Here is a 57671-nt window from a genome sequence, read left to right as displayed (position 1 = left end):
ACCCCCAACTCAAGGCACCCCCGGGCGTCGGGGACAATGACCATGAGCGTTCTCCGCGCCCGCGGGCGCGCCACAGCAACGAGGAGTCATAGTCATGGCGGGTAGCAGCCACGGACACACCCCGGCCGCCTGGACCGGTGTCATCATTTCCTTCATCGGCTTCTGCGTCGGCGGTGCGTTCATGGTGATCGCCAACCCGGTCGGGTTCTGGGCCGGCATCGGCATCATCCTGCTCGGCGGCGTCGTCGGCGGCATCATGCGCCTGATGGGCTACGGCGCGGAGCCCAAGGGACGCGCGAAGGTCCAGCCCCAGACCCAGGGCTGATCCACCCCGCTCGCCCGCCAAGGCGCGGCCCGGGCCCGTACGGACGAACGTACGCGGGCCCCGTGCTGCGCCTTCGTGCTGTCCGGCGCAGACTGCGACGTGTGACGGACCGCGCCGACGGCCTGCCGGATGGCCGTACGACGGGCCGCGTGGACGACCACGCGCCCGCACCTCCCCGCACCGCCGCGCCCGCCCCGGGCCCGGTGCGCCGCCTCACCGCCCCCGCCTGCGTCGCCGCCGGGCTCGCCGCCGCCGTCACCTGGATCGGCGCCGTCGACCCCAACCGGCCCGGCCACTACCCCGCCTGCCCACTGCTGCGCTGGACCGGCCTGTACTGCCCCGGCTGCGGCGGGCTGCGCGGAGTCCACGCCCTCGCCCACGGCGACCTCGGGACGGCACTGCACGCGAACGCGCTCGCCGTCGCCGGGTACGCGGGCTTCCTCGCGCTGTGGATCGCGTGGGTGGCCGCCGCGCTGCGCGGGAAGGACGGCCTGCGACTGCCGCTGCGCGCGCCCCACTGGTGGGCGGTCGGGGCGGCGGTGCTGGCGTTCACGGTCCTGCGGAACCTGCCGTGCTGCCCCTGGCTGACGCCGCAGCCGTAGCGCGGGAGAAACCCGCGAAACCCGGGAATGACGCCATGTGACAGGACCGGCGTCAACCGGATGCGAATCCTTCGGTCTGTGGCAAGTACCATCACAATGCCTGGTGAGGAGATTCCGCCGCACCAGCCCAGACCATCCGAGTCCGGAAGGGGGCCGCTCGCGTGAGTGTGCTCGACGAGATCATCGACGGAGTCCGTGCCGACCTCGCGGAGCGGCAGGCGCGCGTCACCCTCGACGAGCTCAAGCAGCGGGCCGCCAAGGCTCCGCAGGCCAAGGACGGCGTCGCCGCCCTGCGCGGCGAGAACGTCAGCGTGATCTGCGAGGTCAAGCGCTCCAGCCCCTCCAAGGGCGCCCTCGCCGCGATCGCCGACCCCGCGGGGCTCGCCGCGGACTACGAGGCGGGCGGCGCGGCCGTCATCAGCGTGCTCACCGAGCAGCGCCGCTTCGGCGGTTCGCTCGCCGACCTGGAGGCCGTCCGGGCCAAGGTCGACATCCCGGTGCTGCGCAAGGACTTCATCGTCACCGCCTACCAGCTGTGGGAGGCCCGCGCCTACGGCGCCGACCTGGTCCTGCTGATCGTCGCGGCCCTGGAGCAGGAGGCCCTGGTCTCCCTCATCGAGCGCGCCGAGTCCATCGGCCTCACCCCGATCGTGGAGGTCCACGACGAGGAGGAGGTCCAGCGCGCCGTCGACGCGGGCGCCCGGATCATCGGCGTCAACGCCCGCAACCTCAAGACCCTCGAGGTGGACCGCGGCAACTTCGCCCGCGTCGCGCCCGAGATCCCGGACCACATCATCAAGATCGCCGAGTCCGGCGTCCGCGGCCCGCACGACCTCATCGCCTACGCCAACGACGGCGCCGACGCGGTGCTCGTGGGGGAGTCCCTGGTGACGGGCCGCGACCCCAAGGGCGCGGTGGCCGACCTGGTCGCCGCGGGCGCGCACCCCGCGCTGCGGCACGGGCGGGGCTGACGCCCCGGATGACCACCCGCCGCAGCCGCCGCACGGGGCCGGGCCGCCGCCCGGCCGTCGTCGGCGTGCCCGCGGCCGGGTCGTCCGCCCAGGACGCTTACGCGCGCCTGGCCCGGGGCTGCCGTCCCCGCGGCTGCCGCGCGCCGGCCCGCCGCGTCCGGGGCCGCAGAGTGAGGTACCACATCGGCTGCGAGCCGGGTCAGGTCAACGGGCGCCGATGGCGTGGCTGAGCGTCAGCTCAGCGATCACGTCAACTCACTCATCTCCTGAGGAGACCGGCATGCCCAGCGAATTCTTCATCCCGGACCCGGAGGGTCAGATTCCGAGCGCCGAAGGCTACTTCGGCGCGTTCGGCGGCAAGTTCATCCCCGAGGCCCTCGTGGCCGCCGTGGACGAGGTCGCCGCCGAATACGAGAAGGCCAAGGCCGACCCCGCCTTCGCGGCCGAGCTCAACGACCTGATGGTCAACTACACCGGGCGCCCCAGCGCCCTCACCGAGGTGCCGCGCTTCGCCGAACACGCGGGCGGCGCCCGGGTGTTCCTCAAGCGCGAGGACCTCAACCACACCGGCTCGCACAAGATCAACAACGTGCTGGGCCAGGCGCTGCTCACCAAGCGCATGGGCAAGACCCGCGTCATCGCCGAGACCGGCGCCGGCCAGCACGGCGTCGCCACCGCCACCGCCTGCGCGCTCTTCGGCCTGGAGTGCACCATCTACATGGGCGAGGTCGACACCGAGCGCCAGGCGCTCAACGTCGCCCGGATGCGGATGCTCGGCGCCGAGGTCATCGCCGTGAAGTCCGGCAGCCGCACCCTCAAGGACGCCATCAACGAGGCGTTCCGCGACTGGGTCGCCAACGTCGACCGCACCCACTACCTCTTCGGCACGGTCGCCGGGCCGCACCCCTTCCCCGCGCTGGTCCGCGACTTCCACCGGGTGATCGGCGTCGAGGCCCGCCGGCAGATCCTGGAGCGGGCCGGCCGGCTGCCGGACGCCGCCGTGGCCTGCGTCGGCGGCGGCTCCAACGCCATCGGCCTCTTCCACGCCTTCCTGCCCGACACCGGCGTCCGCCTGATCGGCTGCGAGCCCGGCGGCCACGGCCTCGCCAGCGGCGAGCACGCGGCCACCCTCACCGCGGGCACCCCCGGCATCCTGCACGGCTCGCGCAGCTACGTCCTCCAGGACGAGGACGGCCAGATCACCGAGCCGTACTCCATCTCCGCCGGACTCGACTACCCCGGCATCGGCCCGGAGCACTCCTATCTGAAGGACACCGGCCGCGCCGAGTACCGCGCCGTCACCGACGACGAGGCCATGCAGGCGCTGCGGCTGCTCTCACGCACCGAGGGCATCATCCCGGCCATCGAGAGCGCGCACGCGCTCGCGGGCGCGCTGGAGGTCGGCAAGGAGCTGGGCCCCGACGGCCTGCTCCTGGTCAACCTCTCCGGGCGCGGCGACAAGGACATGGACACGGCGGCCCGCTACTTCGGGCTGTACGACGGCGAGCAGGGCGAGGGGGCCAACTGATGGCGGGCAACATCGAATTGCTGGGCTCCGTGCTGGCGACGGCCGAGGCGGAGAACCGCGCGGCCCTCGTCGGCTATCTCCCGGCCGGCTTCCCGACCGTCGACGACGGCGTACGGGCGATCACCGCGATGCTCGAGGGCGGCTGCGACATCGTCGAGGTCGGGCTGCCGCACAGCGACCCGGTCCTGGACGGCCCGGTCATCCAGACCGCCGACGACATCGCCCTGCGCGGCGGCATCAGGATCGTCGACGTGATCCGTACGGTCCGCGAGGCGCACGCCGCGACGGGCGCGCCGGTGCTGTGCATGACCTACTGGAACCCGGTCGACGCCTACGGGGTCGAGCGGTTCGCCGCCGACCTCGCCGCCGCCGGGGGAGCGGGCTGCATCCTGCCCGACCTCCCGGTCGAGGAGTCCGAGGTCTGGCGGAAGGCCGCCGAGCAGCACGGCCTGGCCACGGTCTTCGTGGTCGCGCCGAGCAGCCGGGACGAGCGGCTCGCCAAGATCACGGCGGCGGGCAGCGGCTTCGTCTACGCGGCGTCCCTGATGGGCGTCACCGGCACCCGCGAATCCGTCGGGCAGGAGGCACAGGAGCTGGTGCGCCGCACCCGCGCGGTGACCGAACTGCCCGTCTGCGTCGGGCTCGGCGTCTCCGACGCCCGGCAGGCACAGGAGGTCGCGCAGTTCGCCGACGGCGTCATCGTCGGCTCGGCCTTCGTCAAGCGCCTGCTGGACGCCCCCGACCTGGAGTCCGGCCTCGCCGCCGTCCGCACCCTCGCGGGTGAACTGGCCGCGGGCGTACGCAAGCGCGGCTAACTCTTTTGGTGGAACCGGCGACCGGGGGCGCGCAAGCCGCGCCCCCGGTTCGTTTACGGGGACGTGAGCCAGAAGAACTCTGATGGGAAGCGCAGCGCCCGCGAGCGACTGCAGGAACAGCGCCAGCAGGAGGAGTCCCGCGCCAAACGCAAGCGGACCCTCATCGCGGGCGTGATCGTGGTGGCCGTCCTCGGCGCCGGGGCCGGCATCGGGGCACTGGTGGCCCACTCCGGCAAGGGCAAGAAGCAGGAGAAGGCCGGCCCGCTGGTCGCCCCCCAGGGCGCCACCGGCAAGGACACCGTGATGATCCCGGTCGGCAAGTCCACGGCGAAGGCCACCCTGACCGTCTACGAGGACTTCCGCTGCCCCGGCTGCGGCCAGTTCGAGAACGCCTTCCGCGACACGGTCCACGACCTGGAGGGCAAGGGCGAGCTCAAGGCCGAGTACCACCTGGTCACCCTGATCGACAACAACCTCGGCGGCAAGGGCTCCCTCAACGCGGCCAACGCGGCGGCCTGCGCCCAGGACGCCGGGAAGTTCGCCGCGTACCACGACGTGCTCTACAAGAACCAGCCGGAGGAGACCGACGACCAGTACGGCAAGAAGCCGCGCCTGCTCGAGCTGGCCGGGCAGGTCCAGGGGCTGGACACCCCCGACTTCCGCAAGTGCGTCGACGACGGCACCCACGACAGCTGGGTCAAGAAGTCCCAGGAGACCTTCAGCAAGTCCGCCTACCACGCGACGCCGACGATCCTCCTCGACGGCAAGAGCATCTACGGGGACCAGGCCAATCCGCTCACCCCCGACAAGCTGCGGCAGCTGGTCGCGGCCGCGCAGGGCTAGGGGCGTTACGCAGCTGTTGTGCCGGGTGGGTTGCCGTCCGCGTGGCCCGGCAGGGTAGCGTCAGTGCTGCCATGGACATCGCTTACATTCCCAGCCCGTCGACCGGAGTGATCCATCTCGGACCAATCCCGTTGCGCGGCTATGCCTTCTGCATCATCATCGGCGTCTTCGTCGCCGTCTGGCTCGGCAACCGGCGCTGGATCGCACGGGGCGGACGGGCCGGGACGGTCGCCGACATCGCCGTGTGGGCGGTGCCGTTCGGGCTTGTCGGCGGCCGGCTCTACCACGTCATCACCGACTACGAGCTGTATTTCGGTGCCGGGCGCGACTGGGTCAACGCCTTCAAGATCTGGGAGGGCGGGCTCGGCATCTGGGGCGCGGTCGCGCTCGGCGCGGTCGGCGCCTGGATCGGCTGCCGGCGCCGTGGCATCCCCCTGCCGGCCTGGGCGGACGCGCTGGCGCCCGGCCTCGCCGTGGCCCAGGCGATCGGGCGCTGGGGCAACTGGTTCAACCAGGAGCTCTACGGCAAGCCGACGGACCTCCCCTGGGCCCTGAAGATCGACGCGGACCCCGCGATCGGGCGGCTCGCCGGTACGTACCACCCGACGTTCCTCTACGAGTCCCTCTGGTGCCTGCTCATCGCGGGCCTGGTGATCTGGGCCGACCGCCGCTTCACGCTGGGACACGGGCGGGCGTTCGCGCTCTATGTCGCGGCCTACACGGTGGGGCGCTTCTGGTTCGAGTACCTCCGTGTCGACGACGCGCACCACATCCTCGGCCTGCGGCTCAACGACTGGACGTCGATCGTGGTCTTCCTCGGCGCGGTCGCCTACATGGTCATCTCCGCGAAGCGGTGCCCTGGTCGGGAGCAGGTCGTGGAGCCGGCGGCGGTCGAAGAGGCGGCTTCCTCGGAGGAACCGGCGAAGAAGGCCTGACGCCTGCGGCGGGCTTTGTTCCCCAGCCCCGCCCCTTCCCGAAACCGGGGAGACCCCGGACCCCCTGAAGCGGCTGCGCCGCTTGTCCTCAAACGCCGGACGGGCTGGAAAATCCAGCCCGTCCGGCGATTGAGGACCGGGGTCTGGGGCGGAGCCCCAGTTCGGGAAGGGGCGGGGCTGGGGAACAAAACCCGTGAGGCAGGGCTCAGTCGGGCATCCGGCAGCCCCGGCTCCCCACCCAATTTCTCGGCCCGCACCACAAAGCCGCAGGTCACAGAGGTAAGTTCGGCCTTCCTTGCTAGCGCGGGCCATGCGTTCGTGCGTACCTTCGACGCAGGGGGCGAGCGAACGGTGCCCGCCCCGAGGGGAAGGGAGCACCCGGAGCAATGTCTGTCCTCGATGCGGTTGAGGCACCCCACGTGGCCCATCGCGACAATCACACGCACCGCGATGTGAACGGCGGTTGGCTGCGCCCCGCGGTCTTCGGTGCCATGGACGGACTCGTCTCCAACGTCGCCCTGATGACGGGCGTCGCGGGCGGCTCCGCCTCCTCGCAGACCGTCGTCATCACCGGCCTGGCCGGGCTCGCGGCGGGCGCGTTCTCGATGGCCGCCGGTGAGTACACCTCGGTCGCCTCGCAGCGTGAACTCGTGCTCGCCGAGCTGGACATCGAGCGCCGCGAGCTGCGCAAGCACCCCGCCGACGAGCAGGAGGAGCTCGCCGCGCTGTACGTCTCGCGCGGCGTCGAGCCGGAGCTGGCGCGCGAGGTCGCCCGGCAGCTGTCGAGCGACCCCGAGCAGGCGCTGGAGATCCACGCGCGCGAGGAGCTCGGCATCGACCCGTCGGACCTGCCGTCGCCCATGGTCGCCGCGGTCTCCTCCTTCGGCTCCTTCGCCCTGGGCGCGCTGCTGCCCGTCCTGCCGTATCTCCTCGGCGCCACCGAGCTGTGGCCCGCCGTGCTGCTGGCCCTGGCCGGCCTCTTCGCCTGCGGCGCCGTCGTGGCCCGGGTGACGGCGCGCAGCTGGTGGTACAGCGGACTGCGCCAGCTGCTGCTCGGCGGTGCCGCGGCGGGTGTGACTTACCTCCTCGGTATTGCTTTCGGCACCGCGTTGGGGTGATGCTTATGCGGGCTGCCGCATAACGTGCGCGTTACCTCGCGGTTTCAAGCCCTTGACGATCGGGCACAATCCGGAAGCGCAGCGGGCAACGCCGCCCTCGCCGCGCTGTGTCCGGCGCTGCCGGGCCGGGTGATCCCACGGCTTCCGGGGCTCGCCACCTCGTCAGCAGAGTCCACATGCTGGACCCGAGCATCCGCTTTCCGAGAAGCGGGCCATCATGTAACCTGCACCAAATTTCTTTCGCAGAGGGCCAACGTCGTCCCTCGGCACATGCACATGCCATGACTGCCATGACGACGACGGGAGAGCCGATGCGCCCCATGTTTGCCGCATCCCACCCCGCCCAGCAGGGGATGTACGACCCGCGCAATGAGCACGACGCCTGTGGCGTGGGCTTTGTCGCGACCCTGACCGGCGAGGCGAGCCATGCGCTCGTGCAGCAGGCGCTCACCGTCCTGCGGAACCTCGAGCACCGGGGCGCCACCGGCTCCGAGCCCGACTCGGGCGACGGAGCCGGCATCCTGCTCCAGATCCCCGACGCCTTCCTCCGCGAGAACGTCGCCTTCGGCCTCCCCGAGGCCGGTGCCTACGCCGTCGGCATCGCCTTCCTCCCCGCCGAGACGCCCGCCGCGGACGCGGCCGTCTCGCAGGTCGAGACGATCGCCGCCGAGGAGGGCCTGACCGTCCTCGGCTGGCGCGAGGTCCCCGTCACCCCCGACCTGCTCGGCAACGGCGCCCGCGCCACGATGCCGGCCTTCCGCCAGCTGTTCGTCACGGACGGCGCCAACGCCGGCCTCGCCCTGGACCGCAAGGCATTCGTCCTGCGCAAGCGCGCCGAGCGCGAGGCCGGCGTCTACTTCCCCTCGCTGTCCGCGCGGACCATCGTCTACAAGGGCATGCTCACCACCGGCCAGCTGGAGCCGTTCTTCCCCGACCTCTCCGACCGGCGCTTCGCCACCGCCATCGCCCTGGTCCACTCCCGCTTCTCCACCAACACCTTCCCCAGCTGGCCGCTCGCCCACCCGTACCGCTTCGTCGCCCACAACGGTGAGATCAACACCGTCCAGGGCAACCGCAATTGGATGCGCGCCCGCGAATCCCAGCTGGCCGGCGACCTGTTCGGCACGGGCGGCCCGGAGCGGACCTTCCCCGTCTGCACGCCCGACGCCTCCGACTCCGCCTCCTTCGACGAGGTCCTGGAGCTGCTCCACCTCGGCGGGCGGTCACTGCCGCACAGCGTGCTGATGATGATCCCCGAGGCCTGGGAGAACCACGCCTCCATGGACCCCGCCCGGCGCGCCTTCTACCAGTACCACTCCACCCTGATGGAGCCCTGGGACGGCCCCGCCTGCGTCACCTTCACCGACGGCACCCTCGTCGGCGCCGTCCTCGACCGCAACGGCCTGCGCCCCGGCCGCTACTGGGTCACCGACGACGGCCTCGTCGTCCTCTCCTCCGAGGTCGGCGTCCTCGACATCGAGCCCGCCAAGGTCGTCCGCAAGGGCCGCCTCCAGCCCGGCCGGATGTTCCTCGTCGACACCGCCGAGCACCGCATCATCGAGGACGACGAGATCAAGGCGCGGCTCGCCGCCGAACAGCCCTACACCGACTGGCTGGAAGCCGGCCTGATCGACCTGGCCGACCTCCCCGAGCGCGAGCACATCGTGCACACCCACGCCTCGGTCACCCGCCGCCAGCAGACCTTCGGCTACACCGAGGAAGAGCTGCGCGTCATCCTCGCCCCCATGGCGGGGTCCGGCGCGGAGCCCCTCGGCTCGATGGGCACCGACTCACCGATCGCGGCCCTCTCGGAGCGCCCCCGGCTGCTCTTCGACTACTTCACCCAGCTCTTCGCACAGGTCACCAACCCCCCGCTGGACGCCATCCGCGAGGAGCTCGTCACCTCGCTGATCTCCTCCCTCGGCCCGCAGGGCAACCTCCTGGAGCCGACCGCGGCCTCCTGTCGCAGCGTCACCCTGCCGTTCCCCGTCATCGACAACGACGAGCTCGCCAAGCTCATACACATCAACGCCGACGGCGACCTGCCCGGTCTGAAGGCCGCCACGCTCTCCGGCCTCTACCGCGTCGGCGGCGGGGGCGAGGCGCTCGCCGCCCGGCTCGCGGAGATCCGCGCCGAGGCCGACGCCGCCATCGCGGGCGGCGCCCGCCTCATCGTCCTCTCCGACCGCCACTCGGACGCCGAGCACGCCCCGATCCCCTCCCTGCTGCTCACCTCCGCCGTCCACCACCACCTCATCCGCACCAAGCAGCGCACCCAGGTCGGACTGATCGTCGAGGCAGGCGACGTCCGCGAGGTCCACCACGTCGCCCTGCTCATCGGCTACGGCGCCGCGGCCGTCAACCCGTACCTGGCCATGGAGTCCGTCGAGGACCTCGTCCGCGCGGGCACCTTCCTGCCCGGCCTGGAGGCCCAGGACGCCATCCGCAACCTCATCAAGGCCCTCGGCAAGGGCGTGCTGAAGGTGATGTCCAAGATGGGCATCTCCACCGTCGCCTCCTACCGCGGCGCCCAGGTCTTCGAAGCCGTCGGCCTGGACGAGGAGTTCGTCGACACCTACTTCCAGGGCACCGCCACCAAGATCGGCGGCGCCGGCCTGGACGTCGTCGCCCGCGAGGTCGCCGCCAGGCACGCCAAGGCCTACCCCGCCACCGGCATCGCCGCCACCCACCGCCGCCTGGACATCGGCGGCGAGTACCAGTGGCGCCGCGAGGGCGAGCCCCACCTCTTCGACCCCGACACCGTCTTCCGGCTCCAGCACTCCACCCGCGCCCGCCGCTACGACATCTTCAAGCAGTACACCCAGCGGGTGAACGACCAGGCGGAGCGGCTGATGACGCTGCGCGGACTGTTCTCCCTCAAGAACGGCCGCACCCCCGTGCCGCTCGACGAGGTCGAGCCCGTCAGCGAGATCGTCAAGCGCTTCTCCACCGGCGCCATGTCCTACGGCTCCATCTCGCGCGAGGCCCACGAGACCCTCGCCATCGCCATGAACCAGCTCGGCGCCAAGTCCAACACCGGTGAGGGCGGCGAGGACCCCGAGCGGCTCCACGACCCGGCCCGCCGCTCCAGCATCAAGCAGGTCGCCTCCGGCCGCTTCGGCGTGACCAGCGAATACCTGGTCAACTCCGACGACATCCAGATCAAGATGGCGCAGGGCGCCAAGCCCGGCGAGGGCGGCCAGCTGCCCGGCCACAAGGTCTACCCCTGGGTCGCCAAGACCCGGCACTCCACCCCCGGCGTCGGCCTGATCTCCCCGCCCCCGCACCACGACATCTACTCCATCGAGGACCTCGCCCAGCTCATCCACGACCTGAAGAACGCCAACCCCGCGGCCCGCATCCACGTGAAGCTGGTCTCCGAGGTCGGCGTGGGCACGGTCGCGGCGGGCGTCTCCAAGGCCCACGCCGACGTCGTCCTGATCTCCGGCCACGACGGCGGCACCGGCGCCTCCCCGCTGACCAGCCTCAAGCACGCGGGCGGCCCCTGGGAGCTCGGCCTCGCCGAGACCCAGCAGACCCTGCTGCTCAACGGCCTGCGCGACCGCATCGTCGTGCAGACCGACGGCCAGCTCAAGACCGGCCGCGACGTGATCATCGCCGCGCTGCTCGGCGCCGAGGAGTTCGGCTTCGCCACCGCGCCCCTGGTCGTCTCCGGCTGCGTCATGATGCGCGTCTGCCACCTCGACACCTGCCCCGTCGGCATCGCCACCCAGAACCCGGTGCTGCGCGAGAGGTTCTCCGGCAAGGCCGAATTCGTCGTCAACTTCTTCGAGTTCATCGCCGAGGAGGTCCGCGAGCTCCTCGCCGAACTGGGCTTCCGCACCCTGGAGGAGGCCGTCGGCCGCGCCGAGCTCCTCGACACCGCCCAGGCCGTCGACCACTGGAAGGCCCAGGGCCTCGACCTGGCCCCCCTCCTGCACGTCCCCGAACTGCCCTCCGGCGCCGTCCGGCACCGCGTCACCGAGCAGGACCACGGCCTGGCCAAGGCCCTCGACAACGAACTCATCGAGCTCGCCGCCGACGCCCTCGCCGCCGACAGCGCCGAGGACGCCCGGCCCGTACGCGCCCAGGTCCCCATCCGCAACATCAACCGCACCGTCGGCACCATGCTCGGCCACCGCGTCACCAGGAAGTTCGGCGGCGCCGGGCTGCCCGACGACACCGTCGACATCACCTTCACCGGCTCCGCGGGCCAGTCCTTCGGCGCGTTCCTGCCGCGCGGCATCACCCTGCGCCTGGAGGGCGACGCCAACGACTACGTCGGCAAGGGCCTCTCCGGCGGCCGGATCGTCGTCCGCCCCGACCGCGGCGCCGACCACCTCGCCGAATACTCCGTCATCGCGGGCAACACCCTCGCCTACGGCGCGACCGGCGGCGAGATGTTCCTGCGCGGACGCGTCGGCGAACGGTTCTGCGTCCGCAACTCCGGCGCCACCGTCGTCTCCGAGGGCGTCGGCGACCACGGCTGCGAATACATGACCGGCGGCCGAGCCGTCGTCCTCGGCGAGACCGGGCGCAACTTCGCGGCCGGCATGTCAGGCGGCGTCGCCTACGTCATCGACCTGGCCCCCGACAACGTCAACAAGGAGCTGGTCACCGCCGTCGACACCCTCGACGCGGACGACCGGCGGTGGCTGCACGACGTGGTGCGCCGCCACCACGAGGAGACCGCCTCCACCGTCGCGGCCACCCTCCTCGCCGACTGGGACACGGCCGTGACCCGCTTCGGCAAGGTCGTCCCGGCCACCTACAAGGCAGTGCTCGCCGCCAAGGACGCCGCCGAGCGAGCGGGTCTCTCCGAGACCGAGACCCACGAGAAGATGATGGAGGCGGCGACTCATGGCTGACCCCAAGGGCTTCCTGACCACCGGCCGCGAGGTCGCGCGGACCCGTCCCGTCGGCGAACGCGTCAAGGACTGGAACGAGGTCTACGTCCCCGGCTCCCTGCTCCCGGTCATCAGCAAGCAGGCCGGCCGCTGCATGGACTGCGGCATCCCCTTCTGCCACAACGGCTGTCCGCTCGGCAACCTCATCCCCGAGTGGAACGACTACGCCTACCGCGAGGACTGGCGGGCGGCCAGCGAACGACTGCACGCGACCAACAACTTCCCGGAGTTCACCGGGCGGCTGTGCCCCGCACCCTGCGAATCCGCGTGCGTCCTCGGCATCAACCAGCCCGCCGTCACCATCAAGAACGTCGAAGTCACCATCATCGACAAGGCCTGGGACCACGGCGACGTCACCCCCCAGCCCCCGGAGCGGCTCTCCGGCAAGACCGTCGCCGTCATCGGCTCCGGCCCCGCCGGCCTGGCCGCCGCCCAGCAGCTGACCCGGGCCGGCCACACCGTCGCCGTCTACGAACGCGCCGACCGCATCGGCGGCCTGCTGCGCTACGGCATCCCCGAGTTCAAGATGGAGAAGCGGCACATCAACCGCCGCATCGAGCAGATGCGCGCCGAGGGCACCAAGTTCCGCACCGAGGTGGAGATCGGCCGCGACATCGACGCCGCCAAGCTCCGCAAGCGCTACGACGCCGTCGTCGTCGCCGCGGGCGCCACCACCTCCCGCGACCTGCCCGTCCCCGGCCGCGACCTCAAGGGCGTCCACTTCGCGATGGAGTACCTGCCCGTCGCCAACAAGGTGCAGGAGGGCGACCTCACGGTCTCCCCGATCTCGGCCGAGGGCAAGCACGTCGTCGTCATCGGCGGCGGCGACACCGGGGCCGACTGCGTCGGCACCGCCCACCGGCAGGGCGCCGCCTCCGTCACCCAGCTGGAGATCATGCCCAGGCCGGGCGAGGACCGCGCACCGCACCAGCCCTGGCCGACCTTCCCCATGCTCTACAAGGTCACCTCGGCCCACGAGGAGGGCGGCGAGCGGGTCTACTCCGTCTCCACCACCCACTTCGAGGGCGACGAGGACGGCAACGTCCAGTGGCTGCACCTGACCGAGGTCGAGTTCACCGGCGGCAGGCTCACCCCCAAGCCCGGCACCGAGCAGCGGATCCCAGCCCAACTGGTCACCCTCGCCATGGGATTCACCGGCACCGACGTCGACAACGGCCTCGTCGAGCAGTTCGGCCTCGGCCTCGACGAGCGCGGCAACATCGCCCGCGACGCCGACTACGCCACCAACGTCCCCGGCGTCTTCGTCGCCGGCGACGCGGGGCGGGGACAGTCCCTCATCGTCTGGGCCATCGCCGAAGGACGCTCCGCGGCCCGCGGCGTCGACCGCTACCTCACCGGCGCCAGCACACTGCCGGCCCCGGTGCGCCCCACGGACCGGGCACTGACGGTCTGACCGGCCCCCACAAGCCCGCGGCACCCGCCTCCACCCCGACCGGGAGCGGGTGCCGCGTCGTCTCCCGGACTCAGCCGGCCGGCGATTCCCCCGCCTGCACCGACAGGCCGCCGAACTCCACCCGCGCGTCCTCGGTGTACACCCCGACGCTGCCCTTCAAATACGGGTGCTCCCGGTCCTCGTACGCCACCAGGCCCCGGCCGTCCACGCTCACTTCCATCCGCGCGCCCTGCTGCGCGATCCGGACGTCCGACCACTTGCCGATCGGGAACTCCCCGTCCCCCGTCGCCAGGAAGCGCTGGCCGCCCGCGTACGCCGGATCCCGCTTGCCCAGCTCCCAGCCGTTCGGCTTGAGGGTGATGTAGTAGAAGTGCTCGGGGTCGGTGTACGCCCAGACCAGCCACGGCACCTCCCACGGATTCGGCTTGGGGGTGCGCAGCTGGGCCACCGTCCGCATCCGGGCCCGGAAGTCCACCGATCCGTACACCTCGGTGGAGACGATCAGACCCGCGTGCGTCTCTCCCGGCGTCCGCGCCGCCTCGGGGGAGAGCTCCAGGCCGTCGTGGCGGCCGATGTTCTCCCCGTGGCCGTCGAACACCGAACGCCACGGGCCGTGGACCGAACCCTCGGCCCACGGCCGTTCGGGCTTGCCGTCACCGGCCCCCCAGATGCCGCTCACCGCGAGGGCGACGCCCGCCACCACGGCGGCGGCGAGCAGAGCGAGGCCGAGCAGCCGGTGAACTCTCGTCATGCCGTCGAGTATGACCCCGGACCCTCGGGACGGGAGGCGACCAGTGGGACGACGCCCCGATCGGGTCCGGCGTCCGCGCCGAAGTCCTCCGCGAGCTGCGCGACGATGCGGTCGGTGGCGTGCCCGTCACCGAAGGGGTTCCCGGCCGTCGCCATCCCCTCGTACGCGGCCGGGTCGTCCAGCAGCCGCATCGCCGCGTCCAGGATGGCCTCGGGCTCGGTGCCCACCAGCCGCGCCGCGCCCGCCTCCACCGCCTCGGGCCGCTCGGTGGTCGTCCGCAGCACCAGCGCGGGCTTGCCGAGGGTGGGCGCCTCCTCCTGGATGCCGCCGGAGTCGGTCAGCACCAGGTCGCAGGCGGCCAGGGTCGCGGAGAAGTCCACGTAGCCGAGCGGCTCGACGACCCGGATGGCGGGGTGGCCGGACAGCTCGGGGAGCAGTGCCTCCCGCACGGCGGGGCTCTTGTGCAGCGGCACCACCATCTCCACGTCGCCGCGGTCGGCCAGCCTGCACATGGCCCGGCCCATCGCCCGCATGGTGGCGCCCTGGTTCTCCCGGCGGTGCAGGGTCAGCAGGACGCGCCGCCGGTCGCTCTCGAAGAGGTTGCGCCCCGTGCCCTGCGCCAGGACCCACAGGAGGTTGTCGATGACGGTGTTGCCGGTGGTGAACACCTCGGCCTCCGGCACGCCTTCGGCCGTCAGATGGGCTGCGGCGCGCGGGGTGGGGGCGAAGTGCCAGCGCGCCATGCGGCCTATGAGGCGTCGGTTGAGTTCCTCGGGGAAGGGGTTGTCGAGGACGCCGGTGCGCAGGCCCGCCTCGACGTGGGCGATGGGGAGGTGTTCGTAGAACGCGGCCAGCGCGCCGGTCAGCGCGGTGGTGGTGTCGCCCTGGACGACGACGAGGTCGGGGCGTTCCGTGCGGACCACCTCGCCAAGACCGTCCACCAGCCGTGCGGTGAGGGTGGACAGCTGCTGCCGCTCGCGCATCACGTCGAGCTCGGTGTGCACGGGCACCTGGAGGAGGTCCAGCATCTGGTGGAGCATCTCGCGGTGCTGGCCGGTGGTGACGACGACCGGGTCGAAGAGCGGGGAGCCGGCCATGGCGCGGGCCACGGGCGCCAGTTTGATGGCTTCCGGCCGGGTGCCGAGGACGAGCATGGCGCGGACGGGGGCGGTGATGATGTCCGGGGACATGGTTCTCCCTAGGAAGGGTGTGCCGATGGGCGGAGAGGGGCGCCGCGTTCAGGTGCGCGCGGTCTTCAGCCAGGTCTGTTTGCCGGTGAGCATCCGCCACAGGCCCCACCATCCGGCGGCGAACCAGATGTAGCCGTAGAGGATGAAGACGTGGGAGAGCAGGACCGCGCGCAGCAGCCCGAGTCCTTTCTCGCGCCGGGAGTAGACGAAGGCGTAGATGTACGCCGCGGTGAAGGACAGGACGTAGGGGCCGAGCACCCACCACGGGGAGATCAGCGCGTGTCCGGCCTCGACGGAGCCGACGACCGTGCCCCCGAGGGCGACGAGGAAGGACAGCGGGAGCAGCGAGGTGAGCAGGATCAGCACCGGGCTGGAGAGGTGGTAGAGCAGGTCGAGGGCGGCGCGGGTGGGGACCTCGCGCAGGATCAGCGGCACCAGGCCCGCCGACTGGAGGTGGCCCTGGAACCAGCGCGAGCGCTGGCGCACCAGGCGCCGCACGTCGAGCACGGCCTGCTGGGAGACCGCGGCGTGGGTGCAGTGCTGGTTGACCCAGCCGCGGGCGATCAGCCGGACGCCCAGGTCGAGGTCCTCGGTGAGCGAGTCGCTCCAGGGGCCGCCGCCGTCGTCTCCGATGAGCGAGTCCAGGGCGGCGAGCCGCATGAACTGCCCGTTGCCGCCCATGCCGACGCTGCCGATGTAGCGCCGGGCACTCTGGAAGATGTCGCCGTAGATGACGAATTCCATGTCCTGGAGCCGGGCCAGCAGACCCTTGTCGCGGTTGTACATCCGCACACCGATCTGGGTGCCGCCGGTGCGCGGGTCGTCGAAATAGGGGTCGACGGCCTGGACCACGTGCTGGTCGAGGCGGCCGTCGGCGTCCACGACACAGACGATCACCTCGCTCGGGTCGTAGCCGTCGAGCAGGCCGGAGACGCGCAGGTGGCGGATCCCGGCGTTGAGGGCGGCGCCCTTGCCCTTGCGGGCGTTCGGCAGCTGCCGCTGGAGGAGCTGGACCTTGCCCGGCGCGGCGCGTTCGGCGGCGGCGCGGGCGATGGCCGCGGTGCCGTCGTCGGACGCGTCGTCGATGACCAGGGCCATGAAGTTGCCCGCGGGCAGGGCGGTGATCCTGGCGAGGCTCTCACCGAGGACCCGCTCCTCGTTGAGGCAGGCGAGCAGGAAGACGTAGAGGCGCGGCCGGCGCGGGCCGCGGCCGCGGCGCATCCGTCGCCTGGACAGGACGAACAGGGTGGTGTTGTAGCAGCCGGCCATCACGATGATGGCGATGGCGGCCCAGAGCAGAACTTGGCCGATCAAGGCCGGTCACCGGCGTTCCGCAGCTGGAACCAGAGCTTGATCGACAGCATGGCTATCGCGGTCGCGCAGTAGAGCAGGAATCCCGCCCCCGCGGCCTCCTGCAATCCCTGGGCGAAAGGCAGGCCCGGGAGCACTTTCGGTGCCGCCGTCAGCCCGGCCATGGGCAGGACTGTGCCCAGAACAGGTTTCCCGTACATGAGTTCCCCCCGAATTCGCCTCGTCATGAGGCGTGCGGACGGAAGGTATCAGAGTTGACGGGTACGGCTGTCCGACTTGGTGGGAGTTGTTTGATCGGAATCCCAAATTCGATGGAACGACTGTTTGTTAGGGCTGGTCAGCGCGGTGTGTGACGGGTGTGATCAATAGTCCGAACCAATTCCTGTGAAAGGAATTGCCTGCCGGGGATCGAGTTTGTCTATTGACAGCAGTTGTTATAGGCCAGAAGGATTGGCCAACTGTCGGGCCTTGATCTGCATGGGGTGACGACAAAGAAAGCATCACCCAGGGGGAAACACAATGCAAAAAAGGAGAAGGAGGTCCAGGATTTCCCGGACCTCCTCCGTCATCATGGTCGTCGCCGCCCTTCTGGGCGGCCTGGGAATCGCCGGAATCGCCGCCACCGCCGAGGCCGCGAAGACCCCGATACCCAAGCCGACCGGCAAAGAAGGCATCCACGCGATCTCGCTCTCCCCGCGGAGCGCGAAGGATCTGACCGCCTGGACGAAGTCCCGGCTGGCGCTGGAGAAGCAGCGGAAGGCCCACACCCTCGTCATCCGCCCGGCGGTCGCGGCGGATGCCACGAAGGCCGCCCCCTCGGGGGCCACCGCCCCGCTGTCCGCCCCGGCGAAGACCGCTTCCACGCGGCCCGCAGTCGCACGGACCACCAGAACCGCGCAGGCGCGGCCCGCCGCACTGAAGCAGGCCGCCGCGTCCGCGGGCGCCTCCGCGCTCGTCCTCTACGACACCACCGGCCCCTACGGGCAGCTGGGCGAGCTCTACGCCATGGCCGTCTCCAACCTCGCCGGCCACTTCGGCACCGTCACCGCCAAGCCCGTCTCCTCCTACACCGCGGGCATGACCGAGCAGTACACCGCCACGTTCTACATCGGCTCGACGTACTACGGGGGTTCCGTCCCCGACGCCGTGCCCGCCGCCTTCTACCGGGACGCGCTGGCCACCGGCCACCCCGTCACCTGGATCGGCGACAACATCTGGAACATGGCCAACTCGGTCGGCATCACCCAGTTCGAGCAGCACTACGGCTGGGACCCGACCAACTCCTACTTCGCGCCCAACGGCACCGTCGGGAACATCAACCAGGTCGCCTACAAGGGACAGACGCTGACCCGCTCCATCCCGGCCGGACAGGACGGCGGCGTCCTGCACCCCGCCCTCCTCACCGGCCCCGGCTATCCGCAGGTCAACCAGCTGGCCCAGGCCACGGACGCCAACTCCGGCACCACCAGCCCCTGGGCGATCCGCTCGGGCAACCTCACCTACGTCGGTGAGATCCCCTTCACCTATGTCTCCGAGAGCGACCGCGTCGTCGCCTTCGAGGACCTGCTCTTCGACTCGCTCGCCCCGGCGACCGCCGAACGGCACCGGGCGTTCGTGCGCCTGGAGGACATCAGCGCCAAGTCGGACCCCGCACAGCTGCGGGCCATGGCCGACTACCTGTCCTCGCAGAACATCCCGTACGGGATCAACGTCATCCCCATCTACACCGACCCCAAGGGCGTCTACAACAACGGGACCCCCGAGACCGTCACCCTGGCCCAGGCCCCTCAGGTCGTCGCCGCGCTCCAGTACATGCTCGCGCACGGCGCCGTCCTGATGAACCACGGCGACACCCACCAGTACAGCAACGTCAACAACCCCTACACCGGCGTCACCGGCGACGACTTCGAGTTCTTCAAGGCGCACGTCGACACGTCCAACAACGTCGTCTACGACGGGCCGCCACCCGAGGACTCCACCGCCTGGGCGCAGATCCGCATCACGCAGGCCCTCGCCGCCTTCACCGCCGCCGGGCTGCCCAGGCCGACGCTGTGGACCACCCCGCACTACGCCGCCTCCGCCGCGGACTACCGGGTCTTCGGGCAGAACTACTCGGCCCGGCTTGAGCGTTCGCTGTACTTCGCGGGAACGCTGAACGGCGGGACGGTGGATTCCAGCCGCTATATCGGGCAGTTCTTCCCGTACGCGGTGAAGGACGTCTACGGTACGACCGTGCTGCCAGAGAACCTCGGCAACTACGAGCCCCTGCCGTACAACAACCACCCGGCCAGGCTCCCCGCCGACCTCATCGCCTCCGCCAAGGCCAACCTGGCCGTGCGCGACGGCGTGGCGAGCTTCTTCTACCACCCCTATTACGCGGTGGATCCGCTGAAGCAGACGATCGACGGCATCCGCGCCCTCGGCTACACCTTCGTCGGCCCCACGGACCTCGGCCGGTGAACGCGATGAGGAGGGCGGCCGCCGCTCTGGCGGTCACGGCCGCCCTCTTCCTCGCGGGCTGCTCCTCCACCAGCGGCTCCCCGGACGGCTCCGCGACCGGCGGCCCGACCGGCACCCGGCCCGACGACAGGAAGGTGAGCGGATTGCGCGGCATCACGCTTCCCTCGTGGAACACCGACGACTACGACCGGCCCGAAGCGGGGCAGTTCCTCCGGCAGATCGCCGACACCGGGGCCCGCTGGGTGACCTTCACCCCCACCTGGTACCAGGACGGCCTCACCGACTCCGGCATGCACACCACCGAGGAGACCGCCGGGGACGACAGCCTCCGCCACATCATCGGCCTGGCCCACTCCACCGGCCTCAAGGTCATGGTCAAGCCGCACGTCGACCTGGTGAAGGGCCAGGACCGCGCGGAGATCCGGCCCGCGGACCGGGACGCGTGGTTCGCCGCGTACGGCCGCTTCATCACCCACTACGCGCGGCTCGCCGCGGACACCGGGGCCGAACAGCTCGCCGTGGGCACGGAGCTGGCCGGCACCTCGCAGGACGGCGCGCGCTGGAGCCGCGTCGTCGCGGCGGTCCGCAAGGTCTACGGCGGACCGCTGACCTACGCCGCCAACTACGACGAGTACAAGAAGGTGCCCTTCTGGGGCGACCTCGACGTCATCGGCATCGACGCGTACTGGCCGCTGGCGGAGAAGGCCACCACGGACGCGACCGGGCTGCGGGAGGCGTGGAAGCCGATCGGCGACGAGCTCGCGGCCTTCTCCGCCCGGTGGCACCGCCAGATCCTCTTCACCGAGGCGGGCTACGTCAGCCAGCGCGGCACGACCACGGCGCCGTACTCCTGGACCGTCTCCAAGAGATCCGGCGACGACGAACAGGCCGCGGCGTACGAGGCGTTGCTCGCGGCGTTCGACGGCAAGCCGTGGTGGGCGGGCGTCTGCTGGTGGATGTGGGACGACTGGCCGGGCAGCGGCGAAACGGCGAAGCGCCTCGCGTACACCCCGCACGGCAAACCGGCGGAACGCGTGCTCCGGCAGTGGTGGGGCGCGCACTGAGTTCCGGCCGCAGGCCGTGCTACGTGTCGCATTCGAGGACCGAGCCGCACAGCCCGCACCTGGCCCGCAGACGGCCCTGTACCGGCACGCGCAGCCGCTGGTGGCACGTGGGGCAGGGGAAGCTGACGCGCAGCGGGTCGTGGCCCTCGAACGCGTAGCCCCCGGTGGGGGAGCTGTGCGCCGAGCGCCGGTCGCGCGCGTAGCGGTGGCGGCCGAGGCGGCCCGCGGCGGCCAGCGGGGGGCGCTGTTCGTCGCGGCGGGCCCGCGCCATGCCCTTGGTGTACGCGTCGTACGCCTGCGGGCTGGTGAACCACGGCGCGGGGTCCTCCCCGAAGGCCAGCGCCCGCTTGGCGAGGACGTAGCCGAACTCCTCGGGCGTGAGATAGCCGAGCTTCTGCGTGGTGACGGACGACTCGCGGTACGCGTCGAGCAGCAGCCAGCCCGAACCGAGGTACGCGGCGGCGGTGTCGGTGAGGATCTCGTTGTCCCGGGTGCCGGGGAAGCTCAGGTCGAGCCGGTGCAGATAGACGTGCATGACCTCGTGCGCGAGGGCCGCGCCGATGTCCTTGCGGTGCTTCTTGAAGCGGGAGTTGAGCTCGATGAAATACTCCGGCCCGGCGGCCAGCTCGACGCTCCCGGCGTGCTGCATCTCGCGGAAGCTGACGATCATCCGCGCGTCGGGCAGCCGGAGGTGGCGGACCATCGCCCCGGCGACCCGCTGGACGCCCAGATAGGGGTTCTCGTCGTCGGAGAAGGCGACGTCCACGGGGAGCACGCTCGCCGCGAAGGAGTGCACCGTGTCGTAGGAGAGCCGTTTGTACAGCGCGGTGATCGCGGAGTGCACGGTCTCCAGGTGCGGAAACCCGTGCGCGATCTCGATGCCCGAGCCCACGCGACCACCCCCTAGGTCCGTCATGCGCCTCCCACTGTACGTGGGGGCCCGGCCGGGTGCGGGTCCGTTGCCCCCGCCGCGGGGTGCCGGGCCCTGGCCGAAACGGAACGCTTGTCGCCCCTTCGTGCGCTCCCCATAATCACAGCGCGCCGCAAGGACTCATGTTCGAATATCGGATTGACATGAGCCTGTCATTCGTCGGTGCAACCCTCCACGAAGGGAAGTCCGTTGCGCACCTTCCTCAAGACACTGAAGAGAACCGTGGCCGTCGCCGCGGTCGCCGCCGCCACGTTCACCCTCCAGCCACTGACCGCCGCCCACGCCCACGACCACGCCCCGCAGACCCGCCCCGGCGCGTCCGTCGTCGGCGGCACCCCCGCCCAGCAAGGCGAATTCCCCTGGATGGTGCGGCTGTCCATGGGCTGCGGCGGCGCCCTCTACACCCGGCAGATCGTCCTGACCGCCGCCCACTGCGTCGACGGCAGCGGCCCCAACACCTCGATCACCGCCACCGCCGGGGCCGTCGACCTCCAGTCCTCCCAGGCCGTCACCGTCAACTCCACCCAGGTCCTGCAGGCCCCCGGCTACAACGGCACCGGCAAGGACTGGGCACTGATCAAACTCGCCCAGCCCATCGACCAGCCCACCCTGAAGATCGCCGACACCACCGCCTACAACAACGGCACCTTCACCATCGTCGGCTGGGGCGCGGCCACCGAGGGCGGCCCCCAGGAGCGCTACCTCCTCAAGGCCACCGTCCCCTTCGTCGACGACGCCACCTGCCAGAAGGCGTACGGCGGCGCCCTCACCCCCGGCGACGAGATATGCGCCGGCTACCTCCAGCAGGGCGGCGTGGACACCTGCCAGGGCGACTCCGGCGGCCCGATGTTCCGCAAGGACGGCGCCGGCGCCTGGATCCAGGTCGGCATCGTCAGCTGGGGCCAGGGCTGCGCACGCCCCGGCTACCCCGGCGTCTACAGCGAGGTGAGCACCTTCGCCGCGAACATCAAGGCCGCGGCGGCCGGCCTCGGCGGCTGACGCCGCGGGTTGGGCTCCTGGCTCAGCCTGAACCGGGCCTCCTGGCTTGTCGGGTGCCGGTCCGCTGCGCCTGCGGCGGGCGGCCTCAAACTCCCCCAGCTACCGCTGGGAGGTGCCCCCACGGGCTGGATTTTCCGGCGCCCGGCAGCCTCGGACCGGCTTTGGTTCCGGTCCCGGGGCGTGAGCCCGATCCGCCGAATGGATCTCTCCGCTGCGCCGTCCGGTGGGTTGCGCCTACCCGGACGGCGCAGTCGGGCACTCTGCCCGGTACGGCTTTCCACGGCCCGTTCACGCGACCCCGGTATGACGTGGGCGGGCCACTGTCATCCTTTCGGCCGAGGCAGGAATGGTCGGACAGTCGACGTGTGGAGCCCATAAAGGTCCGTAACGTGAGAGCTGTGGCCGATCGCCGGCCGCGCCGACCCGTCCGTACGAAAGGGACCTCCGTGTCCGCCAAGCACCGCCTCGCCGCCGTCACCGTCCTCACCGCCGCCGTCGGTGCGGTGGTCTGGCCGACGGCCGGCGCCTTCGCCGCGGGCGCCGCGGACAAGGACGGACACCCCGGCCGCCCCACCACCACCGTCCGCCAGATCCAGCTCCCGGACGGCAGCCACGCCCGCCTCACCTCCGGCGAGGGCGGCACCAAGGCCACCGTCACCACCCAGGGCAAGCAGCAGCGCACCATCGACACCACCCGCCCCGCCGCCGACATCGACCGGCTGCACCTGCGGATCATCGGCGGCGACACCGCCCGCCCCACCCTGCGCGCCGCCCTCGACGGCACCGAGCAGCCCAGCTACTACGACTTCACCTCCGGCTCCCTGCGCCACACCCCGGACGCCACCACCGCGGGCGACGCGACGAAGGACCACCAGCGCGGCACCAAGGCCGCCCAGGGCCACGGGGCCAGGCCCGCCCACGAAGGCCGCTCCCCGCACTCCACCCCGCACGGCCACCACCCCACCCCGCCGACCGCCACCGAGCGCCACGGCAAGGTCCGCGCCGCATCCAGCAACCCCGTCAAGCGCGTCGTCGAGGCGGGCGAGGCCATCAAGGGCCGGCACGACATCGGCACCCCCGCCATCGCCGGAGCGGCCCTGCTCGCCGCGGGCGGCGGCGCCTACGGCGTACGCATCGCGCTGCGCCGCTCGGGCCGCACGGAGAGGGACGCATGACCGAAGCGGTCGCGGCACCCCGCCGCCACCGCCGACATGGACAGACCTCGGCAAGCACACGCAACGCGTCGCAGCGGCAAGGAACAGGGCGAGGGAACAGCATGGCGATCACCGTGGTCATCGCGGACGACCAGGAGATGGTCCGCACCGGCTTCCGGATGATCCTGGAGAGCCAGTCCGACATCGACGTCGTCGCCGACGTCGTGGACGGCGAGGCCGCCCTGGCGGCCGTCGAGGAACACCAGCCCGACGTCCTCCTCCTCGACATCCGCATGCCCAAGCTCGACGGGCTCGAGGTCACCCGCCGCCTGTCCGCCCTCTCCGCCGCGCACCCCGAGCGCCGCCAGCGCCCCCGCATCGTCATCGTCACCACCTTCGACCTCGACGAATACGTGCACACCGCGCTCCGTAACGGCGCCTCCGGCTTCCTTCTCAAGGACGCGAGCCCCGCCATGCTCGTCGAAGCCGTGCACGCCGCCGCCGTCGGCGACTCCCTCATCTCGCCCGCCATCACCGTCCGCCTGCTGCGCGACATGGCCCCGGCGGGCACGGCCCCGACCGCCCGCACCCCCTCCGAGCCGCTCACCGACCGCGAGGCCGACGTCGTCCGCTGCCTGGCGCGCGGCGCGACCAACGCCGAGATCGCCTCCGAGCTCTTCGTCTCGCTGTCCACGGTCAAGACCCACCTCGCCAATGTGCAGCTGAAGCTGGACGCCCGAAACCGCGTGGAGATCGCCGCCTGGGCCTGGGAGAGCGGGCTGGCCACGGGCGGCACATGAACAGACTGGCCGGGTGGGCCACCCGGTACCCCCGCAGGGCCGCCGTGGCGAAGGGGGCCCTCGGCGCCGTCCTGCTCTGCCTGGTCGGCTTCGAGGGCTTCGCCCTTGCCCGGCAGCCCAGCCAGCCGCACGCCATGGTCCTCGCCTCGGGCGTCGCCGTCTGCCTGTGCGCCGTCCCCTACGGCTGGATCCCCCTGACCGTACGCGCCACCGTCGCCGTCGCGGTCTCCCTGACCACCTCCGCCGTCCTCATGGCCACCGACCACCCCTCCGTCGTCTGGGGCATGGGCGAGGCCATCGCCCTGCTCGTCCTGCTGACCGCCGTCGTCCAGCAGGCCCCCGCCCGCGTCGCCGCCACCCTCGGCCCGATGCTCGGCCTCGCCTGCGTCGCCGCCCCCATACGCGACCTCGCGCCCGGACGCTTCACCGCCGTCTTCGCCACCCTCACCGTCGTCGTCGCCGCGTACTCCCTGCTGCTGCGCAACCAGTCGGGCCAGCGCGTACGCGACATGGCGGCCGTACGGACCGCCGAGCGGCTCGAACTCGCCCGCGAGCTCCACGACCTCGTCGCCCACCACGTCACCGGCATCGTCGTCCAGGCCCAGGCCGCCCGCTTCACCTCCCTCGACGGGCCCGCCGCCGCGGCCGCGTTCGAACGGATCGAGACCTCGGCGAGCGAGTCGCTCAACGCGATGCGCCGCCTCGTCGGAGTCCTCCGCGAGGGCGACGCCCAGACCCAGCCCCTCGCCGGCCTCCCCGAAGTGCGCGCCCTCACCGAAGCCTTCGTCCGCACCGGCCCGCCCGTCGTCCTCTACATCGAACAGGGCCTGGAGGACTGGATCCCCGGCGACGTCGCCGCGGGCGTCCACCGCGTCGTCCGCGAGGCCCTCACCAACATCCGCAAACACGCCGCCGACGCCACCGCCGTACGGATCGGAGTACGCGGCGTCGCCGCCGGCATCGAACTGCGCATCGCCGACGACGGCAAGAACGCGGCCACGCTCTCCGAACAGGCCAGAGGAGGAGGCTTCGGCCTCGTCGGCCTCAGCGAGCGGGCGAAGGCGATGGGCGGCCTGCTGCGCGCGGGCCCCGCACCGGAAGGCGGCTGGGAGGTCACAGCCCTCTTCCCGGCCACCCGCCCCCACCCGCCGCGCTGACCGGCGCTCCGGATCCTGCCCGCTCGCGGCCGTTAGTCCAACACCCGCCCGCCCTTTGTCCATGGTCGGCCGCGCGCCCGCACCGCAGGGTGGCGCCGTACGGACCGTGCGGAGGGAGCGAGCAGCATGACACCGGAAGGACCGCGGCACCCCGCGGACCCCGGCCCCACCCGGCGGGCCGTCGTCCTCACCACCGCCCTCGCCGGGCTCACCACCGCCCTCCCCGGCGGCACCGCGAACGCCGCACCCCGCGAGGCCGTGCTGCGCTCCGCCGCGCTCGACGTCCGCGTCGACACCGCCTTCCCCCGCGTCGTCTCCTACACCGACCGCGCCACCGGAGCCACGCTGTACGGCCAGGAGGACCCCGTCACCACCCTCCTCGTCGACGGCGTCACCCACACCCCCCACGTCACCGCCACCACACGCGGCGACCGCGCCCACTACACCCTCGCCCTCCCCGGCGGCACCCGCATCGACGTCGAGATCCACGCCGACGCCTGGCTCGTCCACTGGCGCGTCACCCGCATCACCGACACCCCCGCCCTGCGCGTCGGCACCCTCCAGATACCCGCCCTCGCCCTGCTCAGCGTCCGCAGCACCCAGCCCGCCGCGACCCTGCTCGCCGCCCGTATCCAGCTCGACAAGAGCAAGGACGGCGACACCTTCGTCCACCCCACCCCCACCACCCCCGCGGACGACCGGCCGACCGGCTGCGCCTACGCCGTCGTCAGCGCGGGGACCCTCGCCGCCGCCGTCGAGACCAACACCAGCTACGACCGGCCCGACGCCCAGAGCGCGTGGGAGAACGGGCGGCTGTGGCGGCAGACCCTGCGGCGCGACGGCTACACCAAGGCCCAGCTCACCTGCGGCCAGTGGACCCACCGCGCCGCCGGAGCGGCCGTCCGCGACACCGAACCGCTGCCGTACGCGACCGTCGTCCTCACCCGCGACCGCAACGGCGACGGCAAGGCCGACTGGCAGGACGCCGCCATCGCCTTCCGCGACATCATGACCGACCCGCCCGGCGCCGACGGACAGCACCTGTGCGTCGTCCCGCACATCCCCTTCAACTTCGCCAGCCAGGCCACCAACCCGTTCCTGGCCACCCTCGACCACGTCAAACGCATCGCCCTGGCCACCGACGGACTACGGCAGTTCACCCTCCTCAAGGGCTACCAGTCCGAAGGCCACGACTCCGCCCACCCCGACTACGGCGGCAACTACAACGAACGCGCCGGAGGACTCGCCGACCTCAACACTCTCCTGCGCACGGGCAGGAAGTGGAACAGCGACTTCGCCGTGCACGTCAACACCACCGAGTCCTACCCCGTCGCCCACGCCTTCTCCGAGACCCTCGTCGACAGAAACGACCCGCAGTGGGACTGGCTCGACCAGTCCTACCGCATCGACGCCCGCCGCGACCTCCTCTCCGGCGGCATCGCCCGCCGCTTCCGGCAGCTGCGCGACGAGACCGACCCCGCCCTCGACACCCTCTACATCGACGTCTACCGCGAATCCGGCTGGACCTCCGACCGGCTCCAGCGGGAACTGCGCGCACAGGGCTGGCGCATCACCACCGAATGGGGCCACGGACTGGAACGCTCCAGCCTCTGGTCGCACTGGGCGGCCGAGACCGACTACGGCCCCGACACCTCACGCGGCATCAACTCCCGGCTGATCCGCTTCATCCGCCACCACCAAAAGGACGTCTTCGCCGACAAATGGCCCCTCCTGGGCACCGCGAAACTCGGCTCCTTCGAAGGCTGGCAGGGCAAGACCGACTGGGAACCCTTCCACCGTCAGCTGTGGACCGAGAACCTCCCCGCCAAATACCTGCAGGCGTTCCCGATCCACACCTGGAACGAACACCGCATCGAACTCGCCGGCGCCACCACCGTGTCCGACGAGGACGGCACCCGCCGCATCACCACCGACGGCCGCACCGTCTACGAGGGCGGCACCTACCTCCTGCCCTGGGAACCCCGCACGGCCACCGACCCCGCCAAGCTCTACCACTACAACCCCCACGGCGGCAGCACGACCTGGACCCTGCCGCGCGGCTGGTCCCGGCAGCGCACCGTCGTCCTCCACCGCCTCACCGACCGAGGGCGCGCCGACGCCCTCGAACTGCCCGTGCGCGACGGCAGGATCACCATCGAGGCCACCGCCGCACAGCCCTACGCCGTCACCCGGAACCGCACCTCCACCCGCCTCCCCGAGAACCCCTCCTGGGGCGAGGGCACACCCCTGCACGACCCCGGCTTCCACTCCGGCACCCTGGACGGCTGGCAGGTCACCGGACCCGCCACCGTCGCCCCCGGCGCCGTGGGCGACCGGGAACTGCTCATCGGCGCCGGGGGAGCGGCCGCCGTCGCCCAACGGCTCGCCCGCCTCGAAGCGGGCACCTACGCCGCGTCCGTCCAGGTCGAGGTCGGCGACACCGCGGGGGAGCGGCGCCGGGCCCGACTGGAGATCCGCACGGCCGACGGAGTCACCGCGACGAACTGGACGGACACCTCCACGGCCGTCAACCACGTCGCCGCGGACCGCAAACACGGCACCCGCTTCCAGCGGATGACCACCCGGTTCACCGTGCCACCCGGAGGCGGCCCCGTCACCCTGGCCCTGACCGCCGAGGCGGGCAGCGCCCGCGTACGGTTCGACGCCGTGCGCGTCGTACGCACCGCACACCCACCCGCCACGGCCGAAGGCACCTTGGTCCACGAGGACTTCGAGGACGTGCCCCAGGGCTGGGGCCCCTTCGTCAAGGGCGACGCGGGCGGCGCCACCGACCCCCGCACCCACATCGCCCAGCGGCACGCCCCCTACACCCAGCGCGGCTGGAACGGCAAAGCCGTCGACGACGTCATCGACGGCACCCAGTCCCTCAAATCCCGCGGCGAGAACCAGGGCGTGGTCTACCGCACCGTCCCCCACACCGCCCGCTTCACCGCCGGACACCGCTACCGCGTCGCGTTCCGCTACGAGAACGAGACGGCCGGGCAGTACGCGTGGATCACCGCCGTCGACGAACCCGCACCCCGCGAAATCTGGCGCATGCCTCTGCCGGCGGCGACCTCGCCCACCACCCACACCTACGAATTCACGGCACCTCAGAACGGCGAGACCTGGGTGGGCCTGCGCAAGGTGGGCGACAGCGGCACGGCGGAATTCGTCCTGGACGCCTTCACGGTGCACGATCTCGGAGCGTAGGCCTCCACGCCCCCTGGCACGAAGAAGCCATGTACACGAAGATCGGTCCAGGCGAAGCCGACACGGCGGGAGACCCGGACGCATGTATCACACATGGATGAGGTACTTCACCCCCGGCCCGGTCCACCACCGGCTCGGACTCGTCTGCCTCGGCGTCGGACTCCAGCACGGCGAACTCCCCGCCGTCGGCCCCCGCACCCTCGACCACCACGTCGCCGTCGTCATCAGCGCGGGCACCGGCTGGCTCCGCACCCCCGACGGCCGCACCCGCACCGTCACCGCCCCCGCACTCCTCTGGCTCGCCCCCGGCACCCCCCACCACTACGGAGCCGCCCCCGGCACCGGCTGGGACGAGAGCTTCGTCGACTTTACCGGCCCCGCCACCGGCGCCTACACCGAACTCGGCTACATCGAACCCCACCGCCCCCTCGTCCCCCTCACCGACACCGCGGGCGCCCGCGCCGCCGTCCACCGCATCGTCCGCGCCGCCCGCCGCGGCAACCCCCACCTCGAGGTCGAGACCTCCGCCGCCGTCCACGAACTCCTCGTCGCACTCCACGGCGCCCGCGCCGACACCGCACCCGGCACCGACCCCGTCCTCGCGGCCCTCGCCCGCGACGCCTTCCTGCCGCTCTCCGTCACCCAGCACGCCGCACGCCACGGCATGACCCCCACCGAGCTGCGCACCGCCGTACGCCGGGGCGCCGGATGCAGCCCCAAGGACTACCTCCTGCACATCCGCCTCGGCCGCGCCAAGGAACTCCTCGCCGCCACCGAACTGCCCGTAGCCGCCGTCGCCCGCCGCGTCGGCTACGACGACCCCGCCTACTTCAGCCGTCTCTTCGCCCGCCGCGTCGGCACCGCCCCCGTACGCTTCCGCCAGCGCCAGGGCCGCGCGGTGCCCGGCGGCTGGAGCGACCGGATCCCCGATCCGGAGCACCCACCGGTCATCGGACCTCGTCCTTCCGCATAGGCTCGGTAGTCATGAGCGACAGTGCCAACGACGAGTTTGTCAGCGCCGAGCTGGGACGGCTGCGCGACAGCATCGACAACATCGACGCCGCGGTGATCCACATGCTCGCCGAGCGGTTCAAATGCACCCAGCAGGTCGGCCACCTCAAGGCCGCCCACAAACTGCCACCGGCGGACCCCGCCCGAGAGGCCCGCCAGATCACCCGCCTGCGCGAACTGGCCGAGAACGCGAAGCTCGATCCCGCGTTCGCGGAGAAATTCCTGAACTTCATCATCGCCGAGGTCATCCGCCACCACGAGACGATCGCCCGGGCGTAGCCCCTGCGGGCGCGTCCTCAAACGCCGGACGGGCTGGATATCCAGCCCGTCCGGCGTTTGAGGACAGCGCGCGAAGCGTGCTCCGGGGGTCTGGGGGCTTGCCCCCAGTTTCGGGAAGGGGCGGGGCTGGGGAACAAGCCCGCCGCAGGCGCGGAACGGCCCCGGGCCGTACAGCGAACCCGGCAGCAGACCACCCGGAACCACTCCGGCCCAGCGCCAGCGCTACGGCACGATGACCCCATGCCCGTACTGACACGCGAAGAAGCGCAAACCCGAGCCAAGCTCCTCGACGTCCACCGCTACGAGATCGACCTCGACCTCACCCGAGGCGACGACCTCTTCCGCTCCACCACCGTCATCCACTTCTCCACCCGCACCGCAGGCGACACCTTCGCCGAGATCAAGCCCGCTGCCCTGCACCGCGCCACACTCGACGGCCACGCCCTCGACCCCGCCGCACTCGACGGCAACCGCCTCCCCCTCACCGGCCTCACCCCCGGCCCCCACGAACTGCGCGTCGAGGCCGACATGCGCTACTCCCGCACCGGCGAGGGCATGCACCGCTTCACCGACCCCGCCGACGGCGAGACCTACCTCTACAGCCAGGCGTTCCTCGACGACGGCCAGCGCGTCTTCGCCGCCTTCGACCAGCCCGACCTCAAGGCCGTCTTCGACGCCACCGTCACCGCACCACCCGCCTGGACCGTCCTCGGCAACGCCGTCGCCACCCGCGTCGGAGACCCCGCGGAAGGACGCTGGAAGCTCGCCACCACCCAGCCCCTGAGCACCTACTTCGTCGCCTTCGCCGCAGGCCCCTGGCACTCCGTGCGCACCGAGCACGCCGGACTGCCCTTCGCCCTGCACTGCCGCCGCTCCCTCGCCGGACACCTCGACGCCGACGCCGAGGAAATCCTCGACATCACCCGCCGCAGCTTCGACCGCTTCCACGAGATCTTCGACGAGCCCTACCCCTTCGACTCCTACGACCAGGCATTCGTCCCCGAATTCAACGCCGGGGCCATGGAGAACCCCGGCCTCGTCACCTTCCGCGACGAATACGTCTTCCGCTCCGCCGTCACCGGCACCGAACGCCTCACCCGCGCCACGACCATCGCCCACGAGATGGCCCACATGTGGTTCGGCGACCTCGTCACCCTCCAGTGGTGGGACGACATCTGGCTCAACGAGTCCTTCGCCGAATACATGGGCGTCCAGATCATCGCCGAGACCACCCACCACACCGACACCTGGACCGACTTCGCCGCCGGCCGCAAGGGCTGGGGCTACGACGCCGACCAGCGCCCCTCCACCCACCCCGTCGCCCCCGACGCCGACGCCGTCCGCGACACCGCCTCCGCACTCCTGAACTTCGACGGCATCTCCTACGCCAAGGGCGCCTCCGCACTCCGCCAACTCGTCGCCTGGCTCGGCGAGAAGGACTTCCTCGCCGGCATCAACGACCACTTCGCCCGCCACCGCTTCGGCAACGCCACCCTCGCCGACTTCCTCGACTCCCTCGCCCGCGCCTCCGACCGCGACGTCCACACCTGGGCCGACACCTGGCTCCGCACCACCGGCGTCGACACCATCACCCCCGCCATCACCACCCCCGACACCGCCACCGGCTGGCAGGTCACCCTCCACCACGACGGCACCCGCCCCCACCACCTCGCCCTCGGCCTCTACGACCACCACCCCGACGACCCCCGCACCCTCACCCTCCGCGACCGCCCCACCACCGACCTCCCCGCGGACGGCGACCACACCCTCACCCTCCCCGGCCCCCGCCCCGCCCTGCTCCTCCCCAACGACGGCGACCTCACCTACGCCAAGATCCGCCTCGACGCCGCCTCCTGGGACACCGCCCAGCGCTCCCTCTCCGGCCTGCCCGACCCCCTCGCCCGCGCCGTCCTGTGGAACGCCGCCCGCGACATGGTCCGCGACGCCGAACTCGCCCCCGCCGCCCACCTCGACGCCGCCCGCGCCCACCTGCCCCACGAAACCGACACCGCCATCACCCGCGACGTCCTCGCCTTCGCCCGCCACCAGATCGCCGACCGCTACACCCACCCCACCGCCCGCCCCATCGCCCTCGCCACCCTCACCGACCTCTGCCACGACCTCCTCGACCGCACCACCCACCCCGGGACCACCCCCGGCCACGACACCCAGGGCCTGCGCCTCACCGCTGTACGCACCCTCATCGACAGCGCCACCACCCCCGACACCCTCCAGGACTGGCTCACCACCGGCACCGCACCCGGCGGACCCGCCCTCGACGCCGAACTCCGCTGGCGCGCCCTCGCCCGCCTCGCCGCCCTAGGCGCCACCACCCCCGCCGCCATCGACGCCGAACTCGCCCGCGACCCCAGCGCCACCGGCCGGGAAGGCGCCGCCCGCTGCCGCGCCGCCCTCCCCGACCCCACGGCCAAGGAAGCCGCCTGGGAAGCCATGTACGCCCGCGACGACCTCTCCAACTACCTCTTCATCGCCACCGCCCAAGGCTTCTGGCAGCCCGAACAGCTCGACCTCCTGACCCCCTACCGCGACCGCTACTTCCCCGCCGCCACCGCACTCGCCGCCCGCCGCGGCCCCGCACTCGCCGACGCCGCAGGCCGCCACGGCTTCCCGCTGCCCTTCGTCGACACCGACACCCTCCGCCTCGGCGAGGAATGCCTGAACACCGCCGACCTCACCCCCGCGCTGCGCCGCAAAATCGTCGACCAGATCGACGACCTCCGCCGCGCCCTGGCCGTCAGGACGGCCCGCCCGTAACACCCCGTAAAAACGCCGAGGCTCCCGTGACCCTCAACAGGGTCACGGGAGCCTCGGCACACTCACACGGCGCTCGGCGCCGCCCGCGTCAGTCGCGCTTGTCGCCCACCGCGTCCGACGGCTCGGCCGTACGCAGCTCCTCCAGGAAACGGTCCACGACGCCGCTCTGCGACGCGAAGTCCGCCACCGGCTCACCGGCGATCCGGCCCGCCAGCTCCGTCGCCAGCACACCGACCTGCTCACGCAGCTCGGCCTCCGCGACCGCACGCTCGGCGTCGATCACGGCGTGCCCGGCGGAGATGATCTCCTCGCGCTGCCGCTGACCCTCGGCCCGCAGCTCCGCGATGATCGCCGTACCCTGCTCCACCGACTCCTGACGCAGCCGGGCGGCCTCGTGCCGCGCCTCGGCCAGCAGCTCCTGGTACTCGGCGTGCACGCGCGCGGCCTCCGCACGCGTCGCCTCCGCCTCGTCGAAGCGCCCGCCCGTGGCCTTCTCGCGCTCGACGAGGACCTTGCTGATCCGGGGGAGCAGCACCTTCGCCATCACGGCGAAAACGATGAAGAAAAGGACGAACCCAAGGACGAGCGGCGCGGGCTCGGGCTTGAGCGGCCCTACGTCGATAGCGAGAAAGTTCATGGCCATGGGTGCAGATTAGTCGACGACGGGCCCGAAGTCCGCCCCGCACCCCATTAGCAGACCCGACTCCCCGCCGTCGCACGGCATACCACCATCGGGCGAAACCCCTCCGGACCCCGGTCACCGAACGTGCGCCGCCAGTAACTTGATGCAGTTACTGCCCACCCGGACCCGGCCACCCACCCCGACAGGACAACCCAAAAGGGGGCACAACCATGCCCGAGACCGCCCACCCGCCCCTCCCGCCCCTCGCCGGAGGCACCCAGGGCCCCTCGGCACTCCGCCCCCTCCTCGACACCGTCCTCGACGCCCTCACCCAAGGCGCCACCACCCGCGCCGGCCCCCTCCCCAAAGGCGGCCCCCACGCCGTCACCGCCCGCATCCGCGCCACCGTCACCCCCGCGATCCCCGACGACGGCACCGGCCCCCACGAATCCCTGCGCACACTCGTCCGCGCCCTCGCCGAAGGCAGCGCCGACCCCGCCGACCCGCACTGCGCCGCCCACCTCCACGCCCCGCCGCTCGCCCTCGCCACCGCCGCCGACCTCGCCGCCGGCGCCCTCAACCCCTCACTCGACTCCTGGGACCAGGCCCCCGCCGCCTCCGCCCTGGAAACCGAGGTGCTCCACGCCCTAGCCGCACTCGCCTACCCCACCCGCCCCGCACCCGACGCCGTCACCACCACCGGCGGCACCGAGTCCAACCACCTCGCCCTCCTCCTCGCACGCGAAGCGGCAGGCGCGACCCACCGCCGCACACACGAGGGCGCGCACGACCCGGCGGACGGAATCACCCGCGGAACCACGAGCGAGGGGGCCGCGTACGACGTGGCGTACGGCCCCTCAACCGCGACCGCCCCGCACCGCACCCGCCACACCCCGGGCACACCACCCCCGACCCTCCGCATCATCTGCGGAGCCAACGCCCACCACAGCATCCACCGCGCCGCCTGGCTCCTCGGCCTCCCCGCACCCCACGTCCTCGCCACCCCCACCGGCACCATCGACCCCGCACACCTGCACACCGCCCTCGACCACCACCACGCCACCCCCACCCTCGTCGTCGCCACCGCAGGCACCACCGACACCGGACGCATCGACCCCCTGCCCCACCTCGCCGACCTCTGCGACACCCACCACGCCCGCCTCCACATCGACGCCTCCTACGGCGGACCCCTCCTCTTCAGCGACACCCTGCGCCCCGCCCTCGACGGACTCGACCGCGCCCACACCATCGCCCTCGACCTGCACAAACTCGGCTGGCAACCCATCGCCGCAGGCATCCTCGCCGTCCCCGACACCACCGCCCTGCACCCACTGGCCCACCACACCGACTACCTCAACGCCCCCGACGACACCCACGCCGGACTCCCCGACCTCCTCGGCCGCTCCCTGCGCACCACCCGCCGACCCGACATCCTCAAGATCGCCGTCACCCTCCGCGCCCTCGGCCGCAACGGACTGGGCCGCCTCGTCGAACGCGTCTGCGCCACCGCACACCACCTCGCCGACCTCATCGACGCCCACCCCCGCTTCGAACTCCACGCCCGCCCCACCCTCAGCACCGTCCTCTTCCGCCCCACCGGCACCGACGACCACACCCTCGCCACCACCCGACGCCACCTCCTCCACAGCGGCCGCGCCGTCCTCGGCCGCGCCACCACCCCCGAAGGCCTCTGGCTGAAAACCACCCTCCTCAACCCCCACACCACCACCGACCACCTCCGCACCCTCCTCAACCTCGTGGAAGGCCACATCCACCGATGAGCAACGCCAACCCCCCGAAGAAGGCCGGCCGCACCACCCCCGACACCGCCACCCAACCCGGCCCCCGCACCACCCCCGAACAGCCCCTCGACATCGCCGGCATCGGCATCGGCCCCTTCAACCTCTCCCTCGCCGCCCTCGCCCACGGCATCCCCGCACTCCGCACCGCCTGCTACGACCAGACCCCCACCTTCCGCTGGCACCCCGGCCTCCTCATCGACGGCACCGCCCTCCAAGTCCCCTTCCTCGCCGACCTCGTCACCCTCGCCGACCCCACCAGCCCCTGGACCTTCCTCAACTACCTCAAGGACCGCGAACGCCTCTACCCCTTCTACTTCGCCGAGCGCTTCCACATCCAACGCGCCGAATACGACGCCTACTGCCGCTGGGTCAGCCAATCCCTCCCCGGCCTCCACTTCGGCCACCAGATCGACGCCCTCCGCTGGAACCCCGAACGCAACCTCTTCGAAATCGACTACACCCAACTCGACACCGAAGGAGAAGCCGAAGCACTCGGCCGCGCCTACGCCCGCAACCTCGTCCTCGGCGTCGGCACCACCCCCCACATCCCCGAACCCCTCCGCCCCCTCACCGAAGCCCCCGCCGTCCCCGTCATCCACTCCGCCGACTACCTCGACCACCGCGAAAAGATCCTCGCCGCCGACCACATCACCGTCATCGGCTCCGGCCAGTCCGGCGCGGAAGTCTTCCTCGACCTCCTCCGCAACCGCCCCACCGGCCGCGAAAAACTCCACTGGCTCGCCCGCACCCCCGCCTTCGCCCCCATGGAATACAGCAAGCTCGGGCTCGAACAATTCACCCCCGACTACACCCGCTACTTCCACGCCCTCCCCGAAGGCGTACGCAACCAACTCCTGCCCCAGCAATGGCAACTCCACAAGGGAATCGCCACCGAAACCCTCGCCGACATCCACGAAGAGCTCTACCGCCGCAGCCTCCACGGCGGCTGGCCCGACACCGTCCTCACCCCCGGAGTCTTCGTCCGCACCGCCGGCCGCGTCGGCACCACCCGCGTCGAACTCCACCTCGAACACGCCCAGCAAGGCACCCGCTCCCGCATCACCACCGACGCCGTCGTCCTCGCCACCGGCTACCGCGAACGCCGCACCGACACCCTCCTCGCCGCCCTCGACCCCTACATCCGCCGCGACCACAGCGACCGCCCCCGCATCGACGAGAACCACCGCCTCGTCCTCGACCCCCTGGTCAAGGGCGCCGTCCACGTCCAGAACGCCGAACGCCACACCCACGGCATCGGCACCCCCGACCTCGGCCTCGCCGCCTGGCGCAGCGCCGTCATCCTCAACGCCATCACCGGAAAGACGGTCTACCCCCTCCCCGAGCGGACCGCCTTCACCACCTTCGGCCTGGAGCCGCGACCACAGCCGCGACCCCGGACCACCACCTCAGAAGACCGGCGCACCATCCCGCGTCAACTTCCAGTCCACTGACGCGAAACGCCCCACATCGATCGCCCCCTGGGCCCGCACCCACGAGATGATCGTGTTCCGGATCTCCTCCGAATTCGCCCACACCTGCTTCGCCCGGGCGACATGCGGAAAATTCCCCCCGCCACTCGCCCGGTAATTGTTCACCGCCAGCACGAACCGTGCCGCGTCGTCCAGCGGCTTCCCGTCGAACGTGAGCTTCGCGATCCGCGCCCCCGGCGCCTTCGCGATGTCGATCTCGTACGAGAGGCCGCTGACCACGTCATAATTGAAGTCCGGAATGTTCTCGGCATTCGTCAGCTTCGCCGGATCCACCACCGCACCCGCCGCCGTCCGCACGTAATAGCGCGCCGAGAACTCCAGATACTCCCGCACCTGCGCACCCGTCAACACCCGCGCCTCCAGGGTGTTCTCGAACGGATAAAGACCCGCCACCTCACGGATCGTCACCTTCCCGGCCGGCACCCCCGCCGTCCGCGAGAAACACGACGCCTGCGACAACACCGGCAACCCCGCGAACTCCGTACCCGCCAACGCCGCCCGCACCGTCTCCGCCTGCACATGATTGATGAAATCAATCACCGGCGTGTCCTTGTACGCGGCCTCCGCAGCACTCATCGCAGCCGACGACGTACCGATCACCTGATTCACATACGCCACCACCTTCCGGTGCTCACCGCGCAACAACCCGGTGATCCTCCGGTCCTCGGCGACCGTATTCGAATTCAGCACCTTCGCCGCCACCCCGGCCACCCGCCAGCAGCCCTTCTCCCACACCAGATCGAAGTCGAACAACGTCAACCGCTGCCCCCACTTCAACGGCTCCGACAACACCACCTCCTTGCCCGACTCCTTGTTCACCACCCGGTACTCGGGAATCTCCACATGCGCATGACCGACCAGAATCGCATCGATCCCCGGCACCTGCTCCGCCACCAACGCCGCAGAATTCTCGACATACGGCAACTGATCCCCGTACGACGACGTACCACTGCTCCCCGCATGCGCCGCGACGATCACCACATCCGCACCCATCGACCGAAGCTTCGGCACCCACTTCGCCGCCTGCTCCTCCAGCCCGGGGAACACCATCTTCCCCTGCACATTCGCCTTGTCCCAGATCGCGATCCCCGGATTCGTCAACCCCAGGATCGCCACCCGCACATCACGGCCGAACGGCGCCCGCACCCGCTTGATCACATACGGCGGAAAGGCCGGCCGCAACGTCTTCGCATCCAGCGCGTTCGCCCCCAGCAACGGGAAATCGCACTGCTCCTCGAACTTCCGCAGCACCGGAATCCCGTAATTGAACTCGTGATTCCCCAACGCCGCCGCGTCATACCCGATCGCGTTCATCGCCCGCGCCATCGGATGCACCGGACCATGAGCCTTCGTGATCGGATCCACCCGCGCGTAGTAATACGAGAGCTGAGTGCCCTGAATCGTGTCACCCGCATCGATCAGCAGCGTGTTCCGCCGCCCCTTCTCCTTACGGACCCCATTCACCAACGTCGATATCTTCGCCAGACCCACATCGTTGTGCGCCTTGTCATCGAACTCCGCATCGGTGAAATAGTCCCAGTTGAAGACATTCCCATGCAGATCCGTCGTCCCCATCACCGTCAACGCATAATGCCGACCCCGTCCACCACTTCGGCCCGCCACCGACTCCCGCGCCTCGGCCGACCCGGCACCCACCGACCCCACCAGCGCAACACCCGCACCCGTGGCGGCCGTACGCCCCAGAAAGTTCCTCCGGTTCAGCGGCACTTCAACTCCTTGATCCAGCTGTTCACGACACTGACAACGCGCGTAGATTCTGGCCTCGGCACCCCCAACCGGAACACCCCCACAAGGTTGCGAAACGGTGACTCCCGCGTAGCGCCCATATGCACCCGGGCTGAGACGCTGACCCCATGACCACACCCGCACCCCTGCCCTACGGCACCCCCGACAGCCCCCGCCTCGCCGTCCGCGGCGAAGCCCGCCTCGAAGTCGACCCCGAAATCGCCCACATCGGCATCACCATCAGCGCCCGCGGCACCGACCGCACCACAGCCCTCAGCGACCTCACCCGCCGCAACAACCAGACCCTCGACCTGCTCAAGTCCTACGGCGACACCGTCGAAAAACTCGAAACCGGCACCTTCACCATCACCCCACAACTCACCGAGAAGGGCCGCCACGAACGCATCCACGCCTACCACGGCAGCGTCCACCTCACCGCCACCCTCGCCGACTTCACCACCCTCGGCGAACTCACCACCCGCCTCGCCGCACTCGACCTCACCCGCGTCGACGGCCCCTGGTGGGCCCTGCGCCCCGACTCGCCCGCCCACCGCGAGGCCCGCCGGCAGGCCGTACACGAAGCCGTGCAGCGCGCCCGCGAATACGCCGGAGCCCTCGGCGCCCGGCTCGTCGCCCTGGTGGAACTCGCCGACCTCGGCGCCGAGAACACGGCCCCCGTCGGCCTGCCCCCCGCCCCCGGCGGAATGATGCGCTCCGCGGCGTACGGAGGCGCCGCCCCCACCCCCGCGCTCGACCTCGAACCCCAGCGCCAGAGCGTCTACGCACAGGTCAACGCCCGCTTCACCATGACACCCCCCACCCTCTGAGACCGGCGCGCGGGAAGTGCGCGGAACGCTCATCAGAGCACCCCCGCGCACGTTTCACTAATTGTCAACAAGCTTTTACTCAACGGACGTTGGGGAGTCGCGGCCGGCCAATTCTCTACCCGCCGGTAGGTCATAAGGTCGTGCCATGCGCCGAGCAAAAATCGTCTGCACCCTGGGACCGGCCACCGACTCGTACGAGCAGATCAAGTCACTCGTCGAAGCCGGAATGGACGTGGCCCGCTTCAACCTCAGCCATGGCACCTACGTCGACCACGAGGCGCGGTACCAGCGAGTGCGCAAGGCCGCCGAGGAGACCGGCCGCAGCATCGGCATCCTCGCCGACCTTCAAGGCCCGAAGATCCGCCTGGGCCGATTCCGCGAAGGTCCCGTACTTCTTGAACGCGGCGACGAGTTCACCATCACCGTCGAGGACATCGAGGGCGACCGCCACCACTGCGGCACCACCTACGACGGCCTCGCCGCCGACGTCACCAGGGGCGAACGCATCCTCGTCGACGACGGCCGCGTCACCCTGGAGGTCACCTCCGTCGACGGCCCCCGCGTACGGACCGTCGTCATCGAAGGCGGCATGGTCTCCGACAACAAGGGCCTCAACCTCCCCGGCGTCGCCGTCTCCGTCCCCGCCCTCTCCGAGAAGGACGTCGAAGACCTCCGCTGGGCCATCAGGACGGGCGCCGACATCATCGCCCTCTCCTTCGTCCGCAGCGAACACGACATCGTGGACGTCCACCGCGTCATGGACGAGGAAGGCCGCCGCCTCCCCGTCATCGCGAAGATCGAGAAGCCGCAGGCCGTCGAGAACCTCCAGGGCATCGTCGACGCCTTCGACGGCATCATGGTCGCCCGCGGCGACCTGGGCGTCGAAATGCCCCTCGAAACGGTCCCGATCGTGCAGAAGCGCGCCATCAAACTCGCCCGGCGCAACGCCAAACCGGTCATCGTCGCCACCCAGATGCTCGACTCGATGATCGACGCCTCCCGCCCCACCCGCGCCGAGGCCTCCGACGTCGCCAACGCGGTCATCGACGGCACGGACGCGGTCATGCTTTCGGGTGAGACCAGCGTCGGCAAATACCCCGTGGAGACCGTCAAGACGATGGGCCGCATCGTCACGGCAGCCGAAGAAGACGTCCTCGCCAAGGGCCTCCCACCGCTCAGCGAACGCGGCAAGCCCCGCACCCAGGGCGGCTCCGTCGCCCGCGCCGCCGCCGAGATGGGCGACTTCCTCGGCGCGAAGTACCTCGTCGCCTTCACCCAATCCGGTGATACGGCCCGACGCCTGTCCCGCTACCGCTCCCCGATCCCCCTCCTGGCCTTCACCCCCGAGCCGGCCACCCGCTCACAACTCAACCTCACCTGGGGCGTGGAGACCTTCCTGGGCCCCATGGTCCAGACGACCGACGAAATGGTCGACCAGGTCGACGAACACCTGCTGAAGATCGGCCGCTGCCAGAAGGGCGACATGGTCATCATCACGGCCGGCTCCCCACCGGGGGTCGCGGGCACGACGAACCTGGTGCGGGTGCACCACATCGGAGAGGAGTGAAATACCTGCTCCAACGCCTCCCGGAAAGCCACCACGACGGCCTTCGCCCGGGTGGCGGGCAGCCGCGCGTACGGGGTCGCGGGTGATGGGTCACGCCGCTCATGCTCCGGCCGCAGGGGCCTTTCCACGCGCTCGCGCCATCCGTCCTGAGCTGGGCTTCCGCACCGCCCGGCCGTACCGTTCCCTCAGGTGAGAGGGGGACCGGATGGACCGGAACATACGCACGGTCGACGACGTACTCAAGCTCCTGGACGGCCTGTTCGCGCCGGACGCCGACCGCTGGACGGCCGACGGAGCCGACTGGTGGGACGGCTTCTACACCGACCGTTCAAAGCCGGTGCCGTTCTTCGTGGCGAAGCCGGACGAGAACCTGGCCTCGTACGTCGACCGCGGACTGATCACCCCCGGCCGGGCCCTCGACCTGGGCTGCGGCCCGGGCCGCAACGCGCTGCACCTGGCCGCACTGGGCTTCCAGGTGGACGCCGTCGACCTCTCCCCGACGGCCATCACCTGGGCCGAGGAACGCGCCCGCGAGGCCGGAGCCGACATCCGCTTCCACTGCGGCGACGCGTTCGCACTGACCGGGACGGAACTGACGGGCCCCTACGACCTGATCTACGACTCCGGCTGCTTCCACCACCTCCCACCCCACCGCCGCATCAGCTTATACGCCGGAGGCGTTGCGCTGGATCTTCTCCGACCTGGAGGAGGTTGAACTCCGGCGGATGCGGGCTGAATTGCCGGAGTCTTCGTATTACGGCGTGCCGTTTCTGTGGGTGGCGCTGTTTCGTCGAGGGGTGTAGGGGTTAGTACTTGGGGCCTATGTGGGCGTCCATGAGAGCGACGGAGTCGCGGCGGGCCACGGTGATGTTGAATGGGTCCTTGCCGCGCCGGGTCATGGTCCATTCGACGCCGACGATGTCGAGAGTGTCGGCGAAGAGGCCCAGGATGTCCTGGGACTTGTTGGTGAAGAAGTACCTTGGGTACTCATAGCGCTTGCGCTCGCCGCCGACGAGGCGTGTGGTCCAGTTGGTGATCCGGCAGCCGTCGGAGTGGATAAGTCCCCGGATGAACTCCCAGGGGTGTTCCTCCACGATGTCCTCTTGCCAAGGTTCGAGCTCGATGAGGCGCTCGTGCTTCTTGCCTGGGCCGTGCTGGGGAAACATGCACCAGAGGTGCTTGGAGTAGATCTTCACGTTCTGGCACCCCGTCCTGCGGACGCGGCAGACGGAGTTGTCCGGGAAGACTGTGCGCATGGCCTTCTCGCAGTCGTCCATCAGCCCGGGCCAGTCATTGGCGCACGTGATCATGAGGCTGGGCACTCGGTGCCCGGAGTACTGGATGATGTGCCCGTCGCCGAGATAGAGGCCCAGGAGATAGGCGTACGCGGCCTCGTCGAGCTCACGGCCATCGCATCTCGGGCACTTGGGGTTGTGGGCCCCTGGGCATTCGCCGCGCTTCGCCCGGTCCATGTGCCGCCAGTAGCTGACCGTGCCGAGGGGGACATTCAGGGCGCGTGCGACGTCCGCATTCTTGGAGCCGTTCCGCAGGAGAGTGAGGGCCTTCTGGCGCACCTCTGTGCCGTGCATCTGCATGGAACAACCGTGCGCGAGAAAAGGGTCTCTCGGGCGGGAAACGGACAATGTTCACGAGAAGGTGTTCGTCCGATTTGCGTTCGCGTGCCGGGTGCGGGATTCGAACCCGCAAGCCCTCTCGGGCAGAGGTGTTTGAGACCTCCGTGTATACCGTTCCACCAACCCGGCTAGGGGTAGCGCGAACAGCTTACATTGTCGGAGGTGCGGCGGGCTCGCAGGTACGCTCGTACAGCAGTACCTGCCCCCATCGAGGAGACCCGTGACCGCCGCCGAGCCCACGCCGCCCGTCGACGACGAGCCGCAGCACACCCCTCCCCACATCACCCGCGTCGTGATCGCCGAGGACGAGGCCCTCATCCGGCTCGATCTCAAAGAGATGCTCGAAGAAGAGGGGTACTCCGTAGTCGGCGAGGCGGGCGACGGGGAGACCGCGGTCGCGCTCGCCCGGGAGCACAAGCCGGACCTGGTCATTCTGGACGTGAAGATGCCCGTCCTCGACGGGATCTCCGCCGCCGAGCAGATCGCCGCGGACTCGATCGCGCCCGTGCTCATGCTCACCGCCTTCTCGCAGCGCGAGCTCGTGGAGCGGGCGCGGGACGCCGGGGCGATGGCGTACCTCGTGAAGCCGTTCAGCAAGAGCGACGTGGTGCCCGCCATCGAGATGGCGGTGTCGCGCTTCACGGAGCTGAAGGCGTTGGAGCAGGAGGTCGCCGACCTCTCCCAGCGGCTGGAGACGCGGAAGCTCGTGGACCGGGCGAAGAGCGTTCTTCAGACGCAGTACGGGCTGACCGAGCCGGCCGCGTTCCGGTGGATCCAGAAGACGTCGATGGACCGCCGGCTGTCGATGCAGCAGGTGGCCGAGGCGGTCATCGAGGACGCCGAGGAGAAGAAGGCCAAGGGGCAGTAGGCAGTACGCATACGAAGGGCCCACGTCCGCAAAAGCGATGACGTGGGCCCTTTCGTATGCCCTCAGTCCTCGCCCAGGTACGCCTTCCGCACCGATTCGTCGTGCAGCAGATCCGCTCCCGATCCGGAGAGCACGATCTTCCCGACCTCCATCACATGGCCGCTGTCGGCGAGTGACAGCGCCGCCTGTGCGTTCTGTTCGACGAGCAGGATCGTGGTGCCGGTGGCCTTGAGTTCGGCGATGGTCTCCATGATCTTCTGCATCATGATCGGGGAGAGGCCCATGGAGGGCTCGTCGAGCATGAGGAGCTTGGGGCGGGACATCAGGGCCCTGCCCATGGCGAGCATCTGCTGTTCGCCGCCGGAGAGGGTTCCGGCGGCCTGCTTCGCTCGTTCCCCGAGGATGGGGAAGAGCTCGTAGGCGCGCTGGATGTCCTGCCCGATGCCGTCGGCGTCCTTGCGGAGGAACGCTCCGAGCTGGAGGTTCTCGGCGATGGTGAGGCGCGGGAAGATGTGGCGGCCCTCGGGGGAGTGGGCGAGTCCGAGGGCGACGATCTCGTGGGCGGGGGTGCCGACGATGCTCCGGCCGTCGAAGCGGACGCTGCCGCCGAGGGGTTCGATGAGTCCGGAGAGCGTGCGGAGTGTGGTGGTCTTGCCCGCGCCATTGGTGCCGATGAGGGTGACGATGCGGCCGGCTTCGACGGTGAAGGTGATTCCCTTGACGGCTTCGATCTTGCCGTAGGCGACGCGGAGGTTCTCGACCTCCAGGAGGGCGGTCATCGGTCTTCCTCCGCGTGTGCGGCTTCCGCTTCCGCGGCTTCGACTTCGGCGAGTTCCTCCTGGCCGGGGGCGCCTTCGAAGGGTGTGCCGAGGTAGGCGGCGATGACGCGTTCGTCGGCCTGGACGGTGTCCGACGTGCCCTCGACGAGCTTTTCGCCCTGGACGAGGACGGCGACGCGGTCGCAGAGATTGAAGATGAAGCGCATGTCGTGCTCGATGACGAGGACGGCGGTGCCTTGTTCCCGGATGGCGCGGACGAGTGCCTCGGTGGCGCGGGTCTCCTGGGGGTTCATTCCGGCGGTGGGTTCGTCGAGGAGGAGGAGTCCGGGGTCGCTGGCGAGGGCGCGGGCGATCTCGAGCTTGCGCTGTTCGCCGTAGGGGAGGTTGCGGGCGAGGTGGTCGGCTTTGGGGGCGAGGCCGGTGAAGTCGAGGAGTTCCATGGCGCGTTGGGTGGAGGCGGCTTCGGCGCGGTGGAATCGGGGGCTGCGCAGGAGGGCGGAGAGGAGTCCTTCCCTGGTGCGGGTGTGGCGGCCGACGAGGACGTTTTCGAGGACGGTCATGTTGGCGAAGAGCCGGATGTTCTGGAAGGTGCGGGCGATGCCGGCCCGGGTGACGAGGTGGGGTTTGGGCGGGAGGACGGTGTCGCGGTAGGTGACGGTGCCTTCGGTGGGCCGGTAGAGGCCGGTGAGGCAGTTGAAGAAGGTGGTTTTTCCGGCGCCGTTGGGTCCGATGAGGCCGACGATTTCGTCGTGGTGGACGGTGAGGTCGACGGTGCGTACGGCGGTGAGTCCGCCGAAGCGCATGGTGACGCCGGTGGCGGTGAGGACGGGGGCGTCCGTGGTGGTGGTCATGGTGGTCACGCCTCCGCCTTGGTGATGCCGAGGGTTCCGGTTCCTGTGGCGTCCTCGTGGAATTCGAGTTGTTGCCTGCGGTTGGGGATGAGTCCTTCGGGCCGGTAGCGCATGAGGAGGATGAGGGCGGCGCCGAAGGCGAGGAGCTGGTAGTCGTGGAGGAATTGGAGTTTGGCGGGGATGAGGTAGAGGAGCGCGGCGCCGAGGAGGGGGCCGCGGATGGTGCCCATGCCGCCGAGGATGACGGCGGCGAGGAGGAAGGCGGAGTTGGGGGGTACGGGTCCGGCGAAGACGTACTGCTCGGGTACGACGGTGTAGGCGACGTGGGCCTGTACGGTGCCGGCGAGTCCGGCGAGGGTGGCGCCGAGGGCGAAGGCGAGGAGTTTCAGACGGAAGCTGTTGATGCCCATGGCGGTGGCGGCGGTCTCGTCCTCGCGGATGGCGATCCAGGCGCGGCCGATGCGGGAGTTGCCTGCGCGGCTGAAGACGAGGACGACGAGGATCGTGATGAGGAGCATCAGGAGGTAGTAGTTGGCGAAGGGGCTGAGGGTGATGCCGCCGAGGGAGTGGGTGGAGCCGAAGTTGTAGCCGAAGAGGATGAGGTCGGGGATGTTGGGGATGCCGTTGGGGCCGTTGGTGAGGGAGGGGCCGGATTCGCCGTTGAGGTTGCCGACGGTGATGCGGAAGATCTCTCCGAAGCCGAGGGTGACGATGGCGAGGTAGTCGCCGCGGAGGCGGAGGGTGGGGGCGCCGATGACGACGCCGAAGACGAGTGAGGCGGCGGCGCCGGTGAGGACGGCGGCCCAGAAGGGGAAGTGGACGCCGAGGGTGGAGGCGGTGGAGCCGGAGACGAGCGCGGCGGTGTAGGCGCCGACGCCGAGGAAGGCGACGTAGCCGAGGTCGAGGAGGCCGGCGAGGCCGACGACGATGTTGAGGCCGAGGGCGACGGTGGAGAAGATCAGGATGTTGACGGCGATCAGGGTGTACTGGTCGGTGGACTGGGTGAGGGGGAAGAGGGCTGCTGCGACGAAGGCGGCGGTGATGGTGATGTTGCGGTGCTTGGTGGTGAGTTCGGTGAGCCTGGTGACGATGCCGGCCTTGCGGAGGGCGAGGGTGCCGAAGGCGGCGAGGATGAGGAAGCCGGTGAAGAGTTCGCCGTAGCCGGTGCCGATGCCGTAGGTGACGAGGCAGAGGGCGGTGCCGAAGGCGGCGGCGATCAGGAGGATCTCGGCCCAGGAGGGCAGCGGGCGGGCGGCGGGGAGCGGCCGGTCGGTGCGGCCGGGGCGTACGGTCCGGTGGGTGGCGCGGAGTGCGGTGGCGAGGGGGGCGGGCAGCGCGGCGAGGCGGCCGTTGTGCGGGTAGGAGGCGGTGGTGCGGCGGTCGATGGGGAGGCCGAGGGCGCCGGTGAGGGTGAGCAGGGTGGCGAGGGCGGCGATGTAGCCGCCGGGTTCGAGGTTGGCGAGTCCGCCGAGTTGTACGGCGATGGCGATGAGGGTGTACCAGGTGGTGGCGAGGGTTCCGGCGGCGAGGTAGGCGGTGGCGTCGTGGCGGCGGGTGGGGTTGAGCCAGCGGAGTCCGGGGGTGCCCCGGGTGGCGAGGGTGAGGGCGAGGGTGAGGAGGGCTCCGGTGAGGGTGAGGAGTTGGAGTCCGCCGGGGTAGCCGTTGACAGTGAGGTTGCCGGGGAAGGCGGTGGTCCAGGTCCAGGAGAGGAAGGTGGAGGCGGCGCTGAGGAGGGCGCCGGTGGTGGTGAGGGCGAGGGCGGCGCCGAGGGGTAGGGGGATGACGGGGGTGGTTTCGGTGGTGGTCGTGGTGTCCGTTGTGGTGTCCGTGGGTGGGGTCATGGTGGTCACGCCCGATCCGCGACGCGTTCGCCGAGCAGTCCTTGGGGCCTGATCAGCAGGACGAGGATGAGGAGGACGAAGGCCCAGACGTCCTTCCAGCCGCCGCCTCCGAGCTGGTGCATGCCGGGGATGTTCTGGATGTAGGTGGTGGAGGCGGCTTCGGCGATGCCGAGGACGACTCCGCCGAGCATGGCGCCGTAGATGTTGCCGATGCCGCCGAGTACGGCTGCGGTGAAGGCCTTGAGGCCGAGGATGAAGCCCATTTCGAAGTTGATCTGTCCGGCGCGGAGTCCTTGGGCGACGGCGGCGACGGCGGCGAAGGCGCCGCCGATGGCGAAGGCCAGGACGATGATGCGGTCGGTGTTGATGCCCATGAGCTTGGCGGTGTCGGGGTCCTGGGCGGTGGCCTGCATGGCGCGGCCGGTGCGGCTGCGGGCGACGAAGAGGCCGAGGGCGAGCATGCAGAGGGGGGCGGCTATGAGGACGAAGAGGTCGTCGCGCTGGATGTGGATGTTGTTGGCCAGTTGGAAGGAGTCGCCCTGGAACTGGGGGAAGGCGCGGGATTTCTTGGCGTCGGGGTAGAAGGCCCAGACGAGTTGCTGGAGGGCGATGGAGAGTCCGATGGCGGTGATGAGCGGGGCGAGGCGGGGGGCGTCGCGCAGGGGGCGGTAGGCGAAGCGTTCGGCGGCGGTGGCGACGGCGACGGAGGCGATGGCGCCGCCGATGAGCATGAGGGGGAGGGCGGCGGCGAGTGGGGTGTCGCCGGGGAGCCAGAGGTGGACGGTGAGGGCGCCGAAGCCCCCGATCATGACGATCTCGCCGTGGGCGAAGTTGATGAGCTGGACGATGCCGTAGACCATGGTGTACCCGATGGCGATGAGGCCGTAGAGGGCACCGAGGGCGAGTCCGCTGACCAGCGTTTGCGGCAGTGCGTGCACCGCGGGCCTCCGATGTGTGTCGGATGTGGGTCCGCGCGAGGGCGTGGGCGGCGTCCTCGCGCGGTGTCCTGGGTGGGGGCGGGTGGGCCCGGGCGGGTCAGTCCTGGAAGGTGGCGCTCTTTACGGATTTCCAGGCGTCGCCCTTGACTTGATAGACCGTCAGTTGCTTGTTGGTGGTGTCGCCGAATTCATCGAAGGAGACCTTGCCGGTGACTCCGTCGAAGGAGATCTTGCTCATGGCCGCGGTGACCTTGTCGCGGGCACCGGCGGGGAGTTTGCCGTTGTTGTCCTCGACGGCTTTCTTGACGGCCTGGACGATGGCCCAGGCGGCGTCGTAGGAGTAGCCGCCGTAGGCGGCGTAGGGGTCCTTGTAGCCGGCGGCGGCGTAGTTCTTGACGAAGGTCTTGGCGGAGTCGAGCTGATCGACGGGGTAGCCGACGGAGGTGGCGAGGTCGCCGTCGTTGCTCTCGCTGGAGGCGGTGATGAAGGCGGGGTCGTAGATGCCGTCGCCGCCCATGGTGGGGATGTGCGCGCCGGCTCGTTTGACCTGGTCGGAGAGGAGGCCGCCTTCGGGGTACTGGCCGCCGAAGTAGACGATGTCGGCGCCGGAGTTCTTGACCTTGTTGGCGACGCTGGAGAAGTCGGTTTCCTTGACGGTGATGTGGTCGGTGCCGACGACCTGGCCGCCGAGGCGTTTGAATTCCTCGGCGAAGATGGAGGAGAGGCCGACGCCGTAGGTCTGTTTGTCGTCGACGACGAAGGCCTTGGTCTTCTTGGCGTCGTTGTGGGCGTACTGGGCGGCGAAGCGGCCTTGGATGATGTCGGTGGTGGCGGTGCGGAAGTAGGTCTTGAAGGGGCGGGTCTTCTGGCCCTTGAGCCAGTTGGCGCCCTGGCTGAGTTCGGGGCTGGTGTTGGCGGGGGAGACCTGGGTGAGTCCGGCGCGGGCGAAGACGCCCTGCATGGACTGGGAGACGCCGGAGTTGAGGGGGCCGACGACGCCGAGTACGGCCTTGTCGGCGACGAGTGTGGTGGCGTTCTGCTGGCCGGAGGCGGGGACGGCCTGGTCGTCGAGGGGTTCGGTCTTGAAGGTGACGCCCTTGACTTCCTTGTTGTCGTTGGCGGTGCGGGCGGCGAGGTCGACGGAGTTCTTGATGCCTTGGCCGAGGGCGGAGAGGGAGCCGGTCAGTGGGGCGTCGACGCCGATGACGACGGTGGTCGTGCTGCCGCCGCTGTTGTCGCCACCGCCTTTGTCGTCGCGGGAGCCGCATGCGCTCAGGGTGAGGGCCCCGGTGGCGATCGCGGTGGTGAGGACGAGCAAGGAACGGTTTCGCACGGTGGAGTCCTTTCCCTGGCGCGGCCTCCTCTGCTGAGGTGCCGTATCGCCCGCCGGGCGGCGCGGCCGGGTGCGGGGTCGGGGTGCGGGCCGCCCGGGGTGGTGACTGGCCGTGACTCTAGGGGTGTGCGGCGGCGGGTGGCAGAGGTGCTGGCCATGATGTGACTGTCTTGTTATGCCTCAGGTCACTTCGGCGGTGTCCTTGTAGCAGTATTGCGCGGACAGTTCTCGCTTTTCGGGTGAACTCCAGCATCCGGATAGTGCGAAGGTGCAGTTCCGCTAATGCTTTGGCGGCATGGTGGCGTCCGGGGCGTGGCGCTTCGGCCGGTGGCGGCCGAAAAGATCGCGGGCGTGGTGCCGGGGGGAGGAGTGGATCGCCGGTGTCGCCCGGTGTGAATGTCACGCACTGTTATGTGGGTGGGCGCCAGTTCTCCGAGCTGTGGGTGGCGCCGTCGGCCGCCGCGCAGCGCTGTTGGGCCTGACGCTCTATCAACTTCCGGGCGGCGGTGGTGCCGTGCTGCTGTTGTTCGGTGCGGGCGGCCCGCACGATGTCGTCGTAGATGACGTACTGGTCGTTGGAGAGGCCCTTCTGTTCCCAGTCGAGCCCGGCCCAGTGGCCGCCGGTGAGGTCTTCGCCGGCCCAGTAGGAGATCAGCTTGGCGCACACCTGGACGGGTGGGTCGGTGTGCGTGGCGGCGCTGACGCCCTCGTCCCCGGAGTCGGAGCAGCCGGTGGCGAGGGCGGTCGCGAACAGCAGGGCGCACGCGGCGGTGGGCAGGGTGCGCTTCGGCGTCTTGCGGGCCGGGTCCCTCATGGCGGGAAAGGTAGGGCTCCGCGCGCCGGGGAGGAAGGGGGTGCGGGGTGGTGTCCGGCCCGGGTTCGGGGAGGCCGGGTCAGGCGGCGGTGCCGGTGCTGTCGGCCGGGCGGAGGAGGCAGGTGAGGCGGGCGGTGCAGACCCGCTTGTCCTGTTCGTCGGTGATGGTGATCTCGTATGTGGCGGTGGTGCGGCCGCGGTGGACGGGGGTGGCCACTCCGGTGACCAGTCCGGAGCGTACGCCGCGGTGGTGGGTGCAGTTGAGGTCGACGCCGACGGCGATCTTGGCGGGGCCGCCGTGGAGCATGGCGCCGACGGAGCCGAGGGTCTCGGCGAGCACGGCGGAGGCGCCGCCGTGCAGCAGGCCGTACGGCTGGGTGTTGCCCTCGACCGGGATGGTGCCGACGACGCGGTCGGGGGAGGCTTCGCGTACCTGGAGGCCCATGCGGTCGCCGAGGTGGCCCGCGGAGAAGAGGGCGCGCAGGTCGTGTCCGCTGCCGGCCCATTCGTCCAGGACCTGCTGCGGGAACGTGGTCTGGCTCTGCTCGCCCATGGGTCCGGCTCCGTTCGTCCTTGTGTTCGTTGCGTGCTGAACGTCTTATCAGGTGGCGGGAGGTGGGCGGGGAGCCGGGGGTGGTCAGGCCGGGCGGGTGGGTTCCACCCTGATGACCAGGGACTTGCTCGCCGGGGTGTTGCTGGTGTCGGCGGTGTGGTCGAGGGGGACGAGGACGTTGGTCTCGGGGTAGTAGGCGGCGGCGCAGCCGCGGGCGGTGGGGTAGTGGACGACGCGGAAGCCGTCCGCGCGGCGCTCGCTGCCGTCGGTCCATTCGCTGACGAGGTCGGCGTAGGAGCCGTCGGCGAGGTCGAGTTCGGCTGCGTCCTCGGGGTTGACGAGGACGACGCGGCGGCCGTTCTTGATGCCGCGGTAGCGGTCGTCGAGGCCGTAGATGGTGGTGTTGTACTGGTCGTGGGAGCGCAGGGTCTGCAGCAGGAGGCGGCCTTCGGGGGCGCGCGGGTATTCGATGTCGGCGGCGGTGAAGTTGGCCTTGCCGGTGGCGGTGGGGAAGCGGCGCTCGTCGCGGGGGGCGTGCGGCAGGGTGAAGCCGCCGGGGCGGGCGACGCGGGTGTTGAAGTCCTCGAAGCCGGGGATGACGCGGGCGATGCGGTCGCGGATCGTGCCGTAGTCCTTCTCGAAGTCTTCCCAGGGTGTGGTGCTGGTGGGGCCGAGGGTGCGGCGGGCGAGGCGGCAGACGATGGCGGTCTCGGAGAGCAGGTGGGGGCTCGCGGGCCGGAGGCGGCCGCGGGAGGCGTGGACCATGCCCATGGAGTCCTCGACGGTGACGAACTGGTCGCCGCCGTCCTGGCGGTCGCGCTCGGTGCGGCCGAGGGTGGGCAGGATGAGGGCGCGGGCGCCGGTGACGGCGTGGGAGCGGTTGAGCTTGGTCGATACGTGGACGGTCAGGCGGGCGCGGCGCACGGCTGCTTCGGTGACGTCGGTGTCGGGGGTGGCGGAGACGAAGTTGCCGCCCATGGCGAAGAAGACCTTGGCTTCTCCGTCGCGGAGGGCGCGGATGGCCCGTACGACGTCGAGGCCGTGTTCGCGGGGCGGGGTGAAGTCGAATTCCTTCTGCAGGGCGTCGAGGAAGGCGGGGGCGGGGCGTTCGAAGATGCCCATGGTGCGGTCGCCCTGGACGTTGCTGTGGCCGCGGACGGGGCAGACACCGGCGCCGGGGCGGCCGATGTTGCCGCGCAGGAGGAGGAAGTTGACGACTTCCCGGATGGTGGGGACGGCGTGCTTGTGCTGGGTGAGGCCCATGGCCCAGCAGACGATGGTGCGGCGGGAGGCGAGGATCATCTCCAGGGCGCGCTCGATGTCCTCGCGGGCCAGGCCGGTGGCGCGCAGGGTCTCGTCCCAGTCGGCGGTGCGTGCCGTGTGCTCGAAGTCTTCGAAGCCGTGGGTGTGTTCGGCGATGAAGGCGGTGTCGAGGGCGCCTTCGGTCTCCAGGATGCGGCGGTTGAGGGCGCGGAAGAGGGCCTGGTCGCCGCCGAGGCGGATCTGGAGGAAGAGGTCGGTGAGGGGGGTGCCGACGCCGGAGAGGCCGCGGGCGTTCTGGGGGTTCTTGAAGCGTTCCATGCCCGCTTCGGGGAGCGGGTTGATGGTGATGATCTTCGCGCCGCCGGATTTGGCCTTTTCGAGGGCGCTGAGCATGCGGGGGTGGTTGGTGCCGGGGTTCTGTCCGGCGACGATGATCAGGTCGGCTTTGTGGAGGTCTTCGAGGAGGACGCTGCCCTTGCCGATGCCGATGGTCTCGGTGAGTGCGGAGCCGGAGGACTCGTGGCACATGTTGGAGCAGTCGGGGAGGTTGTTGGTGCCGAATTCGCGGGCGAAGAGCTGGTAGAGGAAGGCTGCTTCGTTGCTGGTGCGGCCGGAGGTGTAGAAGACGGCTTCGTCGGGGGTGTCGAGGGCGTGGAGTTCCTCGGCGATGATGTCGAAGGCGCGTTCCCAGGTGACCGGTTCGTAGGCGTCGGAGCCTTCGGCGAGGTGCATGGGCTGGGTGAGGCGGCCCTGCTGGCCGAGCCAGTAGCCGCTGCGGTCGGCGAGGTCGGCGACGGGGTGCGCGGCGAAGAATTCGGGGGTGACGCGGCGGAGGGTGGCTTCCTCGGCGACGGCCTTGGCGCCGTTCTCGCAGAATTCGGCGGCGTGGCGTTTGTCGCCTTCGGGCCAGGCGCAGCCGGGGCAGTCGAAGCCGTCCTTCTGGTTGACCTTGAGCAGGGTGAGGGCGGTGCGTCGGACGCCCATCTGCTGGTGGGCCATGCGCAGGGAGTGGGCGACGGCGGGCAGCCCGGCGGCGGCGTGCTGTGGTGCGGCGACGTCGGGTGCGTCCTGGACCGGGTCACTGGTCGGCGGCTTGCCTGCCATCTCGCTCCCCCTTGAGCGGTCGGTGGTCGCGGATCCGTGCGTGGGTGTGGTCCGCGGATGTCCGTACGTGCTGATCCTGTCACGGGGCACTGACACGGGTGCGGTCGAGGCGGCCGGCAGGTGCGTGTGGCCGGGATTGTCGGTGGTCCGTGGCAGGATCGGGGGCGTGGCAGCAAAGGCGACGAAGGCAGCGAAGATGAGCGCAGTGACCGGGTCCGAGGCGGCGGGGGGAGACCGGCCCCGCCTGCTCCTGATGGACGGGCATTCCATGGCGTACCGTGCGTTCTTCGCGCTGCCCGCGGAGAACTTCACGACGGTCGCCGGGCAGCCGACGAACGCGGTGTACGGCTTCGCGTCGATGCTGGCGAACACGTTGCGCGACGAGAAGCCCTCGCATTTCGCGGTGGCGTTCGACGTGTCGCGCAAGACGTGGCGCTCGGAGGAGTTCCCGGAGTACAAGGCGACGCGGTCGAAGACGCCCGATGAGTTCAAGGGGCAGGTCGAGCTGATCGGGGAGCTGCTCGACGCGATGCGGGTGCCGCGGTTCGCGGTGGACGGCTTCGAGGCCGACGATGTGATCGCGACGCTGGCGACGCAGGCGGAGGCGGCGGGTTTCCACGTCTCGATCGTCACGGGCGACCGTGACTCGTTCCAGCTGGTCTCCGACGATGTCACGGTGCTGTATCCGACGAAGGGCGTGTCGGAGCTGACGCGTTTCACGCCGGAGAAGGTGCAGGAGAAGTACGGGCTGAGCCCGTCGCAGTATCCCGACTTCGCGGCGCTGCGCGGTGACCCGTCGGACAATCTGCCGGGCATCCCTGGTGTGGGTGAGAAGACGGCCACGAAGTGGATCACCCAGTTCGGTTCGTTCGCGGAGCTGGTGGAGCGGGTCGAGGAGGTCAAGGGCAAGGCGGGGCAGAATCTCCGTGATCACCTGGAGTCCGTCAAGCTCAACCGCCGGCTCACCGAGATGGTGCGGGATGTGGCGCTGCCGGTGGGTCCGGAGGGCCTGGCCCGTGAGGCGTACGACCGTACGGCGCTGATCGCGTTCCTGGAGGGTCTGGAGATCCGTAACCAGGGGCTGCGGGACCGGCTGCTGGCCGCCGACCCGGGTGAGGAGTCGGCGGAGGAGGCGGCTCCGGCCGCGGGTGCCGAGGTGGACGGTGTGGTGCTGGCCGCGGGCGGGCTCGCGCCGTGGCTGGCCGAGCACGGCGCGGGGCCGTTGGGTGTGGCCATGGTCGACTCGTGGGCGCAGGGCAGCGGGCGGGTCGCGGAGATCGCTTTGGCGTCGGGTGAGGGTCCGGCGGTGTGGTTCGATCCGGCGGAGCTGGACGAGGCCGACGAGCGGGCGTTCGCGCGGTGGAGCGGGGATGCCGGGCGGCCGAAGGTGATGCATGACGCGAAGGCGGCCATGCGGGTCTTCGCCGAGCACGGCTGGTCGGTCGCCGGGGTGGGCATGGACACCGCGCTGGCCGCCTATCTGGTCAAGCCGGGGCGCCGTTCGTTCGCCCTGGACGCGCTGTCGGTGGAGTATCTGGGCCGTGAGCTGGCGACGGCCGCGGCGGGCGACGGTCAGCTGGCGTTCGGTGCGGACGAGCAGGCCGAGGCGGATGCGCTGATGGGCCGGGCGCGTACGGTCCTGGATCTCGGCGCGGCCTTCACCGGCCGGCTGAAGGAGGTGGGCGCGGCGGAGCTCCTGACCGATGTGGAGCTGCCGACGAGTGCTCTGCTGGCCCGTCTCGAGCGGGCGGGCATCGCCGCGGACCGCGGCTGGCTGGAGCGGATGGAGCAGCAGTTCGCGGCTGCGGTGCAGCAGGCCGTGACGGAGGCGCACGCGGCGGCGGGCCATGAGTTCAACCTCGGCTCGCCCAAGCAGCTCCAGGAGGTCCTCTTCGGTGAGCTGGGTCTGCCGAAGACGAAGAAGACCAAGACGGGGTACACGACGGACGCCGACGCCCTGGCGTGGCTCGCCTCCCAGACGGAGAACGAGCTTCCGGTGATCATGCTGCGCCACCGTGAGCAGTCGAAGCTGCGGTCGACGGTGGAGGGCCTGATCAAGGCCATTGCGCCCGGCGGGCGGATCCACACCACGTTCAACCAGACGGTGGCGGCGACCGGCCGGCTGTCGTCGACGGATCCCAATCTGCAGAACATCCCGGTGCGTACGGACGAGGGCCGTGCCATCCGCCGGGGCTTCGTGGTCGGTGAGGGCTTCGAGACCCTGATGACCGCCGACTACAGCCAGATCGAGCTGCGGGTGATGGCCCACCTCTCCGAGGACGAGGGCCTGATCGAGGCGTTCGCGTCCGGTGAGGATCTGCACACCACGGTCGCCTCGCAGGTCTTCGGGGTGGCCAAGGCCGAGGTCGACCCGGAGATGCGCCGGAAGATCAAGGCGATGTCGTACGGCCTGGCGTACGGCCTGTCGGCGTTCGGGCTGTCCCAGCAGCTCAATATCGCCCCGGACGAGGCGCGCCGGCTGATGGACACCTTCTTCGAGCGGTTCGGGGGGGTGCGCGACTATCTGCAGCGCGTGGTCGAGGAGGCCCGTGCGACGGGTTACACCGAGACGATGCTGGGCCGTCGCCGCTATCTGCCGGACCTCAACAGCGACAACCGCCAGCGCCGTGAGATGGCGGAGCGGATGGCGCTGAACGCGCCGATCCAGGGCACGGCCGCGGACATCGTCAAGATCGCGATGCTGCGGGTGGGTCGGGCGCTGGAGGCGGAGAAGCTCACGTCCCGGATGCTGCTCCAGGTGCACGACGAAATCGTGCTGGAGATCGCCCCGGGGGAGCGCGAGGCGGTGGAGGTTCTGGTGCGTCGTGAGATGGCCGGGGCGGTGGAGTTGCGTGCGCCGCTGGATGTGTCGGTCGGTGTGGGTGGCGACTGGGAGTCGGCGGCGCACTGACCGTCGGTTGTGTCCGTGCGGTGCCCGGGCGGGCCGGTTTTCCGGCCCGCCCGGTTCTCATCCGCGGCCGGTGTTGCTACCGTGCCCACTCCTGACGGACCATCAGCTCTCCCTCCGGGAGGCGGACGCATGCGCGCCCTCGCCGCCGCGGCCATCGGAGTGGCCGCCGCCCTCGCCCTCGTGTTCACGGTGACCACGATCGGGCCGCCCGGCGGGCGGACCTCTCCGAAGCCGCTCCTCACCTCCGTCCCCGCGCACCCGTAAGCGCCGTGCGCCGCAGAGCGAGCCTCGTCCTCCTCGCCTTCGCCGTCTTCTTCGCGGCCCTGTCGCCGCTGCTGCGCTGGTACGCCTTCCCCCGGCTGGCCAAGGTCCCCGCGGGCCAGTACCAGGCAGTCGTCATGGAGGCGAAGGACGCCACCCTCATCGACTACAGCACCCTGGAGCCCCGCAAGGTCGCCCGGATCACCATGACCGAGACCCTCAAGGGCGACGTGGAACAGGCCCGCGAGGTCAAGGACGCGACCGGCCGGGACGTCGTCGTCTGGGACACCCTCACCTACGTCGCCGGGCCCGACGGTGCGATGGTCTCGAAGATCCCCGAGCGCTATGTCTTCGACGCGCACAGCCAGCAGCCCGTCCACGCGGGCGGCGAGCACGTCGACGGGGCACCGGTGCGCCGCGACGGCATCGAGTTCAAGTGGCCCTTCCTCGTGCAGAAGCGCGACTACCGCTACTTCGACATGCAGACCCGGACCTCCGCGCCCATCCACTACGGGGGGACGCGGCGCTTCCGTGGCCTGAGCGTCTACTACTTCGAGCAGACGATCCCCTGGACCCGCGTCCCCGTGCCGCGGGCGCTGCCTCTGGGCCTCACCCCCGACGCCATCCGGCAGATCGGCCTGGAGCGCTGGTACACCACCAAGCGCATGTTCTGGGTCGACCCCACGACCGGCGCGCCCGTCAACGGGGAGGAGATCCACCAGGAGGAGATGCGCTGGATCGGCCACCCGGAGAAGAAGCCGATCACCGCCTTCGCCGGGCACGTGAAGATGCGCCCGGACTTCGTCGACTCGACGGTCGCCCTCGTCACCTCGCAGCGCCGGCTGGTGCTGCTGCTCACCGACTGGCTCCCCTGGGGATTCCTCGGGCTGGGCGCGGGACTGCTGGGCCTCGCGCTGCTGCTGGAGGCCCGCTCGCGCGGGGCGGCGGCCGCCGTGGATACCCCAGTGGGAGATCAGCGTGCACTTGTGCCGGAAATGTCACACGATGGAGGGAAACCCAAACAGCCGCCCCCCGGCGGGGGCAGCTGAACTGAGGAGGTCCACCGTGAAGGAGAGCTCCGAGGACACGTCCACCGCGTCCCGGCCGACGCGGCTGTACACCGGCGGTGAGCGGCCGTTCGACCCCGAGGACCTGGTCATGGCGTCGGGCCGGGACGTGACGCCCGAGCGGGTGGAGGCCGCGAAGCGGCTGATGGAGGAGAAGGGATCCGCGGCGGTCGAGCGTTACCTCCCCTGAAGAACCGCACGGACCAGCGCCGCTCCCGAGGTACGGCGGGAGCGGCGCCTTTCGCGCGCGAGCGGCCCCGACCGACTAGCGGCGGGCGTTCGTCCTGCGGGTCGGCGCCGCCGTCGCGGGGTCCTCCGGCCAGGGGTGACGGGGGTAGCGGCCGCGCAGCTCCGCCCGTACGGACCGGTAGCCGTCCTTCCAGAACGACGCCAGGTCGGCGGTCACCGCCGCGGGCCGCCCCGCCGGTGACAGCAGATGCACAAGAACGGGCACCCGCCCGCCCGCCACCCGCGGCGTCTCCTGCCAGCCGAAGAGCTCCTGGAGCTTGACCGCCAGCACCGGCTGCGCACCGCCGTAGTCCACCCGGATCCGGGACCCGCTCGGCACCTCGATGCGCTCCGGGGCCAGCTCGTCCAGGCGCGCGGCGTCGCCGGAGGCCCACGGGAGCAGCCGCTCCAGCGCCTTGCCCGCGTCCAGCCGCTCCAGGTCGCCGCGCCTGCGGGCCCGGTCCAGGTCCCAGCCGAGCCAGTCGTCGACGCCCTCCAGCAACGCCTCGTCCGACACGTCAGGCCAGGGCGCGCCCAGCTCCCGGTGGAGGAACGCCAGCCGCTGCCGCAGACCGGCCGCCTCGGGCGTCCAGCGCAACAGCCCGAGCCCTTCGCGCCG

General features: G+C 70.7%; 47 protein-coding genes, 1 tRNA gene and 1 pseudogene (1 of these 49 only partly in view). 31 read left to right on the top strand and 18 right to left on the bottom strand.

The annotated features are described in order from the left end of the window. Positions 1 to 94: 94 nt before the first annotated feature. From ABD269_RS20150 to ABD269_RS20100, 11 genes are all read left to right on the top strand, one after another. A complete protein-coding gene (locus ABD269_RS20150; protein ID WP_301888118.1) occupies positions 95 to 325 on the top strand; it encodes an HGxxPAAW family protein in 231 nt (76 codons plus the stop codon). Positions 326 to 474: 149 nt separating this feature from the next. Beyond that, entirely contained in the window at positions 475 to 927 is a 453-nt protein-coding gene (locus ABD269_RS20145) for a DUF2752 domain-containing protein (RefSeq protein ID WP_344119761.1), read from the top strand. A 161-nt stretch (positions 928 to 1088) separates the two neighbouring features. Beyond that, positions 1089 to 1898: an indole-3-glycerol phosphate synthase TrpC gene (trpC, locus tag ABD269_RS20140; protein WP_344119658.1), complete on the top strand. Its 810-nt coding sequence runs from the start codon at positions 1089 to 1091 to the stop codon at positions 1896 to 1898. A gap of 8 nt (positions 1899 to 1906) precedes the next feature. Beyond that, entirely contained in the window at positions 1907 to 2128 is a 222-nt protein-coding gene (trpM, locus tag ABD269_RS20135; RefSeq protein ID WP_301888123.1) for a tryptophan biosynthesis modulator TrpM, read from the top strand. Positions 2129 to 2178: 50 nt separating this feature from the next. After that, positions 2179 to 3426: a tryptophan synthase subunit beta gene (gene trpB / locus ABD269_RS20130; protein ID WP_301888124.1), complete on the top strand. Its 1248-nt coding sequence runs from the start codon at positions 2179 to 2181 to the stop codon at positions 3424 to 3426. Then, the gene (gene trpA, locus ABD269_RS20125; protein WP_344119655.1) at positions 3426 to 4241 is read left to right on the top strand and encodes a tryptophan synthase subunit alpha; all 816 of its coding nucleotides are present in this window, start codon (positions 3426 to 3428) and stop codon (positions 4239 to 4241) included. Before trpB ends, trpA begins: the two co-directional genes overlap by 1 nt. Positions 4242 to 4304: 63 nt before the next feature. After that, entirely contained in the window at positions 4305 to 5084 is a 780-nt protein-coding gene (locus ABD269_RS20120) for a DsbA family protein (RefSeq protein ID WP_301888128.1), read from the top strand. A 71-nt stretch (positions 5085 to 5155) separates the two neighbouring features. Further along, complete coding sequence (gene lgt / locus ABD269_RS20115) at positions 5156 to 6019, top strand: prolipoprotein diacylglyceryl transferase (protein WP_344119652.1); 864 nt, start codon at positions 5156 to 5158, stop codon at positions 6017 to 6019. Positions 6020 to 6405: 386 nt separating this feature from the next. Continuing rightward, positions 6406 to 7137, top strand: a complete 732-nt coding sequence (locus ABD269_RS20110; RefSeq protein WP_116211206.1) for a VIT1/CCC1 transporter family protein — start codon at positions 6406 to 6408, stop codon at positions 7135 to 7137. A 290-nt stretch (positions 7138 to 7427) separates the two neighbouring features. Continuing rightward, a complete protein-coding gene (gene gltB, locus ABD269_RS20105) occupies positions 7428 to 12005 on the top strand; it encodes a glutamate synthase large subunit (protein WP_425572936.1) in 4578 nt (1525 codons plus the stop codon). Continuing rightward, a complete protein-coding gene (locus ABD269_RS20100; RefSeq protein ID WP_301888133.1) occupies positions 11998 to 13458 on the top strand; it encodes a glutamate synthase subunit beta in 1461 nt (486 codons plus the stop codon). Before gltB ends, ABD269_RS20100 begins: the two co-directional genes overlap by 8 nt. A gap of 70 nt (positions 13459 to 13528) precedes the next feature. Here the strand turns inward: ABD269_RS20100 and ABD269_RS20095 are convergent, their stop codons facing one another. From ABD269_RS20095 to ABD269_RS20080, 4 genes are read right to left on the bottom strand one after another with little or no spacing between them, the layout of a single operon-like run. Further along, complete coding sequence (locus tag ABD269_RS20095) at positions 13529 to 14209, bottom strand: LamG domain-containing protein (protein WP_344119649.1); 681 nt, start codon at positions 14207 to 14209, stop codon at positions 13529 to 13531. Beyond that, a complete protein-coding gene (gene wecB, locus ABD269_RS20090; protein WP_344119647.1) occupies positions 14206 to 15399 on the bottom strand; it encodes a non-hydrolyzing UDP-N-acetylglucosamine 2-epimerase in 1194 nt (397 codons plus the stop codon). The genes ABD269_RS20095 and wecB overlap by 4 nt, the downstream gene beginning before the upstream one ends. Before the next feature lie 48 nt (positions 15400 to 15447). Continuing rightward, positions 15448 to 16713, bottom strand: a complete 1266-nt coding sequence (locus ABD269_RS20085; RefSeq protein ID WP_301888137.1) for a glycosyltransferase family 2 protein — start codon at positions 16711 to 16713, stop codon at positions 15448 to 15450. Continuing rightward, positions 16710 to 16910, bottom strand: coding sequence for a hypothetical protein (locus ABD269_RS20080; RefSeq protein WP_301888138.1), 201 nt, complete (start codon positions 16908 to 16910; stop codon positions 16710 to 16712). The genes ABD269_RS20085 and ABD269_RS20080 overlap by 4 nt, the downstream gene beginning before the upstream one ends. Before the next feature lie 370 nt (positions 16911 to 17280). Between ABD269_RS20080 and ABD269_RS20075 the strand changes: the two genes are divergently transcribed. Together ABD269_RS20075 and ABD269_RS20070 are read left to right on the top strand one after the other, a co-directional pair. Further along, the gene (locus ABD269_RS20075) at positions 17281 to 19170 is read left to right on the top strand and encodes a DUF2334 domain-containing protein (RefSeq protein ID WP_344119643.1); all 1890 of its coding nucleotides are present in this window, start codon (positions 17281 to 17283) and stop codon (positions 19168 to 19170) included. A gap of 5 nt (positions 19171 to 19175) precedes the next feature. Beyond that, on the top strand, positions 19176 to 20234 hold the full coding sequence (locus ABD269_RS20070; RefSeq protein ID WP_344119757.1) for a glycoside hydrolase family 113: 1059 nt from the start codon (positions 19176 to 19178) through the stop codon (positions 20232 to 20234). A 19-nt stretch (positions 20235 to 20253) separates the two neighbouring features. Here the strand turns inward: ABD269_RS20070 and ABD269_RS20065 are convergent, their stop codons facing one another. Further along, positions 20254 to 21150, bottom strand: a complete 897-nt coding sequence (locus ABD269_RS20065; protein WP_344119641.1) for a hypothetical protein — start codon at positions 21148 to 21150, stop codon at positions 20254 to 20256. A 204-nt stretch (positions 21151 to 21354) separates the two neighbouring features. Here ABD269_RS20065 and ABD269_RS20060 point away from each other — a divergent pair, with 204 nt between their 5' ends. The 8 genes from ABD269_RS20060 (at position 21355) to pepN (ending at position 32553) form a co-directional block, all read left to right on the top strand. Continuing rightward, positions 21355 to 22164, top strand: coding sequence for a serine protease (locus ABD269_RS20060; protein WP_344119639.1), 810 nt, complete (start codon positions 21355 to 21357; stop codon positions 22162 to 22164). Between the two features lie 446 nt (positions 22165 to 22610). After that, positions 22611 to 23339, top strand: coding sequence for a hypothetical protein (locus ABD269_RS20055; RefSeq protein WP_344119637.1), 729 nt, complete (start codon positions 22611 to 22613; stop codon positions 23337 to 23339). A 101-nt stretch (positions 23340 to 23440) separates the two neighbouring features. Further along, complete coding sequence (locus tag ABD269_RS20050; protein ID WP_301888147.1) at positions 23441 to 24118, top strand: response regulator; 678 nt, start codon at positions 23441 to 23443, stop codon at positions 24116 to 24118. After that, positions 24115 to 25275 (top strand): sensor histidine kinase, encoded by a 1161-nt coding sequence (locus ABD269_RS20045; protein ID WP_344119634.1) that lies wholly within the window; start codon positions 24115 to 24117, stop codon positions 25273 to 25275. The genes ABD269_RS20050 and ABD269_RS20045 overlap by 4 nt, the downstream gene beginning before the upstream one ends. Before the next feature lie 126 nt (positions 25276 to 25401). Continuing rightward, positions 25402 to 28488: an endo-alpha-N-acetylgalactosaminidase family protein gene (locus tag ABD269_RS20040; RefSeq protein ID WP_344119632.1), complete on the top strand. Its 3087-nt coding sequence runs from the start codon at positions 25402 to 25404 to the stop codon at positions 28486 to 28488. An 82-nt stretch (positions 28489 to 28570) separates the two neighbouring features. Next, the gene (locus tag ABD269_RS20035; RefSeq protein ID WP_344119630.1) at positions 28571 to 29461 is read left to right on the top strand and encodes a helix-turn-helix domain-containing protein; all 891 of its coding nucleotides are present in this window, start codon (positions 28571 to 28573) and stop codon (positions 29459 to 29461) included. An 11-nt stretch (positions 29462 to 29472) separates the two neighbouring features. After that, entirely contained in the window at positions 29473 to 29778 is a 306-nt protein-coding gene (locus ABD269_RS20030) for a chorismate mutase (RefSeq protein WP_116211193.1), read from the top strand. Positions 29779 to 30018: 240 nt separating this feature from the next. After that, on the top strand, positions 30019 to 32553 hold the full coding sequence (gene pepN / locus ABD269_RS20025) for an aminopeptidase N (RefSeq protein ID WP_344119627.1): 2535 nt from the start codon (positions 30019 to 30021) through the stop codon (positions 32551 to 32553). An 88-nt stretch (positions 32554 to 32641) separates the two neighbouring features. Here pepN and atpF read toward each other — a convergent pair whose 3' ends face one another. Continuing rightward, on the bottom strand, positions 32642 to 33196 hold the full coding sequence (gene atpF / locus ABD269_RS20020) for a F0F1 ATP synthase subunit B (protein ID WP_116211191.1): 555 nt from the start codon (positions 33194 to 33196) through the stop codon (positions 32642 to 32644). 209 nt (positions 33197 to 33405) lie between these two features. On the opposite strand from atpF, the gene ABD269_RS20015 reads away from it, so the two are divergent. After that, positions 33406 to 34956, top strand: coding sequence for a pyridoxal phosphate-dependent decarboxylase family protein (locus tag ABD269_RS20015; RefSeq protein WP_344119624.1), 1551 nt, complete (start codon positions 33406 to 33408; stop codon positions 34954 to 34956). Further along, positions 34953 to 36428: a lysine N(6)-hydroxylase/L-ornithine N(5)-oxygenase family protein gene (locus ABD269_RS20010; protein ID WP_344119622.1), complete on the top strand. Its 1476-nt coding sequence runs from the start codon at positions 34953 to 34955 to the stop codon at positions 36426 to 36428. Before ABD269_RS20015 ends, ABD269_RS20010 begins: the two co-directional genes overlap by 4 nt. On the opposite strand, the gene ABD269_RS20005 is transcribed toward ABD269_RS20010, so the two are convergent. Further along, on the bottom strand, positions 36384 to 38195 hold the full coding sequence (locus ABD269_RS20005) for a bifunctional metallophosphatase/5'-nucleotidase (RefSeq protein ID WP_344119620.1): 1812 nt from the start codon (positions 38193 to 38195) through the stop codon (positions 36384 to 36386). The genes ABD269_RS20010 and ABD269_RS20005 overlap by 45 nt on opposite strands. A gap of 146 nt (positions 38196 to 38341) precedes the next feature. Between ABD269_RS20005 and ABD269_RS20000 the strand changes: the two genes are divergently transcribed. From ABD269_RS20000 to ABD269_RS19990, 3 genes and pseudogenes are all read left to right on the top strand, one after another. Next, a complete protein-coding gene (locus ABD269_RS20000; protein WP_344119618.1) occupies positions 38342 to 39040 on the top strand; it encodes an SIMPL domain-containing protein in 699 nt (232 codons plus the stop codon). A gap of 145 nt (positions 39041 to 39185) precedes the next feature. Further along, positions 39186 to 40607: a pyruvate kinase gene (gene pyk / locus ABD269_RS19995; RefSeq protein WP_301888160.1), complete on the top strand. Its 1422-nt coding sequence runs from the start codon at positions 39186 to 39188 to the stop codon at positions 40605 to 40607. A gap of 205 nt (positions 40608 to 40812) precedes the next feature. Beyond that, a pseudogene (locus ABD269_RS19990) lies at positions 40813 to 41410 on the top strand (class I SAM-dependent methyltransferase). 3 nt (positions 41411 to 41413) lie between these two features. Here the strand turns inward: ABD269_RS19990 and ABD269_RS19985 are convergent. Together ABD269_RS19985 and ABD269_RS19980 are read right to left on the bottom strand one after the other, a co-directional pair. Continuing rightward, on the bottom strand, positions 41414 to 42202 hold the full coding sequence (locus ABD269_RS19985) for a helix-turn-helix domain-containing protein (protein ID WP_344119615.1): 789 nt from the start codon (positions 42200 to 42202) through the stop codon (positions 41414 to 41416). 85 nt (positions 42203 to 42287) lie between these two features. Then, positions 42288 to 42370, bottom strand: a tRNA-Leu gene (locus tag ABD269_RS19980). A 91-nt stretch (positions 42371 to 42461) separates the two neighbouring features. Here ABD269_RS19980 and ABD269_RS19975 point away from each other — a divergent pair. Then, complete coding sequence (locus ABD269_RS19975) at positions 42462 to 43109, top strand: ANTAR domain-containing response regulator (protein WP_116211183.1); 648 nt, start codon at positions 42462 to 42464, stop codon at positions 43107 to 43109. 62 nt (positions 43110 to 43171) lie between these two features. Here ABD269_RS19975 and ABD269_RS19970 read toward each other — a convergent pair whose 3' ends face one another. From ABD269_RS19970 to ABD269_RS19935, 8 genes are all read right to left on the bottom strand, one after another. Next, on the bottom strand, positions 43172 to 43888 hold the full coding sequence (locus tag ABD269_RS19970; protein WP_344119612.1) for an ABC transporter ATP-binding protein: 717 nt from the start codon (positions 43886 to 43888) through the stop codon (positions 43172 to 43174). Continuing rightward, positions 43885 to 44739 carry an ABC transporter ATP-binding protein gene (locus ABD269_RS19965; protein ID WP_344119755.1) on the bottom strand — a complete coding sequence of 285 codons (855 nt, stop codon included), beginning with the start codon at positions 44737 to 44739 and terminating at the stop codon, positions 43885 to 43887. Before ABD269_RS19965 ends, ABD269_RS19970 begins: the two co-directional genes overlap by 4 nt. A gap of 5 nt (positions 44740 to 44744) precedes the next feature. Further along, positions 44745 to 46580 (bottom strand): branched-chain amino acid ABC transporter permease, encoded by a 1836-nt coding sequence (locus ABD269_RS19960; RefSeq protein WP_344119753.1) that lies wholly within the window; start codon positions 46578 to 46580, stop codon positions 44745 to 44747. 5 nt (positions 46581 to 46585) lie between these two features. Beyond that, positions 46586 to 47518 (bottom strand): branched-chain amino acid ABC transporter permease, encoded by a 933-nt coding sequence (locus ABD269_RS19955; protein ID WP_344119610.1) that lies wholly within the window; start codon positions 47516 to 47518, stop codon positions 46586 to 46588. A 97-nt stretch (positions 47519 to 47615) separates the two neighbouring features. Continuing rightward, the gene (locus ABD269_RS19950; RefSeq protein ID WP_344119608.1) at positions 47616 to 48851 is read right to left on the bottom strand and encodes a branched-chain amino acid ABC transporter substrate-binding protein; all 1236 of its coding nucleotides are present in this window, start codon (positions 48849 to 48851) and stop codon (positions 47616 to 47618) included. 409 nt (positions 48852 to 49260) lie between these two features. After that, positions 49261 to 49665: a hypothetical protein gene (locus ABD269_RS19945; RefSeq protein WP_344119606.1), complete on the bottom strand. Its 405-nt coding sequence runs from the start codon at positions 49663 to 49665 to the stop codon at positions 49261 to 49263. A gap of 79 nt (positions 49666 to 49744) precedes the next feature. Continuing rightward, a complete protein-coding gene (locus ABD269_RS19940) occupies positions 49745 to 50218 on the bottom strand; it encodes a PaaI family thioesterase (RefSeq protein WP_344119604.1) in 474 nt (157 codons plus the stop codon). Positions 50219 to 50302: 84 nt separating this feature from the next. Then, positions 50303 to 52585, bottom strand: a complete 2283-nt coding sequence (locus tag ABD269_RS19935; RefSeq protein ID WP_344119602.1) for an FdhF/YdeP family oxidoreductase — start codon at positions 52583 to 52585, stop codon at positions 50303 to 50305. A gap of 196 nt (positions 52586 to 52781) precedes the next feature. Between ABD269_RS19935 and polA the strand changes: the two genes are divergently transcribed. The 4 genes from polA (at position 52782) to ABD269_RS19915 (ending at position 57014) form a co-directional block, all read left to right on the top strand. Next, positions 52782 to 55496, top strand: coding sequence for a DNA polymerase I (gene polA / locus ABD269_RS19930; RefSeq protein WP_344119600.1), 2715 nt, complete (start codon positions 52782 to 52784; stop codon positions 55494 to 55496). Positions 55497 to 55625: 129 nt separating this feature from the next. Then, positions 55626 to 55760 (top strand): SPW_0924 family protein, encoded by a 135-nt coding sequence (locus tag ABD269_RS19925; RefSeq protein WP_116211175.1) that lies wholly within the window; start codon positions 55626 to 55628, stop codon positions 55758 to 55760. A gap of 5 nt (positions 55761 to 55765) precedes the next feature. After that, entirely contained in the window at positions 55766 to 56806 is a 1041-nt protein-coding gene (gene pgfA, locus ABD269_RS19920) for a cell envelope lipid trafficking protein PgfA (RefSeq protein ID WP_344119597.1), read from the top strand. Between the two features lie 16 nt (positions 56807 to 56822). Further along, positions 56823 to 57014: a hypothetical protein gene (locus ABD269_RS19915; protein ID WP_116211173.1), complete on the top strand. Its 192-nt coding sequence runs from the start codon at positions 56823 to 56825 to the stop codon at positions 57012 to 57014. A gap of 75 nt (positions 57015 to 57089) precedes the next feature. Here the strand turns inward: ABD269_RS19915 and hrpB are convergent, their stop codons facing one another. Next, on the bottom strand, positions 57090 to 57671 hold the end of the coding sequence (gene hrpB / locus ABD269_RS19910) for an ATP-dependent helicase HrpB (RefSeq protein WP_344119594.1). Its footprint extends 1989 nt past the window's final position; the window shows 582 of its 2571 coding nt (coding positions 1990-2571); the start codon falls outside the window, past its right edge; the stop codon is at positions 57090 to 57092.

It is taken from the genome of Streptomyces blastmyceticus (assembly GCF_039521185.1).
Classification (GTDB): Bacteria; Actinomycetota; Actinomycetes; order Streptomycetales; family Streptomycetaceae; genus Streptomyces; species Streptomyces blastmyceticus.
The sequence above is the reverse complement of the archived record's forward strand: the minus strand, read 5'-3'. Positions and strand labels throughout refer to the sequence as shown.

What these genes read in the sequence shown, in the direction of transcription:
- ABD269_RS20080 (WP_301888138.1), bottom strand. Translation starts at nt 16,910, where the DNA reads ATGTACGGGAAACCTGTTCTGGGCACAGTCCTGCCCATGGCCGGGCTG.
- atpF (WP_116211191.1), bottom strand. Translation starts at nt 33,196, where the DNA reads ATGGCCATGAACTTTCTCGCTATCGACGTAGGGCCGCTCAAGCCCGAG.
- ABD269_RS20095 (WP_344119649.1), bottom strand. Translation starts at nt 14,209, where the DNA reads ATGACGAGAGTTCACCGGCTGCTCGGCCTCGCTCTGCTCGCCGCCGCC.
- ABD269_RS20000 (WP_344119618.1), top strand. Translation starts at nt 38,342, where the DNA reads ATGACCACACCCGCACCCCTGCCCTACGGCACCCCCGACAGCCCCCGC.
- pyk (WP_301888160.1), top strand. Translation starts at nt 39,186, where the DNA reads ATGCGCCGAGCAAAAATCGTCTGCACCCTGGGACCGGCCACCGACTCG.
- ABD269_RS19970 (WP_344119612.1), bottom strand. Translation starts at nt 43,888, where the DNA reads ATGACCGCCCTCCTGGAGGTCGAGAACCTCCGCGTCGCCTACGGCAAG.
- ABD269_RS19940 (WP_344119604.1), bottom strand. Translation starts at nt 50,218, where the DNA reads ATGGGCGAGCAGAGCCAGACCACGTTCCCGCAGCAGGTCCTGGACGAA.
- ABD269_RS20050 (WP_301888147.1), top strand. Translation starts at nt 23,441, where the DNA reads ATGGCGATCACCGTGGTCATCGCGGACGACCAGGAGATGGTCCGCACC.
- ABD269_RS20065 (WP_344119641.1), bottom strand. Translation starts at nt 21,150, where the DNA reads ATGACGGACCTAGGGGGTGGTCGCGTGGGCTCGGGCATCGAGATCGCG.
- ABD269_RS20110 (WP_116211206.1), top strand. Translation starts at nt 6,406, where the DNA reads ATGTCTGTCCTCGATGCGGTTGAGGCACCCCACGTGGCCCATCGCGAC.
- ABD269_RS19925 (WP_116211175.1), top strand. Translation starts at nt 55,626, where the DNA reads ATGCGCGCCCTCGCCGCCGCGGCCATCGGAGTGGCCGCCGCCCTCGCC.
- ABD269_RS20035 (WP_344119630.1), top strand. Translation starts at nt 28,571, where the DNA reads ATGTATCACACATGGATGAGGTACTTCACCCCCGGCCCGGTCCACCAC.
- gltB (WP_425572936.1), top strand. Translation starts at nt 7,428, where the DNA reads ATGACGACGACGGGAGAGCCGATGCGCCCCATGTTTGCCGCATCCCAC.
- wecB (WP_344119647.1), bottom strand. Translation starts at nt 15,399, where the DNA reads ATGTCCCCGGACATCATCACCGCCCCCGTCCGCGCCATGCTCGTCCTC.
- polA (WP_344119600.1), top strand. Translation starts at nt 52,782, where the DNA reads ATGAGCGCAGTGACCGGGTCCGAGGCGGCGGGGGGAGACCGGCCCCGC.
- ABD269_RS19985 (WP_344119615.1), bottom strand. Translation starts at nt 42,202, where the DNA reads ATGCAGATGCACGGCACAGAGGTGCGCCAGAAGGCCCTCACTCTCCTG.
- ABD269_RS20015 (WP_344119624.1), top strand. Translation starts at nt 33,406, where the DNA reads ATGCCCGAGACCGCCCACCCGCCCCTCCCGCCCCTCGCCGGAGGCACC.
- pepN (WP_344119627.1), top strand. Translation starts at nt 30,019, where the DNA reads ATGCCCGTACTGACACGCGAAGAAGCGCAAACCCGAGCCAAGCTCCTC.
- ABD269_RS19965 (WP_344119755.1), bottom strand. Translation starts at nt 44,739, where the DNA reads ATGACCACCACCACGGACGCCCCCGTCCTCACCGCCACCGGCGTCACC.
- trpM (WP_301888123.1), top strand. Translation starts at nt 1,907, where the DNA reads ATGACCACCCGCCGCAGCCGCCGCACGGGGCCGGGCCGCCGCCCGGCC.
- ABD269_RS20075 (WP_344119643.1), top strand. Translation starts at nt 17,281, where the DNA reads ATGGTCGTCGCCGCCCTTCTGGGCGGCCTGGGAATCGCCGGAATCGCC.
- ABD269_RS19960 (WP_344119753.1), bottom strand. Translation starts at nt 46,580, where the DNA reads ATGACCCCACCCACGGACACCACAACGGACACCACGACCACCACCGAA.
- lgt (WP_344119652.1), top strand. Translation starts at nt 5,156, where the DNA reads ATGGACATCGCTTACATTCCCAGCCCGTCGACCGGAGTGATCCATCTC.
- trpA (WP_344119655.1), top strand. Translation starts at nt 3,426, where the DNA reads ATGGCGGGCAACATCGAATTGCTGGGCTCCGTGCTGGCGACGGCCGAG.
- ABD269_RS20040 (WP_344119632.1), top strand. Translation starts at nt 25,402, where the DNA reads ATGACACCGGAAGGACCGCGGCACCCCGCGGACCCCGGCCCCACCCGG.
- ABD269_RS20070 (WP_344119757.1), top strand. Translation starts at nt 19,176, where the DNA reads ATGAGGAGGGCGGCCGCCGCTCTGGCGGTCACGGCCGCCCTCTTCCTC.
- ABD269_RS20100 (WP_301888133.1), top strand. Translation starts at nt 11,998, where the DNA reads ATGGCTGACCCCAAGGGCTTCCTGACCACCGGCCGCGAGGTCGCGCGG.
- ABD269_RS20045 (WP_344119634.1), top strand. Translation starts at nt 24,115, where the DNA reads ATGAACAGACTGGCCGGGTGGGCCACCCGGTACCCCCGCAGGGCCGCC.
- ABD269_RS20010 (WP_344119622.1), top strand. Translation starts at nt 34,953, where the DNA reads ATGAGCAACGCCAACCCCCCGAAGAAGGCCGGCCGCACCACCCCCGAC.
- trpB (WP_301888124.1), top strand. Translation starts at nt 2,179, where the DNA reads ATGCCCAGCGAATTCTTCATCCCGGACCCGGAGGGTCAGATTCCGAGC.
- ABD269_RS19945 (WP_344119606.1), bottom strand. Translation starts at nt 49,665, where the DNA reads ATGAGGGACCCGGCCCGCAAGACGCCGAAGCGCACCCTGCCCACCGCC.
- ABD269_RS20150 (WP_301888118.1), top strand. Translation starts at nt 95, where the DNA reads ATGGCGGGTAGCAGCCACGGACACACCCCGGCCGCCTGGACCGGTGTC.
- ABD269_RS19935 (WP_344119602.1), bottom strand. Translation starts at nt 52,585, where the DNA reads ATGGCAGGCAAGCCGCCGACCAGTGACCCGGTCCAGGACGCACCCGAC.
- ABD269_RS20030 (WP_116211193.1), top strand. Translation starts at nt 29,473, where the DNA reads ATGAGCGACAGTGCCAACGACGAGTTTGTCAGCGCCGAGCTGGGACGG.